42 protein-coding genes, 1 pseudogene and 1 riboswitch (2 of these 44 running past the window's edge) are annotated in these 57,671 nt (G+C 43.7%); of the genes and pseudogenes, 18 read left to right on the forward strand and 25 right to left on the reverse strand.

The genetic code is table 11. The annotated features are described in order from the left end of the window. From hutI to hutH, 3 genes are all read right to left on the reverse strand, one after another. Positions 1-1,122, reverse strand: the 5' portion of a protein-coding gene (gene hutI, locus QMG11_RS09135; protein WP_281835369.1) for an imidazolonepropionase. Its footprint begins 141 nt before the window's first position; 1,122 of the gene's 1,263 nt are visible here — the first part of the coding sequence; its start codon is at positions 1,120-1,122; its stop codon lies beyond the left edge, outside the window. A gap of 107 nt (positions 1,123-1,229) precedes the next feature. Beyond that, positions 1,230-3,251, reverse strand: coding sequence for a urocanate hydratase (gene hutU, locus QMG11_RS09140; protein ID WP_281835370.1), 2,022 nt, complete (start codon positions 3,249-3,251; stop codon positions 1,230-1,232). Positions 3,252-3,327: 76 nt separating this feature from the next. Continuing rightward, a complete protein-coding gene (hutH, locus tag QMG11_RS09145; RefSeq protein WP_281835371.1) occupies positions 3,328-4,863 on the reverse strand; it encodes a histidine ammonia-lyase in 1,536 nt (511 codons plus the stop codon). Positions 4,864-5,157: 294 nt separating this feature from the next. On the opposite strand from hutH, the gene QMG11_RS09150 reads away from it, so the two are divergent. After that, a complete protein-coding gene (locus QMG11_RS09150) occupies positions 5,158-6,294 on the forward strand; it encodes an ROK family protein (protein WP_281835372.1) in 1,137 nt (378 codons plus the stop codon). A gap of 200 nt (positions 6,295-6,494) precedes the next feature. On the opposite strand, the gene QMG11_RS09155 is transcribed toward QMG11_RS09150, so the two are convergent. Together QMG11_RS09155 and QMG11_RS09160 are read right to left on the reverse strand one after the other, a co-directional pair. Beyond that, positions 6,495-7,619 carry a YibE/F family protein gene (locus QMG11_RS09155; RefSeq protein ID WP_281835374.1) on the reverse strand — a complete coding sequence of 375 codons (1,125 nt, stop codon included), beginning with the start codon at positions 7,617-7,619 and terminating at the stop codon, positions 6,495-6,497. An 8-nt stretch (positions 7,620-7,627) separates the two neighbouring features. Next, complete coding sequence (locus QMG11_RS09160) at positions 7,628-8,995, reverse strand: alkaline phosphatase (protein ID WP_281835376.1); 1,368 nt, start codon at positions 8,993-8,995, stop codon at positions 7,628-7,630. A gap of 366 nt (positions 8,996-9,361) precedes the next feature. On the opposite strand from QMG11_RS09160, the gene QMG11_RS09165 reads away from it, so the two are divergent. Then, positions 9,362-10,084, forward strand: coding sequence for an SDR family oxidoreductase (locus QMG11_RS09165; protein WP_281835378.1), 723 nt, complete (start codon positions 9,362-9,364; stop codon positions 10,082-10,084). Positions 10,085-10,296: 212 nt separating this feature from the next. On the opposite strand, the gene QMG11_RS09170 is transcribed toward QMG11_RS09165, so the two are convergent. The 4 genes from QMG11_RS09170 to QMG11_RS09185 form a co-directional block, all read right to left on the reverse strand. Next, complete coding sequence (locus QMG11_RS09170; RefSeq protein WP_281835380.1) at positions 10,297-13,041, reverse strand: DUF748 domain-containing protein; 2,745 nt, start codon at positions 13,039-13,041, stop codon at positions 10,297-10,299. Between the two features lie 299 nt (positions 13,042-13,340). Then, entirely contained in the window at positions 13,341-13,982 is a 642-nt protein-coding gene (locus QMG11_RS09175; protein ID WP_281835382.1) for a thermonuclease family protein, read from the reverse strand. A gap of 514 nt (positions 13,983-14,496) precedes the next feature. Continuing rightward, positions 14,497-15,249: a GGDEF domain-containing protein gene (locus tag QMG11_RS09180; protein WP_281835384.1), complete on the reverse strand. Its 753-nt coding sequence runs from the start codon at positions 15,247-15,249 to the stop codon at positions 14,497-14,499. A gap of 201 nt (positions 15,250-15,450) precedes the next feature. Beyond that, positions 15,451-15,783 (reverse strand): hypothetical protein, encoded by a 333-nt coding sequence (locus tag QMG11_RS09185; RefSeq protein WP_281835385.1) that lies wholly within the window; start codon positions 15,781-15,783, stop codon positions 15,451-15,453. A 111-nt stretch (positions 15,784-15,894) separates the two neighbouring features. On the opposite strand from QMG11_RS09185, the gene QMG11_RS09190 reads away from it, so the two are divergent. After that, positions 15,895-17,283 carry a CHAD domain-containing protein gene (locus QMG11_RS09190; protein ID WP_281835387.1) on the forward strand — a complete coding sequence of 463 codons (1,389 nt, stop codon included), beginning with the start codon at positions 15,895-15,897 and terminating at the stop codon, positions 17,281-17,283. A gap of 145 nt (positions 17,284-17,428) precedes the next feature. Here the strand turns inward: QMG11_RS09190 and QMG11_RS09195 are convergent, their stop codons facing one another. Continuing rightward, positions 17,429-18,931: a Ppx/GppA phosphatase family protein gene (locus QMG11_RS09195; RefSeq protein WP_281835388.1), complete on the reverse strand. Its 1,503-nt coding sequence runs from the start codon at positions 18,929-18,931 to the stop codon at positions 17,429-17,431. A gap of 216 nt (positions 18,932-19,147) precedes the next feature. Between QMG11_RS09195 and QMG11_RS09200 the strand changes: the two genes are divergently transcribed. Genes QMG11_RS09200 through QMG11_RS09210 form a run of 3 tightly spaced genes read left to right on the forward strand, consistent with a single transcriptional unit; the run spans position 19,148 to position 23,017 of the window. Next, positions 19,148-20,683, forward strand: coding sequence for an HD domain-containing protein (locus tag QMG11_RS09200; protein WP_281835389.1), 1,536 nt, complete (start codon positions 19,148-19,150; stop codon positions 20,681-20,683). After that, positions 20,667-22,727, forward strand: coding sequence for a polyphosphate kinase 1 (gene ppk1, locus QMG11_RS09205; protein ID WP_281835391.1), 2,061 nt, complete (start codon positions 20,667-20,669; stop codon positions 22,725-22,727). The genes QMG11_RS09200 and ppk1 overlap by 17 nt, the downstream gene beginning before the upstream one ends. A 38-nt stretch (positions 22,728-22,765) precedes the next feature. After that, a complete protein-coding gene (locus QMG11_RS09210) occupies positions 22,766-23,017 on the forward strand; it encodes a hypothetical protein (protein ID WP_281835392.1) in 252 nt (83 codons plus the stop codon). Between the two features lie 35 nt (positions 23,018-23,052). Here the strand turns inward: QMG11_RS09210 and QMG11_RS09215 are convergent, their stop codons facing one another. After that, on the reverse strand, positions 23,053-23,556 hold the full coding sequence (locus QMG11_RS09215; protein WP_281835394.1) for a hypothetical protein: 504 nt from the start codon (positions 23,554-23,556) through the stop codon (positions 23,053-23,055). Positions 23,557-23,710: 154 nt separating this feature from the next. Here QMG11_RS09215 and QMG11_RS09220 point away from each other — a divergent pair, with 154 nt between their 5' ends. Continuing rightward, positions 23,711-24,484 (forward strand): DUF4344 domain-containing metallopeptidase, encoded by a 774-nt coding sequence (locus QMG11_RS09220; RefSeq protein WP_281835396.1) that lies wholly within the window; start codon positions 23,711-23,713, stop codon positions 24,482-24,484. A 140-nt stretch (positions 24,485-24,624) separates the two neighbouring features. Here the strand turns inward: QMG11_RS09220 and QMG11_RS09225 are convergent, their stop codons facing one another. Then, the gene (locus QMG11_RS09225; protein WP_281835397.1) at positions 24,625-25,602 is read right to left on the reverse strand and encodes a BMP family lipoprotein; all 978 of its coding nucleotides are present in this window, start codon (positions 25,600-25,602) and stop codon (positions 24,625-24,627) included. A 67-nt stretch (positions 25,603-25,669) separates the two neighbouring features. Then, positions 25,670-25,767: riboswitch (purine riboswitch) on the reverse strand. 134 nt (positions 25,768-25,901) lie between these two features. Then, entirely contained in the window at positions 25,902-26,717 is an 816-nt protein-coding gene (locus QMG11_RS09230; RefSeq protein WP_281835398.1) for an alpha/beta fold hydrolase, read from the reverse strand. 193 nt (positions 26,718-26,910) lie between these two features. Between QMG11_RS09230 and QMG11_RS09235 the strand changes: the two genes are divergently transcribed. Both QMG11_RS09235 and QMG11_RS09240 read left to right on the forward strand, forming a co-directional pair. After that, positions 26,911-29,574 carry a PD-(D/E)XK nuclease family protein gene (locus QMG11_RS09235; protein WP_281835400.1) on the forward strand — a complete coding sequence of 888 codons (2,664 nt, stop codon included), beginning with the start codon at positions 26,911-26,913 and terminating at the stop codon, positions 29,572-29,574. After that, a complete protein-coding gene (locus tag QMG11_RS09240) occupies positions 29,567-32,698 on the forward strand; it encodes a UvrD-helicase domain-containing protein (protein ID WP_281835402.1) in 3,132 nt (1,043 codons plus the stop codon). Before QMG11_RS09235 ends, QMG11_RS09240 begins: the two co-directional genes overlap by 8 nt. A gap of 56 nt (positions 32,699-32,754) precedes the next feature. On the opposite strand, the gene QMG11_RS09245 is transcribed toward QMG11_RS09240, so the two are convergent. The 8 genes from QMG11_RS09245 to QMG11_RS09280 all read right to left on the reverse strand — a co-directional run bounded on the left by QMG11_RS09245 (position 32,755) and on the right by QMG11_RS09280 (position 41,191). Next, positions 32,755-33,768 carry an electron transfer flavoprotein subunit alpha/FixB family protein gene (locus QMG11_RS09245; RefSeq protein ID WP_281835404.1) on the reverse strand — a complete coding sequence of 338 codons (1,014 nt, stop codon included), beginning with the start codon at positions 33,766-33,768 and terminating at the stop codon, positions 32,755-32,757. Between the two features lie 14 nt (positions 33,769-33,782). After that, positions 33,783-34,565, reverse strand: a complete 783-nt coding sequence (locus QMG11_RS09250; RefSeq protein ID WP_281835406.1) for an electron transfer flavoprotein subunit beta/FixA family protein — start codon at positions 34,563-34,565, stop codon at positions 33,783-33,785. A 118-nt stretch (positions 34,566-34,683) separates the two neighbouring features. Continuing rightward, a complete protein-coding gene (locus QMG11_RS09255) occupies positions 34,684-35,829 on the reverse strand; it encodes an acyl-CoA dehydrogenase (RefSeq protein ID WP_281835407.1) in 1,146 nt (381 codons plus the stop codon). 222 nt (positions 35,830-36,051) lie between these two features. Next, positions 36,052-36,456 carry a MaoC family dehydratase gene (locus tag QMG11_RS09260; RefSeq protein WP_281835408.1) on the reverse strand — a complete coding sequence of 135 codons (405 nt, stop codon included), beginning with the start codon at positions 36,454-36,456 and terminating at the stop codon, positions 36,052-36,054. Between the two features lie 15 nt (positions 36,457-36,471). Then, on the reverse strand, positions 36,472-37,674 hold the full coding sequence (locus QMG11_RS09265; protein WP_281835410.1) for an acetyl-CoA C-acetyltransferase: 1,203 nt from the start codon (positions 37,672-37,674) through the stop codon (positions 36,472-36,474). Between the two features lie 18 nt (positions 37,675-37,692). Beyond that, positions 37,693-38,412 (reverse strand): beta-ketoacyl-ACP reductase, encoded by a 720-nt coding sequence (locus tag QMG11_RS09270; protein WP_281835412.1) that lies wholly within the window; start codon positions 38,410-38,412, stop codon positions 37,693-37,695. Between the two features lie 194 nt (positions 38,413-38,606). Further along, positions 38,607-39,722, reverse strand: coding sequence for a TetR/AcrR family transcriptional regulator (locus tag QMG11_RS09275; protein ID WP_281835413.1), 1,116 nt, complete (start codon positions 39,720-39,722; stop codon positions 38,607-38,609). Positions 39,723-40,021: 299 nt separating this feature from the next. Further along, positions 40,022-41,191, reverse strand: coding sequence for an OmpP1/FadL family transporter (locus QMG11_RS09280; protein ID WP_281835415.1), 1,170 nt, complete (start codon positions 41,189-41,191; stop codon positions 40,022-40,024). Between the two features lie 230 nt (positions 41,192-41,421). Here QMG11_RS09280 and QMG11_RS09285 point away from each other — a divergent pair, with 230 nt between their 5' ends. From QMG11_RS09285 to QMG11_RS09300, 4 genes are all read left to right on the forward strand, one after another. Further along, positions 41,422-43,491 (forward strand): alkyl/aryl-sulfatase, encoded by a 2,070-nt coding sequence (locus QMG11_RS09285; RefSeq protein WP_281835416.1) that lies wholly within the window; start codon positions 41,422-41,424, stop codon positions 43,489-43,491. Positions 43,492-43,678: 187 nt separating this feature from the next. Then, positions 43,679-45,070 (forward strand): tryptophanase, encoded by a 1,392-nt coding sequence (locus QMG11_RS09290; RefSeq protein WP_281835418.1) that lies wholly within the window; start codon positions 43,679-43,681, stop codon positions 45,068-45,070. 138 nt (positions 45,071-45,208) lie between these two features. Further along, positions 45,209-45,418 carry a hypothetical protein gene (locus QMG11_RS09295; protein WP_281835421.1) on the forward strand — a complete coding sequence of 70 codons (210 nt, stop codon included), beginning with the start codon at positions 45,209-45,211 and terminating at the stop codon, positions 45,416-45,418. A 12-nt stretch (positions 45,419-45,430) separates the two neighbouring features. Next, positions 45,431-45,820 carry a DUF2914 domain-containing protein gene (locus QMG11_RS09300; RefSeq protein ID WP_281835423.1) on the forward strand — a complete coding sequence of 130 codons (390 nt, stop codon included), beginning with the start codon at positions 45,431-45,433 and terminating at the stop codon, positions 45,818-45,820. A gap of 169 nt (positions 45,821-45,989) precedes the next feature. Here QMG11_RS09300 and QMG11_RS09305 read toward each other — a convergent pair. Next, positions 45,990-47,912 (reverse strand): annotated as a pseudogene (locus QMG11_RS09305) (putative bifunctional diguanylate cyclase/phosphodiesterase). 316 nt (positions 47,913-48,228) lie between these two features. On the opposite strand from QMG11_RS09305, the gene QMG11_RS09310 reads away from it, so the two are divergent. The 5 genes from QMG11_RS09310 to QMG11_RS09330 all read left to right on the forward strand — a co-directional run bounded on the left by QMG11_RS09310 (position 48,229) and on the right by QMG11_RS09330 (position 53,896). Next, positions 48,229-48,966 carry a tRNA1(Val) (adenine(37)-N6)-methyltransferase gene (locus QMG11_RS09310; RefSeq protein WP_281835426.1) on the forward strand — a complete coding sequence of 246 codons (738 nt, stop codon included), beginning with the start codon at positions 48,229-48,231 and terminating at the stop codon, positions 48,964-48,966. 110 nt (positions 48,967-49,076) lie between these two features. Continuing rightward, complete coding sequence (locus QMG11_RS09315) at positions 49,077-49,643, forward strand: outer membrane beta-barrel protein (protein ID WP_281835428.1); 567 nt, start codon at positions 49,077-49,079, stop codon at positions 49,641-49,643. Positions 49,644-49,713: 70 nt separating this feature from the next. Beyond that, positions 49,714-51,063, forward strand: a complete 1,350-nt coding sequence (locus QMG11_RS09320; RefSeq protein WP_281835429.1) for an ATP-dependent nuclease — start codon at positions 49,714-49,716, stop codon at positions 51,061-51,063. A gap of 17 nt (positions 51,064-51,080) precedes the next feature. Further along, positions 51,081-51,803, forward strand: a complete 723-nt coding sequence (locus QMG11_RS09325) for an MgtC/SapB family protein (RefSeq protein ID WP_281835430.1) — start codon at positions 51,081-51,083, stop codon at positions 51,801-51,803. Between the two features lie 407 nt (positions 51,804-52,210). Continuing rightward, entirely contained in the window at positions 52,211-53,896 is a 1,686-nt protein-coding gene (locus tag QMG11_RS09330; RefSeq protein WP_281835432.1) for a flavocytochrome c, read from the forward strand. A 185-nt stretch (positions 53,897-54,081) separates the two neighbouring features. Here the strand turns inward: QMG11_RS09330 and QMG11_RS09335 are convergent, their stop codons facing one another. The 3 genes from QMG11_RS09335 to QMG11_RS09345 all read right to left on the reverse strand — a co-directional run. Next, positions 54,082-54,630 carry a cyclase family protein gene (locus QMG11_RS09335; protein WP_281835433.1) on the reverse strand — a complete coding sequence of 183 codons (549 nt, stop codon included), beginning with the start codon at positions 54,628-54,630 and terminating at the stop codon, positions 54,082-54,084. A 246-nt stretch (positions 54,631-54,876) separates the two neighbouring features. After that, positions 54,877-56,058 carry a dicarboxylate/amino acid:cation symporter gene (locus tag QMG11_RS09340; protein WP_281835435.1) on the reverse strand — a complete coding sequence of 394 codons (1,182 nt, stop codon included), beginning with the start codon at positions 56,056-56,058 and terminating at the stop codon, positions 54,877-54,879. A gap of 968 nt (positions 56,059-57,026) precedes the next feature. Continuing rightward, on the reverse strand, positions 57,027-57,671 hold the final stretch of the coding sequence (locus tag QMG11_RS09345) for a family 4 glycosyl hydrolase (protein ID WP_281835436.1). Its footprint extends 675 nt past the window's final position; only the last 645 of its 1,320 coding nucleotides appear in the window; its start codon lies beyond the right edge, outside the window — the gene reads right to left on this strand; the stop codon is at positions 57,027-57,029.

Here is a 57,671-nt window from a genome sequence, read left to right on the forward strand (position 1 = left end):
AATACTTCCCACCTCATAGGCTCTTCCTATGGAGTGAGCTGCATTTATTGTCACTGCTGTAAATACCTCCTTGGGCGTCATCTTCATTCCCAAAGATCCCAACTGCATTATAAACTGGATATTTTCTGTAGGGCAGGATCCCGGGTTGTAGTCCGTTGATAGGGCTACTGGTACTCCGCTGTCTATCATCTTTCTCACTGGAGCGTAGTTCTTACCAAGGTTGAATGAAGTTCCTGGAAGGATATCTGCTACTACTCCCTCCCTGGCCATCATCTCTATTCCCCTGTCACTTGCTGCCATTAGGTGGTCTCCCGAGATAGCTCCTACCTCTGCTGCCAGCTCTGCTCCTCCCAGAGATACTATCTCATCTGCGTGGATCTTAAGTTTGAATCCAAGGTTTCTAGCTGCCAGAAGGATTTTTCTCGTCTGCTCCACAGAGAATACTCCCTCCTCACAGAATACATCACAAAACTCCGCAAGCTTCCTCTCCTTAACTATGGGAAGCATATCTATCACCTTATCCACAAATACATCGGAGTTCTCCTTGTATTCCCCAGGCACTGCATGGGCTCCAAGGAAGGTAGATGCAATATCCACTGGGTGATTCTCATCCAGATTCTTAGCCACCTCCAGCTGCTTTAACTCGGTCTCTAAGTCCAGTCCGTATCCGCTCTTTGCCTCTATAGTTGTCATACCATAACCTAGCATGGTATCCAGACTCTTCCTTGCCTTCCTATAGAGCTCCTCGTGGGTTGCTTCCTTAGTGGACTTAACTGTACTGAGGATTCCTCCCCCCTGCTTCAGTATATCTATATAGGGAACCCCTTCAAGCTTCAGTGAAAACTCATTCTCCCTGCTTCCTCCGTGTACCAGATGGGTATGTGGGTCTATAAGTCCCGGAGTTACAGCTCTTCCCCCTGCGTCCTCTATTAGGGTCTCATCACCTATTAGCTCCCTTCCGGGCTCTCCAAGACCTGTTTCCAGTATCCTTCCATCCCTCACAGCTATATAAGCTCCCTCTAGTATCTCTACCTCTCCCATACACCTTCCTGTACGGGGATTGTTGTCTCCAGCCATAGTCACCAGCTGTCCTATATTCTTCAATATAAAATCTGCCTTCATATCTTCCTCCAATAGTTGCGCTTTATTTATTCATGGATATCCTCAAAGTAAAAGCTTCCTGCCAGGTACCTGAAGAGGACCCTCACCAGGGGCAGGGTCCACTCTTCCTATACTCTTTTCTTTACAAGGTTCTTGATGAGATCTTCATCTGCTATATATGGAAGGGTAATGTGGTCATCCCCTCTGTTATTGTTGTTGTACTCTATAGATGTTTCGATGGAGTTCTTATTTCTAGCCCAAGCACGTCTAGCCACTCCTCCCATTACATCCCAAGGCATAGCCTCTCTCAGGATAGCATCCACTCTCTCGCTTCCGTCCAGAACCATTCCAAATCCACCATTTATGGACTTACCTATTCCTACTCCTCCACCATTGTGAAGAGCTATCATAGACATTCCTCTGGCTGCATTTCCTGCAAAACACTGGGTAGCCATATCTGCCATTACATTACTTCCATCCTTGATATTGGATGTCTCTCTGAATGGTGAATCCGTTCCAGATACATCGTGGTGGTCTCTTCCAAGCATTACAGGACCTATCTCCCCTGTTCTAACCATCTCATTGAACTTAAGAGCTATGTTGGTTCTGCTCATGGCATCCTGGTAGAAGATTCTCGCCTGAGTTCCCACTACCAGTCCGTTTTCATCTGCATCTCTGATCCATACATAGTTGTCTCTGTCCTGATATCTTCTGTTTGGATCCACAAGCTCAAGGGCTGCCTTATCTGTCTTTAGAAGATCCTCCTTCTTTCCGCTGAGGCATACCCATCTGAATGGTCCATATCCCCAGTCAAATAACTCTGGTCCAAGGATATCCTCAACATATGATGGGTAGATAAATCCGTCCTTGTCATTTCTTCCGTTTTTAGAGATCTCCATTACCCCTGCATCATACACAGACTTCAGGAAGGCATTTCCATAGTCAAAGAAGTAAGTCCCCTTCTCAGTAAGGGCTTTGATAAGCTCATAGTGTCTAACTAGAGTCCTGTCCACAAGCTCCTTGAACTTTGCCTTGTCCCTTCCAAGAAGTTCCGTTCTCTCCTCAAAGGTTAACCCCTGCGGGCAGTATCCTCCCTCATATACAGCGTGACAAGAGGTCTGATCGGAAAGAAGGTCTATCCTCTCATTTTTCTCCACTGCATACTCCAGAAGATCCACTATATTTCCATGGTATGCCACAGCACAAGGCTCTCCATCTGCAATAGCTTTTTTAACCATCTCAAAGGCCTCCTCAGATGTCTTAGCCACATGAGTTACCCATCCCTGGCTTTTTCTTGTCTCTATTCTTGAGTAGTCCACCTCAGCTATGATGGAAGCTCCCTTTGCTATTACACAAGCCTTACCTTGAGCTCCACTCATTCCTCCAAGACCAGAGGTTACAAATAACTTTCCAGCAAGGTCCCCGTCCTGAGGAACTCCGCAGAAAAGTCTTCCGGCATTTAGAATAGTTGAGTATGTTCCGTGAACTATTCCCTGAGGTCCAATATACATCCATCCACCAGCTGTCATCTGACCGTAGTTAGCTACTCCCAGCGCCGCTGCTCTAGCCCAGTTATCTGGATCATCAAAGAGTCCCACCATCATGGCATTAGTTATTATTGCCCTTGGAGCTGTTGGGTTTGACTTGAAGATTCCCACTGGGTGTCCAGAGGATACAGCCAGGGTCTGATCCTGAGTAATCACCTCTAAGTACTTCTTGATCAGTTTGTACTGCATCCAGTTCTGACATACCTGACCTGTTTCCCCATAGGTAACAAGCTCATATGGGTAGAGAGCTATATCAAAGTCCAGGTTGTTGTCTATCATCACCTGGATAGCCTTCCCCTCTGTACATGCTCCCTCATACTCATCTATCGGTTTTCCAGTTATATTCCCCTCTGGTCTGAATCTGTAACCATATATTCTTCCCATCTCCATAAGCTCATCTAAAAATTCAGGTGCCAGCTCGGCGTGGTACTCCTCTGGAATATATCTTAGGGCATTTTTTAGTGCCAGCTCTATCTCATCTGGAGTAAGAGTTAACTCCCTCTTTGGAGCTCTTCTAAGTCCCTCTATAAACTTGGGAGTCTTGCTAGGTATATCCTCAGCTGTCAGCTTGATCGTCATGGCATTTGCGATATTCTGGTTCATCTTCTTCTCTCTCCTTTTCTCTCTTATTCTTTGATTTTATTGGAGGTACCCCTCTCTATTCTAATAGTCTGTTGATCTATATATTAAGCTCACCTATTGCTTTTTCCACAGCGTCTATAAGCTCCTCACTTATAATTACTTTCTCCGTTTCATTTATATCTACGTACATAACCCTGTCCTTATCCAGCTTTTCCACGTGCTTTCTTACAGCCTTATAAGCCTCTGCACTTCCCTTTCCAAGTCCCCTATCTCCTCTGAGGTCTATCCCCTGGCAGGCTGCCATGATCTCCATAGCTACTACCTTTCTTACATTTCCAAGGATCTCTCTGGCCTTTCTGGCTGCTATGGTACCCATGGATACGTGATCCTCCTGGTTAGCAGATGAAGGTATAGAGTCCACACTTGCAGGGTGAGCCAGTACCTTGTTTTCCGATACAAGGGAAGCTGCACTGTACTGAACTATCATATACCCCGAGTTTACTCCTCCATTTTCCACAAGGAATGCTGGAAGTCCAAAGTTCAGGTTAGGGTTTACAAGTCTTTCAAGTCTTCTCTCAGACACATTTGCAATCTCTGAAAGAGCTATCCCAAGGAAATCCATTGGAAGAGCCATAGGCTGTCCGTGGAAGTTTCCACCGGAGATTACCTGATCCTCATCTGGGAAGATTAGAGGATTATCTGTTACAGCATTTATCTCTATCTCAACTCTTTCTTTTATGAAGTTAATGGCGTCCTTGCTGGCTCCATGGATTTGAGGTGCACACCTTAGAACATATGGGTCCTGTACTCTCAGGTCTCCCTGCTCTGTAGTCATCTGACTGCCCTCAAGTATTCTCAAGAGGTTTTTAGCTGTATCTATCTGACCAGCATGCCCCCTTACCTCATGTACCTTATGGTCATAGGCACATGTGATTCCGTTCAGTGCCTCAGATGTCAGTGCACATGCTATATCTGCTGCCTTAGCCAGCTTTTCACTGTCATATACAGCCAGCGCTCCCACAGCTGTCATTACCTGGGTACCGTTGATAAGAGCCAGTCCCTCCTTGGATGACAGATTTGGCAGAGGCTCTATTCCTGCTTTTGCAAGAGCCTCCTCACTTGTCATCCTCTCTCCCTCATAGAAAGCTTCTCCCAGCCCAAGAATTGTAAGTACTATATGAGATAGAGGTGCCAGGTCTCCCGATGCTCCCAGAGATCCCTTTTCTGGCACTACTGGATGAACTCCTCTATTTAGCAGTTCCACTAGCTTCTCCAGGGTTATCCTTCTTATTCCAGAGTTTCCAACACATAGGTTTGCCACACGAAGGAACATTATCCCTCTCACTACCTCCTCTGGAAGGGGCTCCCCAACCCCGCATGAGTGGCTTATAATTAAGTTTCTCTGAAGGTCTGCAGTTTCAGACTGAGATACCACTACATCTGAAAACTTTCCGAATCCAGTGGTAATACCATAGGATACCCTCTCCTCGTCCACATACTTTTCCACCAGGTCTCTGGCCTTCTGAACCCTCATCCATGCTTCATCACAGATCTCTACCTGATATCCATTCCTTGCCACATCAACAACATCTGATATTGTCAGCCTTTTTTCCCCTACGATGTACTTATTCACACTTCTTCCCCCTCTTATCTGAAAGTTATTAAAATGATTTTAAAAACTAGGTAAAAAAATATTTATTCCCTTAAATCCATTCCCAATTATTTATTACAATGAAAAGACCTCAGATAAAAATATATTATATATATACCATTATTAACTATAGTTATAATAAGCCTCCAAGGATCATTTCTATTGACTTTCGCAACCAGATGAAAATGTCCACTATTGACTCACAAGTAGGAAAATAGTATAAAATATATTGATAAAACTTATTAATACTGTTTTAATAAGTGGCTGGAGGTAGTTATGTACCAAAAAACAATAAGGGAAAACAATGAAAAGAAGATCTTTCACTTTGTCTATAAGGAGGACAGGGATCTATGCATAGCTGAGATCTGTAGCGAACTGGATATGAGCTTCCCAACTGTAAAAAATGTCCTCTATAAACTCATGGATAGGGGAGTTATTAAAGAGAGTTTAAAAATAAGCAGCGGGAATGGCAGAAAGGCTCAGGCATACTGTCTCAATAAGAATTTTTGCTACTCGGTGGGAGTAAGAATTGATTCCAGAAAATTTAAGTTTCTCCTTGTGAATGAGAGGGGAGTGGTTACCAAGGAGCTCTCGGTGAGGGAGTCCTTCCATGAAAAAAACCTCATTCCCAGGCTGGAAGAGGAACTGGAAATCTTTCTGGACTCCATCCCTTCAGATATCAGGGAGAAGATCCTGGGCATAGGTATAGCAATCCCTGGAGTCGTGGATAAGATTGGAAGGACCCTAGAGATAGGCACTAATTTCAAGGTAGGGGAAGATGAGATAGAGGCTCTTTCCCAGAGATTGAACCTTAAGATCCTGGTGGACAATGAATCAAACTTAAGTGCTATAGCAGAGAAGTTTTTGGGAAGTGGAGAAACCTTTTCCGACTTTATAACACTGGACCTCAGTGAAACCATCAGTATGGCAAACTTCAGGGAGGAAAGCCACTACGGTAACTTCTCCTTTAGGGCTTCCAGGGTGGAGCACATGTGCATCGATATAGATGGAAGGTTGTGCGAGTGTGGCCACAGGGGGTGCTGGGGAACCTATGTTTCCGACAGGGCTCTTCTGAAGAGCTTCAGGGAGGAGTTTCGGGAGATAAAGAGATACTCCGATATCTTTAAGGGGGAGTACCTGGAAAGTGAAGCAGGACAAAAGATCCTGGATGAGTATGTGAGGTATCTGGCTGTGGGGATAAAAAACCTCATCTTCCTCTACAACCCAGAGAGGATAATAATCACTGGAAATATCTGTAGATACAGGGATTTAATTATAGAGCCGCTCCTGGACTATATCTACAGGGACCATATCTTCTTCAGGGGAAAGGAGACCATAACCTTTTCAGATCTCAGGGAAAACAGCGGCACCCTGGGAGCTTCCATTATGCCCATCGTCGACAGCTTATTCTAATAGAGTTCTGGCATAGCTTTAATCTTACTTTATAACCTTACCTGGCACCTTAAGTTTTAATGATGTTAAAGATGAAGGATATCCAATTAAAAAGCAGGCATAGAGCCTGCTTTTTTTCATATAAAAACATTAAGAAGATATAAACCACTGGATACCTCCTATTCACTTCTTTAGGGGATCTAAATAATCCATTGCTATAATTAAACTGCCCTTGGCGGAGTCAACTTTCTTCCCACTCTTCTTCTCTCGGAAAAATCATATATCCCTATGGAGAGAACCGCTGTAGTGGGAGCAACTATTATAAGAGAGGTTGTCCCTATGAGGGTCCTCATTATCTCCGCTGCCATAAACTTTCCATTTAATATGGCATAGATAGACACACCCCTGTCCAGAAGAAACATCATCATGGTGATGTTCCCTCCTGTGTAGGCCAGAAGAAGGGTTGTAGACATAGTTCCCACCACTGCATTCCCTATATTAAAGGAGGATCTCAGAAGCTCCCTGGGAGTTAGGCTGGGATTTGCTTCCTTTATCTCCTCCAGGCTTGCCGCCATATCCATGGCTATATCCATAGCCGCTCCAGAGGCACTGAGGATTATGCTGGAATAGAAGATTTCCCTGAAGTTCAGGGAAAAGTTCCCGCTGGCCAAGAGGGACTGTGACATGGGCATTGTGAAACCATCCAGTTTAAGGTAACTACTGAAGAGACTGGTCAGGGCTATGGATATTCCAAGACCCACCACTGTGCCGCTAAAGGCCGCAACTCCTCTTCTTCCCACTCCTCCAACAGAAAATATGATCACCGAGGTGAGTAGGACCAGGGTCAATATAGTCGTATAAAAGGGGGATCCTCCTCTCAGAATATGGGGGACCATATACCTGCACAGAAGATAGATGCTGGCAAAAAATGAGATCAGGGACCTTATACCCATTCCTCCAGAGTAGAGGAGGAGGGCTCCTGAAAAGATCAGAAAGAGAACCTTGAGGTAGGGAAGCCTGTAGGCAGAAAGAACCCTCCCCTCTAAGACCTCTCCATCACTGCTCTTTACTCCCACTACAACCCTCTCTCCCACTTCATATATCTCATCTATCTCCTTGTCTCCATTGACAAAGTTCACACACCAGAAGGTTTTACCACTCCCTCCCTCTACTCTCACCTGCTGAGTCCCCACACTGGATGTCCCCCTGTTTATAAGACGAGAGTTATCTACCTCCACTACTCTAACTACCATCTCTCTCTCACTCCTCAGCCCCTCTAGAAAGCTACTTCCTAAAAAGCCAAGGGATATGAGAAAGAGAAGCAGAACTACCTTTCCACTTCTCATATCCTCTCCTATCTGACCATCTCTATCATGGTCTCTGCTATTTCTGTATTATCTATAAATCCTGAAAACTTCTCTGCTCCCCTTCCCACTGCTGAGAGAGGTATCTGGGTCCCAGTGTGGGCATAGGTTGTAAACATCGTGTTGGATCTTTTTGCCAGTACATGAGCTGTGGCAACTGAGGTGGGAGTATAGTCTCCAAAGAGTGCACTATTATAATCCCCACTGTCCTCTATATCCATTGCCTTAACTATAGAAGCCCTCTCCTCTGCACTTAAGTCTCCAAGGCCCATCTCTCTTCCTATAAATTCAAAGTATGCCTTCCTATTCCCATCATACTTTCTCTGAAGTACATCATCCACAGAAGCCCTCACATCCTTCAGGGCTTCCAGCTTAAGGAAGTAGTTCTTCCCATATCCAAGACCCATTCCTCCAGTCTCGTGGTCTCCCACTACGACTATAAGGGTTTCCTCTGGGTATCTTTTATAGAACTCATAGGCCTCCCCTACAGCCCTGTCCAGTGCCAGGGTATCGTGGATTACCGAAGCTGCATCGTTGGCGTGGGCTGCGTGGTCTATCCTCCCTGCTTCCACCATCATAAAGAATCCCTTCTCTCCCTGACTTAGGACCTCTATCCCCTTTCTTGTCATATCAGCCAGGGATGGAAGATGGTCCCTGCTGTTTACCCTGTCCACTTCATAGGGCATGTGTGAGCTAGTTAGAGCCGCAAATACCTTCTGGTCCCCTCTGGCCTTTAAGTCCATAAAGTCACCTACCGAATTCTCTCCCATAAATACCTTATAGCCTTCCCTCTTAAACTCTCTTCCCAGATCTCTGCTATCCTTCCTCTTGGATCCTTTAGCCTCCTGAGGGATAAAGTTTCTGTATCCTCCCCCGGCGAAGAAATCTATTCCGCTTTTAACAAAGTCATCTGCTATCTCATTCTCATTTCCCCTGCTTACATTGGTGGAAGCAAATACTGCTGGAGTTGCATGGGTAAGCCTTGTTGCTGTTACAAGCCCCGTCTTCATACCGCTTCTCCCTGCATATTGAGCTATACTTTCCACCTTCTCTCCACTTGGTAGCATGGATATCATCCCGTTGTTTGTCTTGTGGCCTGTAGCTAAAGCTGTCCCCGCTGCTGCCGAATCTGTAACCAGGGTATTCAGTGAGTGGGTCGTATTGATTCCTGCCACAGGGAATCGATTCATGAGTAACTTTCCCTCTCCTCCCTCTACATCGGTCATATAGTACTCAGCTATCTGCCTCTGAGCCGCCCCCAGACCATCTCCAATAAACATAAACACATACTTAGGTGCTGCAAGAGTCATCACAGACACCAAGATATTCAGAATAAAAATAACTGCCTTCTTCTTCATTCTTTAATCCTCCCTTAATCTTTAATCTGGAGGTAGTTTAACCCATCCCTGTAAAGGTATTATTAAAATCCTGTAGTAGTTATGAAAAAATGAACCTGATATTTGTTTTGAATTTTTTACATAAAGTTTACCCTGTCACAGAATCTATCAAACAAAACCTTTATCTATAGCTAATTAAAGGAGTTCTGTCTCTGGATTGTCCCCTCTACTATTGAAGTCCATCTACCTATCCTGCTCCCTCTTAAAGTTTTTTAAAAAAGTCCTTGCATTAAACTATAGTTTAACATCTATACTGATCTCGTCGATAGGGGAAACCACCCTTAGACAACTATCTTGTATTAATAAGAAATTTCAGGAGGAATAGATATGAAAAAACTAGTAGTAATCACAGGAGCAAGCAGCGGATTTGGAATGGAGCTGGCCAAGGAGTTTGCCGAGGATGGATATCCTATGCTTATCCTGGCAAGAAGAGTAGAGAAGATGGAAGCTCTCAACCTTCCCAATACCATGTGCAGAAGGGTAGACGTGACCGATCAGGAGACCTTTAAAGCAGCTGTAAGAGAAGCTGAAGCTAAGTATGGTAAGACAGATCTCCTTGTAAACAATGCAGGGTTAATGCAGCTGGGAGACCTTGCTACACAGGATCCCAAGGAGTGGCAGAATATGTTAAATGTCAACCTTATGGGGGTTATGAACGGAATGCAGATTGTATTAAGGGATATGAAGGAAAGAAGGTTGGGCACAATTATTAACCTCTCTTCAATTGCAGGGCTTAAGCCATTCCCGGGACACGCAGCTTACTGTGCTACAAAGTATGGAGTTACCGGTCTTACAGAAGTGGCAAGACAGGAAGCTTCAGCATACAATGTAAGGGTGCTGTCTATCTGTCCGGGGGCAGTGTCAACTGAACTCCTTGGTCATACAACAGATCAGGGAATAATCGATGGCTACAACGAGTGGAAGGAAGCAGTGGAGGCAACCTCTATTACAGCAACCGATGTTGCCAAGACAATAAAGTATGCTTACGAACTGCCCCAGGGAGTATCCCTAAGGGAGATAGTAATCACAGATACAAGACAGGATGCATAGTAAAAAGGAGCGTGACGCTCCACCCCTTCTAAGTCTTATGTAATGGCTTTTTCTATGGAATTAATCTATAATTCTATACTTCTATTAATACTAAAAAACTCCAGGAAGATCTTCCTGGAGTTTTCCTTATTACCCTTGAAGTAAGTTTAGTCAGCGTCTTACTGCCGCAACTTACCTTGGATAAATTATATTCCTGTAAAATATTAAAAAATCTAGTTAAAAATAAATTCCACCTGAGACTGGGGTTTGCTCCTCAGAACCTCGGAGCTCTCTACGGAAACCTTCTCCTCTAAAAACTTCGACCTAAAGTATTGAAGAAGATTTTCCCTTCTTCCCTGAATAACTTTCCTTACCTCTCCTTCCAGCACCTCTCTCTTGGTACTTGTCTTGAAGATCTTCTCCTCCTTCAGCCTCTCATTGAGGATATCCATCTCCCTTTCCAGATCGGTGAAAAGAACTAATTTAACCTCTACACCGTCCTTCAACTCTAAAACCTTGGATATCTCATCCAGCTTTTTAGCCTCATCCTCTGTGAGCTCGCTGGAAAGATAATCGTAGGAGATGGTGCTAACCCTCTCCTCTGAAAGTCCAAGAGTTTTCGTGATCATAGTAAGGGGAGAGGCGGCTGCCCTTACTATAAGGTTCTTCATGGCCTGGAGAACAACTCTGTAGATACGGAATTGTGGGTCATTGAAGTCTCCGTAAACGGGGACATCCAGAAGAAGGTTGTTGTTCCTGTCCTTTAGCAGGTTTATTCCTAACTTTAGAGGAAGAGCCGGATTGTTCCCGGTACTTTCTCCAGGGTGGATATTTTTAACCCTTATAACATTCTCTCCCCTGAAGCTTCCGGCATCCATCTTTATCTCTCCCTGGTAGAATACCCTTCCAGACTTAATCTCATTGGGAAGGTTTTTTTTCAAGATGGGATTGAAGTCCACAAGATCCAGGTTTGAGATGTTAAATCTGCCATCTACATTTAATCCAGTGGCAGTAAAGTCCCAGTCCTCTACAAGGGACATGGCGGACTCGCTTTTAAACCTTCCTAGGCCTGTTAGCCCCCCCTCTAAAAGAAGGGTGAACTCCCTGTCCCTTTCAGAGGTGAAGTCCTTCATAGCTACCTCTATATCCTTAAGGGTATACTTGAAATCCTCCTCTATGAGATCCACTCTTCCCCCATCGACCTGAAGATTTTTCAGAAGAAGTAGTGGAAGTTTACTAGTGTCCCCTGCCTTCTTTTCCTCCATCCCTGAGGTCTTCCCTTCCTCTACTGAAGGTTCATCTGTGGGATTCTGGGAATCTTCCTTCTCCCATAGGGTAACCTTCGGGTTTGTAAGGCTCACAGAGGATATAGCCACCCTATCCTGGGTAACCTCATCCATTGAAACCCTTATCTCCTCCCCCTGGAAGAGAGGTCTTCCTTCTACAAGGGATGCTTTCAGGGAGTTTAAGATTACCTCTCCGTCTATTGTGTAATCTCTCATCTCTTTAAGGGAGAGGTTTAGGATTCCAGTGCCACTTCCCATGGAGTACTCCTCCTGGGATGTTTTCCCTCTGACATTTAACTCCTCTAGGAATATGGTGTTCCTACTCCTGATACTGTCTCCTGAATAGGTCAGGTAGGAATCTATATTCATAAGCCCAGAAAGTTCATAGGGGATCTCCTGGGAAATAGTGTTCACCTCTCTCAGATCCAGGGTAGTTACTCTGACCCTTCCCTTGAACCCTAACTCCTCCAAGTCCTCCAACACCTTTAGATCTCTCTCCTTAGAGATTGTTCCCCCTATCTTTACAGGGGTCCTTCTGTTAAGGGAGAGGGAAAGATCCACCTTGGATCTCCCCTCATAGGTACCGAAATTTTCCAGGGTAAGATCGATTTCCTCCAGGGAAGCCAGGGGGGTCTCAATGACACTATCACCTATGGATAACCTCTCTATAGCTATCTGTGGAAGAGTACCTCCTTCCGACTCCTCCTTTGAAGGGGTGGAAATGGATGTAAGGTGCTCCAATAACTCCCCCTGGTTGAGAAGGAAGCCATCCAGGGAGAGTTCCTCTATGTGAAAGTTGGAGTTGAAGAGATCCAGTTGAGGAAAGGTTATCCTCCCTCTATCCATGGAAAGGAGTCTCTTCTCCTGCTTATTTAAAATATCCAAGTTGGTAATACTACTCTTTCCTGAGATCAAGCAGCTATTTCCCGCTATCTTTCCCTGGACCTCCAGATCCAGGCTAACCTCTCCAGACAGTTTTGACAGTTCTAGGATCTTCTTGGGCAGAAACAGTTTGTCGTCTAGCTCGATCTTCTCTCCCTTAAAGCCTCCTCCAAACTCTGTGGTAGAGTCGTTGTAGTGGAAATCAATGTCCAGGTAGCTTCCGTCCAGAAAATCCAGTTTTGAGGATAGCTGAAAGAGGTTGTCACCATAGGTAAGCTTGGGAGTCTTAAAGGTAAAGTTGTTATCTGCAGTGATCACTTCATCCTGGTAGTACAGGGTAAAACTTTCAATGGTTATATTTTCCAGCTCTATCCTCTTGAGGAATGGGTCAACCTCCTCAGCTACCTCCTCCCCGGGATTTTTTTCCTGGCTTTCCTTCCAGTTCTCCATAATTTCTGCATAGTTTATCCCTTCAGAAGTCTGCTCTATCCTCAAGCTGGGATTAACCAGGGTTATCTCCTGGATAAAAAGGGTTTTAAAGATAAGTTTCATGGGATCTATATCTATATTAAAGGAGTCAAAGGAGATAAAGGTATCTTCCTCATTGGCCTCCATAATCTTAAAATTCTCCAGGTAGAGTGTAGAGGTAAGGTAGTTATACCTAACCTTTTCAGAAAACACCCTCCTTCCCGTTCTCTCTTCAAGGGTTCTTACAGCAACCTCTTGAATATATCCAGGGAGTTTCCTCATCCCTGCAGCAACAGCCAGAATAATAATGATCGATAATCCAAGCTTTGTTCTTCTTTTCATTCTGTCCTCCTAATACTCATATCTTCACCATAATTTAAAGGTCCCCTTAAGGAGCCTATAAACTCTATAAATTAACAATTTTTTAATTATATCACACCGAGAGGATTCTAAAAACAGAATTCTTTCCTGTAGGAATAACTTTTCTACCAGCTATCCTCCTGTCTATAATCCCTTCTTCTAGGAGAACCTATACAACCTGGCAATAAAAAAGAACCCCTTAATAGGAGTTCCTGGAATAGTTCCACACAATCTGTAACCTACCTGCTGAACTCATAGTCTCCTCTAGGCTACACTCTATTTTAGAGCTTTCTGCAGGCAGTATATCCCCTAGCCTCAGCTTCCTTTATGGTGTAGCTTCCAGCTACAGATTTCAGATATTCACATCCGGCTCTATGATACTTCTCCCCGCTCTTAGTTACATATACAACCCTGTCCAGGCTAGCTGCCCTTCCCTTTTGACTACCCTTTTTCTTGCTTCTTCTATACTCCCAGGGAGCCACTGGATCGGTACTCCTCCACAATCCCGCTTTATACTTTCTGGCATGGGCTTCAGCCTCCTGAAGATCCCTGTCCTCCCTGGCATAGTACCGATACCACCAGGCATACCCAGCTTCTACAACCTTCCTGTTTAGATAGTTCCTGTAGCCATATCCGTAGTATATCTTCCCCACCTTTCTCCCATACCTGTCTGTGGACACTACATCTACCTTGACCCTCTCTCCCAGGACTCTCTCTGCTACAAATACCTTGGATTCCAGTCCATAATCCTGGGATATCTCAGGAGCATCTATTCCGTAAAACCTCACCTTATACTTCCCTTCAGGGGTCTCCAGGTGAAGGGTGTCTCCATCGCTTACACGACTCACCGTTCCCACTAAACTTTGAGCCACAGATAAGCTAAAAACCAATATAAATATTACTGCACCTGTTATCTTTTTCATCTCATCTCCCAACTTTCTCTGCATGCTGTCTTCTTCAGTCTCTTCTCTAAATTTCAGAAGTATCTTTATCTTAAGCTACCTTCCTATCCCTGATCCCGCTCTCTTTATTATCTGAATGGGATAGGTTACGGCACCCCTCTCATAAAAACTCTAAGGGCAACCTCTGAAGCGGTGGCCCCTCCAAGACCTCTATCCCCATCCTTATAAGATCTGCTACAGATCCAATTGTACACAATAAAAATTTTTCTAACACCATCTCACTCCCGGCTCTCTCTCCACTAGGAACCTCTAACATTCCTTTCTAAAGGGAAATTATACCACCTTAGGTCTTGTATGACTATAGTTAAATAAGTTAACTATAGATAAAGCAACGTTACGCTGTATCTTAACAATGACTTGGAACACCACTCACTCCACGTAGTTTTTATAAATTCTATACATTTCTTAATAATAAAAAGACACTTATAAAAGTGTCTGGGATTTGAGTATCTGGTAAATTCAAGGTTTCTTCCTTCTATAAGCTTCCCATGAGTTTCTCCGAGGAGATTCTTCCCCTGAGAAGGTTTTTCTTCATCCTTCTCTTCATAGAGTACATCCTGTTATCAGCCTCCATGAGTAGCTTCTCCACCGACTCCTTATTTTTATCTGAGGATTCTGCGATCCCATAGCTCACCGATGCCCTATATCCCCTTGAAGAGGTATTATTGTAAAGGGCTATCCTTCCCTCTACCCTCTTCATAACCTTAGCTGCTCCCTCTATTTCGCACTCAGGGAGAACTACTAAAAACTCATCTCCCCCCATCCTGGCCACTATATCCGACTCCCTTACACTTGACTTAAGAATCTCAGATATATCCTCTATGAGCCTATCTCCGCTCACATGACCAAAGTTATCATTTACAGCCTTTAAACCGTCGATATCTATAAAACACACCGACAGGCTTCTCCCTCCTCTCCTTGAGAGAGCGTAGTGATTTTTCAGCAGCTCCAGCCCCATCCTTCTGTTATAGGTATTGGTCATATCATCCATAGTTGCGTAGTATTCCAGTTCCCTCGTCTTTTCCCTTATCCTCTCCTGAAAATCCCTTGTTCTCCTGAGAGAGAGAAAGGTTACTCCCCCTCCAAAGAATACTCCTAAAAATACAGGGAGAATAAAGAATGTTGCCTTAACCTCTACTCCATTTACCCTGAGGTTTATCGTCCCCATAATAAGTATAAAGACCGTCATCAAAATAATATTTATAGCTAAAGACCTCCACTTCTCCATCTGCCTCTCCCCCCTAAAAGACTAAGTATCCCTATTAATATTAAGGTCACCACCAATAGTATACTTTATCAACTATTATTTTTCCACCTCTACCTGGCTTTATTCCACAAAACTATTCCTGAAAAAACAAAAAGCACCCCTCAGAGTGCTCCTTCCTCTAAAACTAAATCAATACCTTTCAAGAGATCCTCCCCTCTAGATCTACTCCCTGATCTCCTTCAATACCTCCATTATCGTTTGGTAGACCTCCTCACGGATAATCCTTCTCAGATCCTCTTCCTTCATCTTCTTGAACTTCTTCCCCTTCTTGGATTTTTTTGTCCCCTCCTCTGCGCAATTTCCCAGACCACAGTAGCTTAAATCTGTAGGGTCAACCTCTCCCTCAGGGATCTCCATGGGGCAACAGAGAAACTTTTTGTCTGAAGCAGTTCTTCCACACTTCTTACATATATACCTTCCATCTCCTACCATATCAAAATACTTCTTGGGGTCTCCCCTTCTTATATCCTTATATGCTCTACACATCTTAGGCATAGTATCTCCTCCCTTCACCTAAATAATTATACTAGGAGTTATAGGAATTCCCTGTAAGCTAAGAAGGTAAAAAGTTTTTTTCAGAGAAGATATGAGTATGGAGGTGAAACTATGTATTCCTTTAAAGGATTTTTTAAATATTTGGAAAAACAAGGGAGAGAACTGGAGAAAAACTTGATGGAGGTCGGTATCTCAAGGGATCCAGAGGTGGTTCACAGGTGCCGGGTAGCCATCAGGCGGCTAAGAGCAACCCTCGGACTCTTTCAGTGTGATCCTACTCTCCTAGATGAGATAAAGGATGTGGCACAAACTCTGGGACCCCTAAGGGATATAGAGGTACAGCTGGAGTTTCTAAGAAAAGCTGAGCTCCCCTTGAGAGAGAAAAAGTCTATCCTTCAGGAGAAGCTTCTGAAGTTGGAGATTGAACGGCTGAGAATATCTGGTCTCAATCTTACCCTCTCCTCCGCTGAATTTTTAAATAGGGTATCTCAGGGAGTGGGAAGAAGAAAAATATCCCCGTATAAAATCTATAAAAACCTGGTTAAAAGATCTAGAAGGGTAGTTGAAAATCTCTCCCAGGAGCCCTTTGAAAACTACCACAGGGTGAGGATAGATCTTAAAAAGATCAGATACCTCTTAGAAGCTGTAGAGGTTGTGGAAGGGTCCTTCAAGGATCCCATAGACCACCTCAAGAAGTTTCAGGATTCCCTGGGGGAGATCCACGACATGGTTGTATGGCTTCAGGAGATCTCAGGCAGGGAGGACCTCCCTGCCCTAAGGAAGACTCTTCAAGAGAAAAGGAACCTAAGTATGAAGGAGTTTAATGAAGTCAGGGGGAATCTCTACAACCTCCTTGAGAATATCCTCAACACCTCTGCAGCCCTTGTTACAGGTAAAAAACCTCACTCCCAGGAGCTTCTTTCCCTGGTCTCCTCCCCCAAAGAGAAGGAGGAGGCTGCAGAGGCCCTGGCTCTCCACCTCTCTCCAGATCCATCTCATATTCAGAGGGTGGCTAACAAGTGCAGAACTCTCTACTCAGTTTTGAAGGAGCGGGTGAAATTAACTGAGGAGGATCTTCATCACCTCTACTGTGCCGCCCTCCTCCACGATATAGGTCACTATCTAGGAGGAGAGGAACACCACAGGGACAGCTATACCCTCATAGTAAACTCCTCATGCCTTCCCCTTAATATTTCAGAGAGGGAAGCTGTAGCCATCCTTGCCAGAAACCACAGGAAGAAGCCCGATTTCACCACAAACCTCCTTAATAAAAGAGAGGTGGAGAGGCTAAAACCCCTCTCTGGAATCCTCAGGTGTGCTGACGGCATGGAGATGGAAAGCTATGAGTATGTGGGTAACTTTACCCTTACCTCCTCGGAAGGTACCCTCACATTCAGGGGAGGTCAAATAAGCCCTCTTCTTCAAGATAGGTTTAGGAGGAAATCCTCCTATCTGGCTGAGGTCCTGGGGTTGAAGATAAAGTATATCGAAGTAGAATAGGATAAGATCTAAGATTTTCCATATAAAAAGCAACGTGACGTTGCATCCAAATAATCAATCGAAACATTAATTATTTAATATAATTCTTTATAAATTTTATGCTTTCCTTAATAAGGAAAACAGAGGCGGGATTAACCCGCCTCTGTTATTTTTTTACTACCTCCAGCTGCCGTCCGAAGACCTCCTTAAACCTTTTACCGGACATGAGCATCCTGCTCACCTGCACATCCATAAGCTCCCCAGTATCTATGCAGAACCTAACCCTTTCACCATCTATCTCCACGTGGAAATCCTCCCTCTTCATAAGGAAGGTCCTGTTGAAAATCTTGGAGATCCTCAAGATTATGGAGAGGTAGGTAATCTCCTTGAGATCACTCTTCCCCAAAAGCTTAGTGTAGTTTTTATGGAGGGTATTGAGTTTCTCCTGCTGGGATACGATGAGGGCTGCCTTTACCAGATCTTTATGACTGATTCCCCTGAGTTCCGCATTTAATATCATATAGAAGGAGTGAAGGGGATAGTCGTGAAAGCTCACACTGACTCCAACCCTGCCCATGTAGCATATCGTCCTTAAGATCTCCTCGGGAATCCTTTCCATCTTGTGAAGAGGATCCAAAGCCTCCAATATCTTAGTGAATACCCCATAGACCCTTTCGCCATCTTCCCTTGAGAGGGAGTAACGCTCCACAGTATCAAAGAGAGAGGTCTCAAAGACGTTCTCAAAGGTTCTTCCATACTCATAGAGCTTCTCATAGAGAACTCCCTCCCTTATACCAAAACCGCTTATAACAGCCCCGCTAAGAGATGAATAGGAGATGAGCTCCCTTATGGCACATACAGCCCCTGTGAAGATATCTGCTCTGGACCTGGCAAGACCGGGAAGAAGAAGCTTCTCTTCATAATCCATCCCCTTGATCTTTCTATATACACTCTCCACCTCATCCAGGTTCATCCTGTAGTCGTGAAGAAGAAGGAGGGGATAGTTTATCATGAGGGAGTGTACCTTGGCCAGGTTACGGATAGTTCCCCCTACACCTATGAGGGGGATCCCCTCTGCCTCCTTTAGCCAGGGTACCCTGGAGTACTCCTCCATTATATACTTTTTCAGCTGTTCCTCCTCCTTGCTGCTCAGAGAATCCCTTACCTGGGCGATCTGGGAAAGGGTAACCGATCCAAAGTTGAGGCTGATCCACTTGTGAACTTTTCTCTCCTTATACCACACCAGTTCAGTGCTGGCTCCCCCCATATCCATGAGGATTCCCTCATCCACTTCCAGGTTGTTTATGGCCCCCTTGAAGGAGAAGAAAGCCTCATCCTCCCCGGAAAACACCTTTATATCCATACCCAGCTGCTCTCTCACAAGGTCCAGAAGAACATGGGAGTTCCTTGAATTTCTCACAGCAGCTGTGGCAAAGGGAATTATCTCATCTACACCGTATCTCTCACATACTCTTTTAAAGAGCATGAGAGTATGGAAGGCCAGATCCATCCTCTTTAACTTCATCTCCCCCCTTTCATTGACCCCGTCCCCCAGCCTGGGACTCTCCTTAATATCCTCTATGGCCTTGAAGGATCTATTGGGGCTGATCTCGTATATCACAAGTCTGATAGAGTTTGACCCTATATCTATTATTCCAATTCTCTTCATAGTTCTGCTCCTTTTACCTTCAGGTAGTTAAGGTATTCACCCTGTTATCTAAATAATACTTAATAAAAAAGGATATATTTCCTTTATTTCTAAAAAGATATTGCACCCTCCAGGGCATATTTAAGGATAGTTCACACCTTTAAATATGCTAACAGAGGGCCATCAAGCAGTAGATAGAGGACAGACAAATAGATCGATCTTTGAAGGGAGAGGCATATGAAGTATATTTCTGTTATTGAAATATCCCCCAGCTTTGTAGAGATGATAGTGTGCCAGCAGGGTACAGCAAACTACGAGGTAGTGGAGAGGGTGAGGGAGGAGATAAATATCTTTAAGGGGTACCAGAAAACCGGAAAGGTCTCCTTTGAAAAGAGCAAGAAGCTGTGTGAGATCCTCAAGGGGATGAAGAGCTTGTCGGAGGGTTATGGAACATACAGGATCCAGATAGTCACCACCAGCTCCTTCAACCAGCTTACCAATGCCCTCTTTCTCCTAGACCAGATAAGGATTCATACTGGAATAGTGGTAGAGATGCCAAGGCTCCTGGAAAAGAAGAAACTCCTCTTTAAGAAGTTTCTCAAGTACAGGGAGGAACTTATCAGCCAAAGGAAGACCTCCCTCCTCCTCAATATAGGAAGCTCAACCACAGACCTCGTATTTCTACACAACGGGAAGTTGATTAAAAACCAGATGATCTCCACTGGAGGTTACAAGGTAGCTGAGTTTATCTCCGAGGAGGAACTCTCCCCTACAGAAACCCTCACCTTTATGAGGGACTATATCTATAACTACCTTATCGAGATAAGGAGGGAACTGGGAAGAAAAAAGGTTGTAAGGCTTTCCCTCATTGGGGAAGCAGGGGAGATACTTTTAAGAAAGTACGGGGAAACTCCTCCCGTAAGATCCCTTACAAGGGAACAGCTGAGAGATATAGTAGAGGAGATGGAGAAGCTCTCCTTCAAAAACTTTGCATCTAAGTATGGTATCTCCGAGCTTCTGGCCCTCAAGGGCTTTATCGAGCTTGCCATGGTAGAGGTGATCATAGATGAGTTTTCCATAGAGGATATGACGGTACTCACCTATGACAACAAGGAGCTCATCGCCTATGAGTACTTCTATCCCGTAAGAAAGCAGGAGATGGAGGAGGAGATGTGGGAGCTCAGTGTACAGGCAGCAAGGGCCCTAGGGGAGAAGTACTACTTCCACCTGGGACACTCGGAGTTTACCCTTAACCTTTCAAAAAAACTCTTTGATACCCTGAGAGGAGTACACAAGATCCCCAGGAGGATATACAGGTATCTGGAGATTGCAACCTACCTCCACGATACTGGTAAGTATATAAACTTCAGGGAGCACAACAAGCATTCCGAGTATATCACCAAAAACTCATTTCTCTTTGGCCTTGGAGAGGATGAGCTGGAGTTCATCTCCTTCCTCTGCTACGCCCATAGCGGAGACGGTATAGACTACTCCAGATACCTGGACAGATTTTCCTCCAAGGAAAGGATATACATATTAAAGGCTCTGAGAATACTAAAGGTAGCAGCAGCCCTAGACAGAAGCAAGCGACAGAAGGCTGAAAAAGTTGAGATCTCCCTGGAGGGAGAGTTTGTAAATATCGAGATCTATACCAGAAATGATTTCCTGATAGAGGAGCTCTTCTTCAATAAACAGGCAGTATTTTTCAAGGAGGTTTTTGGCCTTACGCCAAAGCTTCATATAAACAGGAGGTACTATGGAGAAAGCATATAGCCCCACAGATTTCATAAACAGGGAGCTTAGCTGGCTTGAATTCAATAGAAGGGTACTGGAGGAGAGCGAGGATGAAAACACCCCTCTTTTAGAAAGGCTGAAGTTCATCGCAATAACAGCATCAAATCTCGATGAATTTTTTATGGTGAGGGTAGCCGGACTGAAAACCCAGTATGAGGAGGGAATGACCAAGAAAGATATTGCCGGACTCACTCCCAGGGAGCAGCTGATAGAGATAAGAAGAAGCTCCCAGACCCTTGTAAAAGATCTATATAGCAGCTATGAGAGAATCATGGAAAAACTGGAGGCAGAAAAATATCTCAAGATCAAATTCTTTAAGGAACTGACCAAGGAGCAAAAAAAGTATGTCCAGGCCTACTACTCCGAGGTAATCTTTCCCATCCTTACCCCCATGGGAATCGATGCAGGAAGACCCTTTCCCCACATCAACACAGGGACCCTCAACCTGATAGTTAAGATAAAATCCGATGACAAAATCGGCCCCCTCTACTCTGTAATCCAGGTCCCGAGGGTTATCAAGAGACTAATAGAGCTCCCTGTAAAAGGTAAAAGAGAGTTTATCCTCCTAGAGGAGATAATCTCAGCCATGGGGGAGGGGCTCTTCACAGGCTATGAGATAGAGGAGATGGGAGTATTCAGGATAACCAGGTCTGGAGATATGATAATCGATGAGGAGGAAGCTGAGGATCTTCTCATTGAGATAGAAAAGGAGTTAAGAAGGAGGAGGTGGGGAATCCCTGTAAGGGCAGAGTACAGTATCCACCTTGCCCAGAACTCCAAGGATTTCCTCAGGGAGAAGACAGGCCTCCCCCTAGATGATTTCTATGAGGTAGAGGGACCCATAGATCTCACCTTTCTCTGGGAACTCTTTGACATGGAGGGATTTGAAGAGATAAAGTACCAGAGGAACTATCCCTCCTTCACCAAAAAACTCCAGGGAAAAGAGGTCTTTAGCAACCTCAAAAAGAAGAGATACCTCCTCCACCACCCCTACGATACCTTTGATCACGTGTCTGAGCTCATAGAAACTGCTGCTGAGGACAAGAAGGTCCTGGCTATCAAGCAGACCCTCTATAGGGTAAGCGGGGACTCAGCAGTTGTAAAGGCCCTCATGAGAGCAGCTCAGAATGGGAAGCAGGTCACTGTGGTGGTGGAACTAAAGGCCAGGTTCGACGAGGAAAGAAATATCAGGTGGGCCAAGAAGCTGGAAAGAGCCGGATGCCATGTCATCTACGGCCTCAAGGGACTGAAGGTCCATGCAAAGTGTCTCCTCATTATAAGAAGAGAGGAGGACGGAATAAGAAGGTACCTTCATCTGGGAACTGGAAACTACAACAGTCTCACTGCAAAGCTCTATTCAGACTTCTCCTACTTTACCTGCGACACCCAGATGGCCATGGATATATCCAACCTCTTCAACAGGTTAACAGGTTTTTCTACAAATACCTCCTGGCAAAAGATCATCGCTGCTCCAGAGTTTATGAGGGAGGAGTTTTACAGGCTTATCAAGAGGGAGGAGGAAAATGCTGCTGCTGGAAGAGAGGGAAGGATCCTCGCAAAGATGAACTCCCTGGTAGACAGGGGTATAATTGAAAAACTCTACGCTGCCTCAAAAGCGGGAGTAAAGATAGAGCTAATAGTGAGGGGAGCATGCTGTCTCAGAGCTGGTATAGAGGGGCTTAGTGAAAATATAAGGGTATCCAGCCTAGTGGGAAGATATCTGGAACACTCCAGAATCTACTCCTTCCATAACGACGGCGAGGAGGATATCTACCTCTCCAGTGCAGACTGGATGAAGAGAAATCTCGACAGAAGGATAGAACTTCTCTTTCCCATAGAAGATAAGGAATCCAAGAGGAAGATACATCGGATACTGGAGGGACTCCTCAGGGACAACATCAAGCTAAGAAGACAAGGGAGGGACGGTACCTATGAAAGAGTGGAAAGCAGCAAGGAAACCTTCAATGCCCAGGAGTCATTTTTCACGGAAGACTCCAATAATGGCGGAGGTAAAAAGTCATAGAAGGTAGGAGAAATAATCTTTATTTTAGGGGAGGTTCTATGAGAATACCAGGAGATAAGGTGGTACACCTTCTTGCAGGGGCCCTGATAGCCCTTACAGCCCTTCTCCTCACTGGGAACAGTCTCATAGCTGTTGCTATGGCTGTAGTGGCCGGAGCTTGGAAGGAGTGGTGGGACAGCAGAGGACATGGTCAGGTTGAACTTGCCGACCTTATGGCAACCATAGTAGGCGGAATACTGGCTGTGACAAGCGTTGAACTATACAGATTTATAATAGGGGCTCTGGGATGAGCCCCCATTTATTTGAGATTATTTGAAGATGGGAGCTAATTCCTGCTCCTCCTTTTTCTGGAGGCAATGAGTCCCTTTAGGTATCTTCTATACTCTGCAGAGGTTGCTCCCATGAGTTCATCTACCTCCCTTGTAATGGAGATGATATAGCTGGTAAGGGATCCTGATATATGGGTCTCTACCTCTCCCAGAAATACCTTCTCTCCGCTCTTTAAAATAAAGGGATACTTGTATAGAAGCTCCTTCTTGGAAAATGGCAGCCTCTTCTCAGATGATGTCTTCTCATGGAGGATCCCCTCCAGGCTCATCTTTCTCCTCACAGAGGATTTTTTTGGAAAGTTACCTGTAAGATCCTTAAAGATATAGCGCTTCTCCTCTGGGGTAGTAGGCCCCTCCCTCTCCTCTGAAAACTTTATCTTTTCCAGTAAAAAATCATCGATAACCAGGATGGAAACAGACCTGGAAAGGTAGTTTGATACCCTGGGCATTACAAGAAAGTTAAATACCAGCAATATTAAAAGTGCTATCAATACTCCCATAACAATCCTCTCCTTCTGCAGCTCTATATTGATCTATTCTGACCTTCTTCCCTAAATCCTTTTGACTGAGTATAGGTCCCAATAGGAAGGTGTGATAAAAAAGAGTCTCCTATAAAGATCACAGTTGGGGTATAATCCTAGTGAGGTGATGAAAGTGAAAAAGATATTGTTATTATTTATAGTGAATACCATTGCAGTGCTGGGCCAGGTTCAGCTAAAATACCTTCCTGGAAAAACCAGAGAGGAGAAGGGGGTCAGGGAGTGGCTTCTGGAAAGCAGAGTCCTGGATGAAGCTGTGGATCTTATCAATAGGGAGATTCATATGGAGGAGAGGCTCCATGTCATTGTAGGGGAGGGGGAGTTTGTCCACTACGATCCCCAGACTAGGGAGGTAAAGCTCCCCTATAATTTCCCCATAGAGGTGAGGGAGAGATTTGCAGGAGAATATGAGGAGGACTGGGAGCTCTATGCTGGAGATGCCCTGGAGCACACCCTCTACCACGAAACGGGCCATGCCCTGGTAGATCTCCTGAATATCCCCGTTTTAGGGAAGGAGGAGGATGCTGTGGACGACTTTGGAATAATCATGCTCATCCTTACCAGAAAGGACGGAGATGACAGAGCTATCTCAGCAGCGGAACTCTTTTTTATGGAGGGGGAGGAGATAGAGGAGTTTACAGATGAGGATCTCATGGATGAACACAGTTTAGATGACCAGAGAGGATTTAGAAGTCTGTGTTTGGTTTATGGAAGTGATCCTGAAAAATATGAGGATATCGCCAAAGACCTGGAGATGGATGAGGACAGGCGTCTCATGTGCGAAGAGACCTTTGAGAGACAGACCCTTAACTGGCTGACCCTTTTAAGGCCCCACCTAAAGGCGGGAGTTCTCAGGGATACCCTGGAGGAGTTTCAAGAGACTGAGTAGATCTAACTCTTCATTAAAATTTATCGTTAGATATTGAAAGATTTAAAAAACTTTATAAAAAGGCTCTCAGGTTTACTGATAGCCTTTTTATAAATATATACTACCAAGTAATTCCAAAGGGAAACTTGTCTTTCTGAACCTTAGGGCTGAATCTCCCCCTCTATAATTCCTTCCTGAATTCCTTCCAACCTCTGAAGCCTCTCCTCACCAATGAGTTCTCTGGTAAATTTAAGGTCTGTGATGGAAACTCCACCCTCCTCTAGACCAAAGACTGTAACTCCACCCTTAAACTCTCCATTGATAGAGTCCTCTATAGTTTTATAGATGGCGTTGTCCACCCTCTTGAGCATAGAGGTAATTACCTTCCCCTCTACATCTCCATCCTGGTTGGAATCCACTCCTATAGCATATAGTTTCTCACCCTCTGCTACAGCATCCATAACTCCCCTTCCAGAACCGCCGGCAGCAGCATAGATTATATCCGCTCCAGATTTATTAAGGGAGATAGCCTGCTCCTTAGCTTTTGCTGGGTCGTTGAAGGGATTTACTCCTCCCACATAGAGGCTCATAACCTCTGCCTCTGGGTTGACATGCTTTGCCCCGGCTTCAAACCCGTCTCTGAACCTGTTTATAAAGGAGATATCCAGCCCCCCTATAAATCCAAGCTTATCTGTCTCCGTCATCATTCCTGCAAGGGCTCCTACGATGAAGGATCCCTCTACCTCATCAAAGACTATAGAGGTAACATTCTCCTCCTCTACAACTGCATCCACTATGACAAAATTTACACCTGGATAGTTCTGAGCGGTCTTTCTCAGGGAATCCTCCATATCGAATCCCACTCCCACAACCAGGTCATACCCGGCGCTGGCATAGTCATCTAAAAACTGATCAAACTCAGATACATTGGCTGGTTCCACATACTTAAACTCCGCTCCCAGCTCATCCCTGGCTCTTAGAAGCCCTGCATAGGCCGAATCATTGAAGGACTTATCCCCAAGACCTCCCGTTCCTAAAACAATACCTACTCTAAGTTTAGAGGTGTCAACCTCTTCCCTTCCTCTGCCACAGGCACTCAACACAAGGAGTACCATAATCAAACCTAATACCTTCTTCATCCTATTCCTCCTAAAAAATAAAAACACAGATACTCTAGGGGCATCTGTGGGAATAATCAAAAAAATAGCATTTTTTGTCATTACCCATAGTAGCTGATTTACGGTCAGCTGTAGAAACACTTGCCCCTATTGCAAATATATATGAGTTATCTATGTCGTTTACAGAGAGATAGTAACCTCTTTTATCCTCAATTAATAGGACGCGTGTCCTGTTTTGTAAAATCATCTCTCTGAATGAGATAGGTAGAGGGAGAATCCTCCCCCCTGAAGAGTGGTATCAAAGACTAGAACCCTTATCCTTAAAGGGTATCAAAAAAATTAAGTATAGCTTCAGTTGTTTCCGCTGGTTTTTCAAGGGTGGATATATGCCCGCACTCCTCTATCCCAACTACCTGAGCTCCCTCTATAAGAGCAGCCATCTCCTCGCTTTCGGCTATAGGTCTCGGAATATCCTCTAAACCAGAGATAAACAGTGTGGGAACCCTTACCTCCCTTAACTTCCCAAGGATATCGCTTCTTCCAAATATCCCCCTTCCAAGGGCAACAATAGTCGGAATATTCTCTGGAGGAGTATTTAAAAGACTCTTTTTAAACTCCGTGTAGAGCTCTCCCTTTTCACTGTTGGTTTTCTTGGAAAAGAACATGGGAGCAATGGTATCGCTCATCTGCATTGGAATAAAGTTAAGCTTCTCGATAATATTCAGCATCTCAAAGTACTGATCCTTACTTGTTGCAGGTTCCTCCCCCACATGGGTATCCATTAGAACACATCCCCTTACCCTTTCTGGATAGGATGTAATAAGATGTCCCCCAATCATACCTCCCACTGAAAGACCACAGTAGAAGAAGGTGTCTAGCTCAAGGTAATCTGCCACCTCTATGACGTCCCTGGTCATCTCCTCCAGAGAGTAAACCTTTCCTGGATCAACAAGGGATTTAGATCTCCCGTGACCATGAAGCTCTATGGAGATACACTTAAATCTTTCCCTTAACTTTTCGATCTGAGGCTCCCACATCCTGTTGTCCCAAAGGTAGGAGTGCACAAGGATCAGGGGCTCTCCCGTTCCCTGTATATCACAGTTAACCTCACATCCGTTTTTCAGCTTTATATACATACTAACCACCTCCAAAGGTTATTATAACAAGTGTTTTTTTAAATGTAAATAAATAATAGAAATTCTCCTTTGACTCCCTGGGAGAAAATACCTCTCCTGCCTTGCCCTTAAAATCCCATCTTTTTACCCTTGTTCTCCCACCCTGAATAAAGTAGAATATATGGCAGACAGATATAGGTAAGGGAGGAAATTTGTGGATATAAGATACTGCTCCTATGATGAGGAGATAATAGATAATATAGAATCAGGGAGGATACACCTCTTCGACAAAAATACAGATAAAAAAACAGCCAGGAGGAGGTACAAGGGGGATATCTTTGATGAGCAGCCCCTCTTTATGACCTTCAACGAGTTCAAGGGAGGTCTCTTTCTTTCAGACAGGATTACCCTCAAGGAGGAGAAACAGGTAATCGCCTTCTACAAAGCCCTCTCTCCTGAGCATAGAAGAAGGCTCAAGGTAGAGGGATACTACGATGTTATCGATATCGCCGCCAACTTCTTTAACTTCTTCAGGCTCCTCAACGAGTACAGGATAGAGGAACTTACAGACCTCAAGGAGTGGCAGAGAGGGGTCTATGAACTCTTCTGCAGCATCAGAGAAAACTATACAGCTCTTCTCCAGGAGAAGAACTATACAGATTCTGTCTTTATCGGACTGGAGGAAAACTTCACAGAGGATGTCTACCACAGATACAAAGATAGGGAGATAATAATCTACAACAAGCTCTTCTTTACTCCCAGGGATAAATGGATAATCCAGAAACTGGAGGAGGCCGGATACAAATTTGTACTGAAGCTCCAGCTGAAGGAAGGGGACTTCTGTGAGGAAGCCCTCAGACTAAAGAGTGTTACCTATGAGAGGAGAGGCTGTGTCAATGTGTACAGAGCCCAGGATGAGTTTACAGCCCTTCTCAAGATAATCCAGCTGACCCATGAGAGGGAGGAGGCAGGGGAGAGCTACAGGATCTTCGATGCCAACAACGACAACTTCAAGTACAACAACTTCTTCAATGAGGTGGTCTACCTCTCAGAGATCCCTCTCTTTAAACTCATAGAGTGTATACACACCATGGTGGCAGGGCTACAGACCGATGGATACATCGATCTCCAGGGAGAGGATGTGGATAACCTTCTAAGGGAGAAGCTCCTTATTGGTACGAAGGAACTTGTGGAGGTTATGGAGATAGAGGAATTCAGAAGATACTATAAGCTGGAGGAAAGGGATCTCTCCCGCATCAAATACCTCGCCGGGGAAGGATATAAATTTATCACCAGGGAGGAGATGGAGAGGCTCATCCAGAGACTGGAGGAGGATGAGAAGCAGAGGAACTATATCAGAGAAGACTTTATAAACCTTATTAAGATTATAGATGATCTGAGGGAGCTCTATCAGATGACTACCCTCAAGGAGTGGTGCAGGTGGCTTACCTTTGACAGGAAGGTCATGGAGGAGTTCAGCACCCAGGGGGGCAGCGAGATAAATAAGTACTTTGAGGCCCTGAGCGAGGTGGAGATAATAGAGGAACTGGACCTTATAGATACCGATGACCAGAAAAAAAAGGTGTGGCGTGGCTTCTTTAAGGATAACATCTCTGAGGGACTTCTGAGGCTTATCATGAAGTACCACAGGTTCAAGGAGGTGGCGGGAAGCAGCCACAAGCTAAAGAAGGAGGAGCTCGCTGAGCTTCCCACAACCCACGACACCACAAGGATCTACATGAATATCTCCGATATCTATGTTCCTGAAAACAAGGGCAGCTCCTTCCTCCTCACCGAGGCCCAGAAAAAGGAGCTGGGGATTAAAAACCTGGATGATGACAGACTTCTGGAGAAGTACAACCTTCTGAGGGGAGTTATGACCACCAGGGAAAACCACATAGTTACCGTGGAGAACCAGGGAAGCAACATCTCCCTCTCCCCATTTATAGAGGAGATAATAGAGGAGGGAACCCCTGATACAGTGGTGGGAATAGATACGGAGAACTATCTGGAGCTCATAAGGGGAGTTATCCATAAGGGGAATCCCAAGAGTATAGAGGGAGGCAGCTCCGACACTGAACTTTCCTTGGAAAGAGAGGAGCTCCTTAGAAAGAAAAATATGAGTGCCTATATGTGTGATGAGCTCTTCAACTGCAGGTATAAAATGTATCTGAGATATATTGTGAGGCTTGAGAGGGAGGACCTGGAGATCGACGAAGGGCTTACCAGAAGGGAGTACGGTAACCTGGCCCACGATATCTTTGAAGAGGTACTTATGAAGTATATCAAGGAACCTGGCAAGTTTGAGCCCCTTCAGGGACAGGAAATAAACGTTGCCAAGATCTATGAGATCGTGGAGAGGCTTATAGATCAGCCTGGAAGAAAACTGAAGCTTCCCCACCTTAACAGCAACTACTACAGGGAGATCATCTATAAGAACCTGGCTGAGGGAGTGAAGAGGTTCTTCAGGGAGATCTCCAAGGAGCTGGCTGGAAGAAGGGTAATGGATATCCATGTGGAGCAGTATGGATACAAGGAGATCTCCGGAGGCATCTATCAGAGTGCCAAGGGGGACCTCATCATAGACACCGATAGGGACAGACATATAATAGATTTTAAAACCGGTGGAAAGATAGACAGGCAGCTGGATTACTATGGAATTCTATACACTGGAGTGGCCGACGGAGCCCACAGATACATCTACAGTATAGATAAGAATATCCTGGAGAAGGCTGAGAAGGTTGTCATGACCAGGGAGGACCTGGTAGAGGGGGTAGAAAACCTCCTGGACAGTGAGATATATGAGAGAAACTACACAAGCAGATGCAAGAGGTGTGAGTACTGGGTTGTGTGTAGAGAGGTGGAGAAAAATGTCTAGAAAGATAGTTAAGGCCAGTGCAGGAACAGGAAAGACCTACAGGCTGGCCCTGGAATATATAGCAAGGCTTCTCGCAGGGGAGGATTACACCGAGATCCTCTTTATGACCTTTACCAGGTCTGCCACAGCTGAATTAAAGGGAAGGATCTTTGATTTTCTGAAAACAATAGCCCAGGAGGGACGGGAGGGGGAGCTAGTAAGGAATATACAGGAGCTCTACCCGGAGATGCCCCTTCACGTAGAGGAGGCCGGAAGTATCTACAGAAAGCTCCTCCTGAACAAGGATAAACTGAAGATCTATACCATCGATTCCTTTACCGGTAATATATTCAAGAAGGCTGTGGGGCCCTATCTGAATATCTACTCCTATGGACACATCAACTCCAAGGAGGAGGAGAGGGTCTATAGGGAGGTATTCGGGAAGCTTGTAGCCGGAGCAAACTTTGAGAGGGTGAGGGAGTTTCTTGAGCGTACTGCAGACAGAAATGTAGACAAGTACCTGAACCTCATAAAGAAGGTTTCCGAGGAAAGGTGGAAGTTCTCCCTCATAGAGCCTAAAGATTTAAAGGGCGATTCCGATACTCTCAAGGATGAAATCTACAGGGAGATAGGAGAGGTATTTCTTGCCCTGGGTGAGTTGGTAGAAGTGGGAAAGAAGGAGCTAACCAAGTGCCTTGGTCCTGCCTCCAAGAAGATCTATGAAAGATTTGGATCGGACCTTCATCCCTCTGCCTCTGTAATAGATTTTGTAGTGGAGAACCTGGGGGATATGCGTAGCGGAAAATACTACAACGGTACCCAGACAAGGGCAAAGGGAGTTGCCTACCTCAAGGAGAGGCTAGAGGAGAGTCAGGATAGGATCTGGACCCTTCTGGACAGTCTGGTCTACTTTGAGGAGATCCTTCCCTATGAGAGGGATATCATAGAGATAGAGAGCATCATAAGGGATATCTATGATGAGATAAAGTTCAAGGAGAAGGGAATGACCTTTGCTGACATCACCAACTATACAAGTGAATATATGTACAGCACCGAGCTGGACCTTGTCAGGGACGGGGTTGTGACGGAAAACTTCTATGAGATAGTGGGAGGAAGGATCTCCACCCTCTTCCTGGATGAAGCCCAGGATACAAGTGTAAGTCAGTGGAGGATTATAGAACCCATCGCCAAAGCATGTAAAAATGTAGTTGTGGTGGGGGATGAGAAGCAGAGTATCTACTCCTGGAGGGGAGGGGAGAAGAACCTCTTTATGAGTATGGGAACTATCCTGGAAGCCCAAGAGGACAACCTTCCCACAAGCTACAGAAGTGAGTACAAGATCATCGATTTTGTAAACCACTTCTTTGCCTCTGTAAACTCCAACAACGAGGATTGGAAGTACACCCAGGTAAGGTGTAACCGTGAGGTGGCCAAGAAGGGACTGGTGGCAGCCCTTACTGCAGCAAACCACGAGGAGCACTCCCTAGAGGAGGGAATAGCTCTGGATATCCTGGAGAGGTTTGGCGGAAACTACCAGGGGATAGGAGTTATCTCCAGGAAGACCAAGACCCTGGACAGGATTGGGGAGGCTCTGAAAGCCCACGGTATTCCCTTTGTGACAGAGAATAGCATGTCCATAGCCAACCATCCATGTGTAGTGGAGATCCTGAGGATTCTAAAATATATTCTCAGAAGGGATTTCTTCTCCCTCCTGGAATTCTACAGGGGCCACTCTATAGGGATAGGGGACACCCACATGAGGTGGCTCATCCACAACAGGACCCAAACCGAGAAATATCTGGACAGGGCCCTTACCTTAGAGGAGCTTCAGGCTCCCGAAGAGATAAGGGAACTCCTTGAAAGAACCCAGAACCTTATGATCACTGATTATGAAAAACTGGGGAAGAGGATAGTAGAGGAGTTTGCCCTCATATCCAGGTACTCAGCTCCAAGGGATATTAAGAATATCAGGTTCTTCTTGGAGATAATGGAGGGGATGGATAACCTTTCTGAGCTCCTTAACTATATAGAGGAAAATGAACTTTCCGAGGATCTGAAGCAGGTGGGAATAAGCGAGGAGAACTCTGTTGTCCTTATGAGTATCCATAAATCCAAGGGGCTGGAGTTTCATACAGAGTATATGTATATAGAGGACAAGGCCAGCAGATATAAGATGACCGGATTTAACGGGGGAGCCACCCAGCACCAGTTATCCCTTATGGCAAAGCTGGATGAAAGGTATGAGAGGGTGGAGGACTACCTCTTTACAAACTCCATCTATGAAAAGAATATCAAGGAGACGGATATCTACAAGTATATAGAGAAGACCTATCTGGATGAGGAGATCAATACCCTCTATGTGGGAATGACAAGACCTGTAGCCAACCTCATCCTCTGCATAAATCCCACCTCCACAACCATAAAGAAGGAGAGGGTCAACGTCCTCAGAAATGACCTCCTCATATCTCCCATAGAGAAGTACTTTAATATCACAAGGGAGGAGCTCCTTGAGAAGGGACTGGTGGAAGCCGGTAAATTGGTGGAGTTTCAGGGGGAGGAGGAAAAAAGATCTGAATACCATATGGAGACCGAGCTCTACAGGAGAGCATGTGAAAGAGCCTTTGAACCAGATGAAGAGGAGGGCGAAGTTGTAGAGGAGGAAGCAGTCTTCACCTACGATGTGGCAGTGGAACTCAGAAGAAAGGAGGGACTTGCTATCCACTACTTCCTGGAGACCCTGGAAGACCTCAGAGAGGCCTCCATAGAGAGAGCCAAAAAACTTACATACTTCAAGTATGGTAATATGCTTGGAGATCAAAGGTTAAGGGAGATCATGGATAGAAGTGAGAAGTTCCTTAAGAAAAATACAGAGATCTTTGATCCAAGATTTACAGTGTACAAGGAACTGGAATTAAAGACCCTCGAAATGGATAGTTCCGGCATCGAGAGAGTCAGAACCCACATAATAGATAGACTCAATGTAGACCATAGCAGCGGTGAGATCATCATCTACGACTATAAGAGTGGTAGAACTAGAGATCCCGAGCAGTTAGAAAGATATGAAAGGGTTGTCATGGAAAAGCTCTCTGAAAAAGAGGAAGGAGTTCCCTACAAAGTTGTTCATAAGGAATTTCTAAATATTTAATAATCCATGTGACAATGGAAGTTATATAGAAAAAGGAGGCCTAAGCCTCCTTTTTTCTATAGGTTGTTTTGCGCTTTTACCTTTTTGATCTCCTCTGTGATGAGAGGTACTACCTTTGAAGCATCTCCTACGATACCAAGGTCAGCATTGCTAAATATAGGAGCGTCCTTATCCTTGTTTACTGCAATGATAAAGTCAGACTCCTCCATTCCTGCAACGTGCTGGATAGCTCCAGAAATACCCATTGCAAAGTATACATCTGGTCTTACTGTTTTACCAGTCTGTCCTACCTGTCTGTCGTGTCCGATCCATCCTGCATCTACTGCTGCTCTTGAAGCCGACACTATCCCGTGAAGCTCCTCAGCAAGTCCCTCTAGGTGAGTGAAGTTATCTGCATTACCTATTCCTCTACCTCCAGAAACAAGTACATTGGCTTCAGTGATGTCGATCTTCTCCTCCTCTTCCTTAACTATCTTAAGAACCTTTACCTTTAACTTAGATGTATCTAAACTTACCTGGTGAGATTCTACCTTACCACTTCTTGCTTCGTCTCTCTCCACCTTCTGCATTACTCCAGGTCTTACAGATGACATCTGAGGTCTGTGATCTGGACAGATGATTGTAGCCATAAGGTTTCCACCGAAAGCAGGTCTTGTCATAAGAAGCTCTCTGTCCTCTCCGATCTCAAGCATAGTACAGTCAGCAGTAAGTCCAGTTACCACTCTAGCAGATACTCTAGGTGCCAGGTCTCTTCCAAGGGTAGTAGCTCCCACAAGAACTATCTCAGGCTTCTTTTCATCGATTATCTTAGAAAGTACCTGAGTGTATGCCTCTGTGTCGTAGATAGCCAGCTTCTCATCATCTGCTACCACTACATTGTCAGCACCGTAAGCGATAAGCTCACTAGCAAGTCCTTCTATATTGTGTCCTAGCACTACTGCAGTTACCTCTTCATTTAGAGAAGCTGCAAGCTCTCTTCCCTTTCCGATTAACTCTAAAGCTACATTTTGTATTTCTCCGTCTCTTTGCTCAGCAAAGACTAGGATTCCTTTATAATCATTTAAATTCATCTTTTAGTCTCCTTTTATATTACAAACTTTTCCTTTAGTTTTTCTACAATAATCTTCGCTGCTTCCTTAGGCTCCACTTCATGTATCTTACCAGCCTGCTTAGCTCCCTTGGTAAATGACTTTCTTACCTTTGTAGGAGATCCCTTAAGTCCTAACTTCTCAAGATCTACAGTGATGTTTGTAGTATCCCATACCTCTACTTCCTTGTCGTATGCCTCTACGATTCCTCTTACCGACATATATCTAGGCTTGTTTGCCTCAGTAAGCACTGTGATAAGACAAGGCATCTTAGCTTCTAGAAGGTAGTACCCGTCCTCTACAGCTCTCTTTATAGTAACTGTCTTGTTCTCGTCGCACTGAAGATCCTTTACATAGGAGATCTGTGCAAGATCCAGGTGCTCTGCAATCTGAGGTCCTACCTGAGCTGTATCTCCATCGATTGCCTGTCTTCCTGCAATGATAAGATCGTAGTCAAGTTCCTTTATTGCTGCAGCAAGGGCATTGGATGTAGCCAGTGTATCTGCTCCTGCGAACTTTCTGTCTGTAAGAAGGATTGCTCTGTCTGCTCCCATAGCAAGAGTTTCTCTAAGAGCTTCCTGTGCCTGAGGAGGTCCCATTGTAATTGCAGTAACGTGAGCTCCGAATTTATCCTTTAGCTTTAATGCTTCCTCTAGTCCAGCCTTATCATCTGGGTTGATTATACTAGGTACACCGTCTCTTATAAGTGTTCCAGTTACAGGATCCAGTCTGATCTCTGTAGTATCAGGTACCTGTTTTACACAAACTACTATTTTCATATTTTTCCTCCAAATATTTCATTTCTATTCATTGTATTAAGTATTCCCAGTGCCCCTATCCGTTTCCATAGATTGGGTTACGCCAGCAGCACCCCTACCATTAAATTTCAACTAGTAATTACTTCAGAAGTCCAGCTGCGATTACCATTCTTTGTACCTCAGATGTTCCCTCATAGATCTCAGTGATCTTAGCATCTCTCATCATTCTCTCTACTGGGTACTCTCTTGTGTATCCATATCCACCGTGAAGCTGTACAGCCTTGGTAGTTACTTCCATTGCTGTTTCTGCAGCAAATAGCTTTGCCATAGCTGCGTCCTGAGAGTATGGCTTCTTGTTGGATTTCTTCCAAGCTGCGCTGTATACAAGAAGTCTAGCTGCTTCAGTCTTTGTGTGCATATCTGCAAGCTCAAACTGAGTGTTCTGGAACTTAGCGATAGCTCTTCCAAACTGCTTTCTCTCCTTTACATATCCTACAGTCTCATCTAGTGCTCCCTGAGCAAGCCCAAGAGCCTGAGACGCGATTCCTATTCTTCCACCATCTAGTGTCATCATAGCTATCTTGAATCCCTTTCCAGTTGATCCTAACTGGTTTTCTGCAGGAATTCTGCAGTCCTCCATGATAAGCTCACATGTAGCTGATCCTCTGATTCCAAGCTTCTTCTCCTTCTTACCTACGCTGAATCCTGGTCTGTCTGCTTCTACGATAAATGCCGAGATTCCCTTAAGTCCCTTGGATTTATCTGTCATGGCAAAGATTATATAAACATGGGCATAACCTGCATTTGTGATAAAGATCTTAGAACCATTTAATATCCACTCATTTGTTTCCTCATCGAAAACAGCTGTAGTCTGCTGACCTGCTGCATCTGTTCCTGCATTTGGCTCAGTAAGTCCAAAAGCTCCTACCCACTCACCAGTAGCCATCTTAGGAAGATACTTCTTCTTCTGATCCTCAGTTCCAAACTCTAAGATTGGCGCCATTCCTAGAGATGTGTGAGCTGAAACAACAACTCCAGTTGTTCCACATGCTTTAGATAGCTCCTCTACAGCCATGGCATACATAAGGTTGTCTCCACCTGCTCCACCATACTCCTTTGGTACAGGTATTCCCATAAGTCCTATCTGACTCATCTTTTCCACAGTTTCCACTGGGAATCTTTCCTCCTCGTCGATCTCTGTAGCTAGTGGTTTTACTTCATTTTCCACAAATTCTCTTATCATCTGTCTAAAGAGTTCATGTGTCTTTGGTAGTTCAAAATGCATTTTTTCCCTCCTGATTATCTATTAAATAAAAAGTTATTTATAGCTATTGAATGAATTATTGGTATTTTTTACGTAGATAATTCATATCAATGCAGTATAGTTTATTCCTTTGATATTCATTAAAGAGATAAACTATAAACAAAAGTTATTTTTTTAACTTTATTCCCCCAAGGAAGATGCAGAACCGTAATCCTGCATCTACTTCCTGGGTACAATTATTTTCTACTTCTTCATTATCTTAGCTTTACCGTCCAATACCATCTTACCGTCCTGGTTTGTGCAGGTGGTTCTCAGTATCACACGATTTTTTTCAGGTATAAGTTCTATGATCTCAGCTTGAGCTGTAATGGTATCTCCCATATATACTGGAGCTGTAAACTTTAGCTCCTGTCCCAGGTAGATACTTCCCTCTCCAGGAAGCTTTGTTCCCAGCACTGCAGAAACAAATCCCGCTGTAAGCATTCCGTGAGCAATCCTCTTTTTAAAGATAGTATTTTTAGCGTGTTCCTCATTTAGATGTGCCGGGTTTGTATCCAGAGTTATTCCAGAGTACATTATTACATCGGTCTCGGTAACTGTCTTAGCTACGCTGTCCTTCATCCCGACCCTAAGTTCATCAAATTTCATAGTCCACATCCTTTTTTATCTCTTTAATAATATGGCAGTACCCATTCCTCCACCTATACATAGAGAGGCTATTCCACTCTTACTGTCTCTCTTTACCATCTCATGAACCAGTGTAGTAATGATTCTGTTTCCAGAAGCCCCTATTGGATGCCCCAGAGCAATAGCTCCACCATTTACATTACTTCTCTCTCTGATCCACTCCTCAGTTACGCCGTGCTGCTTGGAAAGCTCCTTCACTACTCCAAGAGACTGGGAAGCAAAGGCTTCATTTAACTCAAAAAGTTCCACATCGGCTAACTTAACATCTGTCTTGCTTAATAGATTGTTTATTGCAGGTACAGGCCCCATACCCATTATAGAAGGATCTACTCCTCCCTGACCTATGGCTGCTACCTCTGCAAGAGGCTTAAGGTTGTATTTTTCCACAGCTTCCTCTGAAGCCAGAAGAACTATACTCGCTCCGTCATTTAACCCTGATGAGTTTCCTGCAGTTACCGAACCATCCTTCTTGAAGGCAGGTCTAAGACCTGCAAGCTTCTCTAAAGAAGTTCTTCTGTTTGGATACTCGTCCCTGTCAAATACGATAGTTTCCCTTCTTGTAACTATCTCCACTGGAACTATCTCATCCTTAAATCTGTCTGAATCCACAGCAGCTATTGCCTTCTCCTGAGATGCCATTGCAAAGGCATCCTGCTCCTCTCTTGTAAGACTGTATTTTTCTACGATATTTTCAGCAGTGATTCCCATGTGATATCCGTTAAAGGCATCTGTAAGACCATCCTTTATCATATGATCTGTCATCTTGAGGTCCATCATCTTATGACCGTTTCTTATAGCTGCAGGAGCTACAAATCCAGCCTGAGACATGGATTCCACACCACCAGCCAGGATAAGATCTCCCTCACCTGCTCTTATATTGTTTACTCCATTCATAAGAGCCTTCATTCCGCTTCCGCAGATTATATTCACTGAGTAAGCAGGTACTTCATATGGAATTCCTCCAGCTACAGCTGCCTGTCTTCCCACTCCCTGTCCATGTCCTGCTGAAAGGACATTTCCCAGGATAACCTCATCTATATTCTTTGGATCAACTCCAGTTTCCTCTATAATACTTTTTATAACCCTTCCCCCGAGCTCAGCTGGTTCTACAGTTTTCAATGACCCTAAAAAACTTCCTATAGCTGTTCTCTTTGCACTTACAATATAAACCTTTTTCACCTTTTTTCCCCCTATAAATTAAAGCCTCATTCCTCCGTTTACACTGAGTGTGTGACCTGTTATGTAACTTGCTTCATCACTTGCTAGGAACAGTGCCGCCTTAGCTATCTCCTCTGGCTGTCCCAGTCTTCCCATCATAGTCATCTTAGCAAACTTATCCAGTAGATCCTGTGGTACAGTCTTTAAGATGTCTGTCATTATATATCCAGGAGCTATGGCATTTACCCTTACTGCCGCTCCCTTTCTTGCATACTCCTTAGCCCAAGTCTTAGATAATCCAATTACTCCAGCCTTAGTTGCTGCATAGTTTGCCTGACCGATATTTCCATACTCTCCAACTACAGAGGATATATTGATTATAGAACCGGCACCATTTTGCATCATGTGCGGTCCCACATGCTTTGTAAGATTGAATACTCCCTTAAGGTTTACATCCATAACCAGATCCCACATCTCGTCATCTATCTTATGAGTCAGTGCATCCCTTGTTATCCCTGCGTTGTTTACAAGCACGTCTATCTTTCCATACTTTTCCACCACATAGTCGAAGATCTCCTTGCAGGCACCTGAATCAGTAACATTCAGCTTATACCCCTCAACATTGGAAGCTTCATATGTAAGATCACTCATATCTGCAGCTACTACCTGAGCTCCCTCCTTGGCAAATAACTTCGCCATCTCAGCACCCAGTCCATTAGCTCCACCAGTAACAAGACAAACCTTATCCTTCAATCTCATAACAAAATCCCTCCTCTATCTAAATTTTTTCATTCTTTGAGAACCTGTTCAATAATTAATTACTATACATTTTGATTAAAATCAACTTTTTTTCTAAATTTTGATCCTTTTTAATTCAAAAATCCCTAAAACTGATATAAAAAAGCATAAAAAAAATAGCCTAAGCTATTTTGCTCAGACTATTTATTGAGAGGTTATTCAGAAATACCATCCTCCAGGTAACCCTTCAGTTTATTGAGAAGCTTCCCTCTCCTTCCCTCATCCTCTGTGTGATAGAGGTCAATTTGGGAGTAGTGGGCTATCCCTAGAATACAATTTATAATGACATTATTTTTTTCCGTCCTCTCCATCTGAAGGGCGGAGTAGAGAAACTCTCCCAGGGAATCATAGAGGGCTTCCACCCCTCTCTGGGATATGAACTCAGCTTCCCTCATAAACCGGTACTTGTGGGGATCCTCATGGAAGAACTTAAGGAATCTTTCCAGGACCTCAACTACCCTCTCTACACGGCTCTCCTCTGAAAACTCCTCCCATGAGAGGTAGCTCAGAAGATCTTTTTGAACCTTTTTCAGGATCTCCTCAAAAAAGTTCTCCTTGGTCTCAAAGTTCAGGTAGAAACTTCCCACACTGCTTCCCACTGCCTTGGCTATCTGGGATATCTTTACACTGTTAAATCCCTTCTCTCCAAAGAGCCTCATCCCCTTCTCCAGGATCTCCTCTCTTATATCTACCTCCTGGCTCTCTGCTTCCTCCCCATAGATAAGGCTCCTGGTCAGGGCCGGATTCTCCCCTATCCCTCCTGCTATGAAGTTTCTCAGACACCTGGTAGGCAGAGGTGACTCGATCCTTGTGTTTTTAACGCTCACATATCTTATTCCAGAGGTAATATAGAGATACTCCTCATCATCTACCTCCCTGCCATAGATACGGCTCAGAGCCTTGAGGTAGATATCCCCTCTGAGGGTCTCCTCATACTCTGTAAACCTGTACTCTCCCTCACGACAGGCAGCCAGCAGGTTTTCCATCTCCATGGCGCTGTGAAATATGAGCTCGATATAGGACAGCAGCTTAGAGGAGGGAGTAACCCCCTCTATAAGAGTTGTGTTCTTGCTCAGCTCATGTACCGTCATATCCAGGACATCCTTGTAGATCTCCTCCTTGTTTTTAAAGTACTTATATATAATCCCGTTGGATACCCCTGCATTCCTGCAGATCTTAGCTACAGAAACGTTGTCATACCCCTCTGTACCAAATAAAAATATCGCAGAATCCAGTATCTTCCTTCTAGTAGTGACCTTCTTTATTTTCATACTTTCTCCCTCAATAGAAATCTGATTTTTTAAATCTATATTAAATATTAGCGAATTTACCTCTCAATTTGAAAAAGTTCTCAATATATAATATACCACATATTTTTCAAAAATCGTTTATTTTAAATACATTAAATGCTAAAAAAGGATGCCAAAAGACCAAAATATCGAACAAGATGTGAACCACCTTTCAATTTTATCACCCTTATCTATCAACCTTAGGGCGGGGGGACACCCAGGACCTTTTTCCTCTAGCACCAGCTTCAAAAAAAAGAAAAAAAAAGAGCAGCTGAGCTGCTCTAAAGTTTTGTATTTACACCTACTCCAAAGAGGGTTTCCCTTCTTCTTGAGATAACCTCCTGTCCTGCCACCTGGGCTTCCCCTTTCTTATAGAAGATGATTCCCACTCCAAAGTTTATCTCGGTATTTGGAGAGTATTTATACCTCAGTCCCGTACCTACCTGGTGGGCATCCAGTTCAGTGATCTCCATAATCCCCTCATTGTTGTCCCCCTTATCTGTATAGGCATACCCTAAGATCAGATCAAACTTTTCATTTACATACTGCTCAAAGGACACCGAGTACTCATAGGTATCATCATATTCCCCATAGAGGTCCTTATCCACATCCTTATCACTTTCAAAGATCCAGTCGTATCCAAAGTATACCCCCTGATATTCATTGAGTTCATAGCTTGTTCCCAGGGAGAGTATTGCAGGAAAGTTTTTCCTGTGATCCCTTGAGTACCTTCCAAAGAGGATATCCACTACCCCCTCCTCACCCTTCTTCAGGCTTCCGTCATAGCTGAGGCTCGTTTCTCCAAGGTACTTAGCTGCCACATCCCACTTTTCTGTTACTCTGGCATGGATTCCTATTTCTGGGGCTATTCCCCAGGCATCTACCCTGGACTCAAACTCCCTTCCGTTTTTCGTTTTACCCTCTGCCTCTATCCTGGAGTATACCCATCTCCCCCCAATGGACATGGAAATATCCTCCCTCACCATGTAGGAAACTCCGAATATCCCTCCTGGGTGAATGAGCGTAGCATCAAAGTCCTCCACTGTGGGAGTGGAGATATCATACTCTAAAAGTCCTCCCTGTCCTATATTTCCAAAGCCAAGGTAGTAGGCTGCCCTATCCCTTTTGTAGATATAGGAAAAACTTGGAAGAACCTGGGGATCATCTGTATCTAGTTTCAGTCCCCCTACCCTGGTTTCGTAGTCTGTACCTACAACATAGGCTCCATAATGGAAGTGGTGTCCATCCTCTAAGAATGCCGATCCTGCAGGATTGTAGAAAACTGCTTCAGCTGATACTGCCGACTGCTGAGCCGGATTGGCTGCAGATGAGTTGGTGGTATTGGTGAGTATCTCTATCCCTCCAACTGAATATGCATAGGAGGTACAAATTACAAATATGACATAAACAAGACCTCTTACTCTAAAAAATTGCTTCCCTCTTTCCTTCATATTCTCTCCTTTTACCTTATCTCGACTTTTCCACACTATTCAATGGGTGAATCTTTTTTCCTTCTGTAATCTTTAGAACTTCATTCATTCCTTGCAATCTATAGAAGGACTCTGTTTTTGTATAAAAAGGAGGAATCTTTAACACTCCCCAATATAATGGGTTAAAGTATTTCTTTAACAACCAGGGAGTTAAAAACTTTTATTAAATACAGGGTAGATAGGAGGATTTTATGAGATGTAAAAGCTTTAAGGTAATGGCAATAGCCCTTACTGCAATTCTTTGCACCAGTAATATCATAGTTGCTGCCACTGGAGATACCCACTTTCACGAAAAGGGAAAGAAAGCTTCTACGTTTACCATCGAGGAGAGAAATAAGCAAAAGGCGGCCCTTCCATTTTCAGATAAGAGGGATTTCGAGGAGGCTAAGCGGGGATTTATAGCAGCTCCCCAGTATAAGCAGATTATGGCTGAGAAGGGTCACGTTGCCTGGGATATAGGTAGCTATGAGTGGCTCCTGGAAGGAAGAGACTTTGACAGTATCCACCCCTCCCTTCAGAGGCAGGCTATCCTCAATATGGAGTATGGTCTCTACGAGGTACTTCCAGACAAGATCTATCAGGTGCGTGGATTTGACCTGGCAAATATAACTTTTATAAAGGGAAAGACTGGATGGATCGTCTTTGATCCCCTCACTGCCAAGGAAACTGCTGCTGCTGCACTGAAGTTTATCAATGAGCAGCTTGGGGAGCGTCCAGTTGTTGCTGTGGTATACTCCCACTCCCATGCAGACCACTTTGGTGGAGTTAGAGGTGTAGTCGATGAAAAGGATGTTACAAGTGGCAAGGTAAAGGTTATAGCACCTGTGGGATTCATGGAACATGCTGTATCTGAAAATGTTTCCGCAGGTAATGCCATGAACAGAAGACTCTTCTATCAGTATGGTGTACTTCTTCCGAGGGCTCCTTATGGACATGTGGATCAGTCTATAGGTAAGAACACCGCTGCCGGTAATCTGGGACTCATCAAGCCAAATGTTACTATAGAAAAGGATATAGAGGAGCTCACTGTAGACGGAATTAAGATGGTATTCCAGAATACTCCGGGAACTGAGGCTCCCGCTGAGATGAATACATACTTCCCGGATATGAAGGCATTCTGGGCAGCTGAAAATATCACTGGTACTATCCACAATATCTATACCCTCAGGGGAGCTCTTGTAAGGGATGCTCTGGAATGGTCTAAACAGATCAACAAAGCTCTCTATCTCTTTGGTCAGGAAACCGAAGTAATGTTTGCCTCCCACTCATGGCCTCGTTGGGGTAATGAGCGTATCCAGGAGGTAATGAGGGCCCAGAGGGATACCTATGCAAACCTGAATAACGGTGTCCTTCACCTTGCCAATCAGGGAGTCACTATAAATGAAATCCACAATGAGTATGAGGTCCCTGAAAGCCTTCAGCAGCAGTGGGCAGCTAGAAGCTACCACGGTTCTGTGGAACACAACAGTAGAGCTGTAGTAAACAGGTATCTGGGATACTGGGACGGTAATCCTACCACCCTTATCCCCCTTTCTCCAGAGGAATCAGCCCCTCTCTATGTTAAGATGATGGGAGGCTCCCGAAAGATCCTCAGAGAAGGTAAAAAGTTATACAATGACGGAAAATACCTCTATGCCCAGGAGATCTTAAATAAGCTTGTATATGCTGAGCCAGACAATCAGAAGGCAAAGGATCTTTTGGCAGATGTATTTGAACAGATCGGATACCAGCAGGAGAGCCCTAGTGTCCGTAACAGTTTCCTGGCTGCTGCCCTTGAACTGCGTTCGGGAATCCCTGGAGGGGCTTCCCCTAAAACAGCTGGACCAGATGTTATAAGGGCCATGACCACAGAACTGTGGCTGGATTTCCTTGGAATACGACTGGATAGCCAAAGAGCCGGAGATAAGGAGTTTACAATAAACCTGATTACTCCCGATAACAAGGAGGAGTTTATTGTGGAACTTAGCAATGCTACCCTCACAAATATAGAGGGATACCAGTCCGACGCTCCAGACCTCACCATTACCATAGACAGATCCGACTTAGAGGAGGTTATGATGGGAGCTGTTACCTTTGATGACCAGATCAAGTCTGGAAAGGCAAAGCTCAAGGGAGACCGTGGGGCATATGATACCCTTAAATCTCTTCTGGTTCAGTTTGAGCTGGGATTTGAGCTTATGCCTGGTACTGGAGAGAAGGATATCACCCCTGAGAAGAAACCATTTGAACAGGGAGATATCGGAGACTCTGCAGGTGGATAGAGGGAACTTATTAAACCATATTGGAGAGAGTCCTGAATTTCAGGGCTCTCTTTTCTTATTGTTCCTATTTAGTCTTTATCCCATCCAGCCTTACTGAGGAGAATAATAAAGGAAAGCTACTGCAAAGGGCGAAGGAAACCTTTAGTGTGCTTTAATCAGGAGTAAAAATAATATTGGAGGAGATTTTATGTGCGATTATTCTAAGATGGCTGAAGCCTATAAGATAAAGATGGTGGAGAGCATCTCCCTTATTCCAAAGGAGGAGAGGGAGAGAAGGATAGTAGAGGCTGGGTATAACCAGTTTGCCCTGAGGGCAGAGGATATCTTTATAGATCTCCTTACAGACTCGGGAACAGGAGCCATGAGCGACAAGCAGTGGTCTGCTCTCATGTTGGGGGATGAGTCCTATGCTGGAAGCAGAAGTTTCTACAGGCTGGAGGAAGCCGTTAAAGGTGTAGTAGGATACAGATACTTTGTTCCCACCCACCAGGGAAGGGGAGCGGAAAATGTGCTCTTCCCCCTTCTAATAAAAGAGGGGCAGTATGTTATAAATAATATGCACTTTGATACCACCAAGGCCCATGTGGAGCTCAAGGGAGGAAGGGCTGTAAACATGGTTATCCAGGAGGCCTATGATACACAGCTAGAGCATCCCTTCAAGGGGAATGTGGATATAGAGGAAATGGAGAGGTTTATCCTTGAAAAGGGCAGGGAAAATATAGCCTTTATTATGATTACCATCACCTGTAACTCTGCAGGGGGACAGCCCGTTTCCATGGATAATATCCGTGAGGTGAGAAGGGTAGCCGATAGATACAACTTAAAAGTGGTCTTCGACTCAGCCAGGTTTGCTGAAAATGCATACTTTATAAAAAGAAGGGAGGATGAGTTTAAGGACCGGGAGATCTCCTCCATCATAAGGGAGATGTTTTCCTATGGAGATGCCCTCACCATGTCTGCCAAGAAGGACGCCATAGTAAATATGGGAGGAATGATCGCCATAAGGGAGGATGAAAAGCTATACACTCAGGTGAGAGCTATGGTTGTGCCCATGGAGGGCTTCCCTACCTATGGGGGGCTTTCTGGAAGGGATATGGATGCCATGGCTGTGGGACTTGTGGAAAGTACAGATGAAGCCTATCTCTCCACAAGAATAGGACAGATAGAGTATTTAGCTGACAAACTTATAGAGGCCGGGATTCCTATCCAGAGGCCGGTAGGGGGACATGCGGTCTTTGTAGATGCCAGAAGGTTCCTTCCCCACGTTCCATTTAACCAATTTCCCGCCCAGGCTCTCTGCGTAGAGCTCTACAGGGAAGCAGGAGTAAGGGGAGTGGAGATAGGATCATTCCTCCTGGGAAGGGATCCAGATAGCGGCCAGCAGCTGGAATCTCCCCTGGAGCTGCTGAGGCTCACCATCCCAAGGAGGGTTTATACAAACAGTCATATGGATGTGGTGGCCGCTGCCCTTATTAATATCTACAAGAGGCGGCAGGAGATAGGGGGCTATGAGATAGTCTCGGAGCCAGAGGTACTGAGGCACTTTACTGCCAGGTTGAAACCTGTAAAGGACAGATAGTTACCCTCTGAGGTCCTGTTAATATTAAATTCTTCTTTGGAGCGATAGTCTAAAACTTTTTCTTCCTCCTGGGATAGTGGTATCCTTAAGGGAAAAATAGTGGTATAATAATGTTATTAATATAGAGGGAGAAATACTATGAAGATACAATTAAGCAGGATTACCGGTATATTGTCGTCCCAGGACTATCTTACCTATGAAAGGCTCCTAGACGAGATGCTTCATGAGGTTAAAAAGGGGAATGTGGTTGTTATAGAGGGAAGTAGTATGATACTATCTACTACAAAAGAGGTAGATGACTTTAACCGTAAGATGGTACAGGTCCACGGGATCTACGGACTAATATAGGAGGAGGTAACTATGAAAAAACTTATTCTTATTATAATGATGGTAGTTGCTGGGTTCACCGCATACAGCCAACAGGACTACAACCTGGAGAGAGCTCTCCTCACAGACAATGTTGTCAACAGGGAGCCTGGGCTTTCAACAAGTAAATTCAACCTATACTCCAAGGGGTACTTCTACACAGAGTTTAAGAATATAGGGGAGGAGAGGACCATCTACCACAACTGGTACTACCTGGGGGAGGAAGATGAGAAGACTCTCACCGCCTCTGTGGAACTTAAGATTGCTGGATTCAGATGGAGAACATGGTCTACTAAGCACCTCTATCTTCCTGGAAAGTGGAAGGTAGAAGTTGTAGATGATGAGGATAACCTTATTACTGAGACCACCTTTACAGTGGAGTAGTTTTTACCAGCTGTAGCTAATTAGCTTTAAGCTAAAATTTATTGGAATTTTACTAAAAAAAGGACCCATTGGTCCTTTTTTTGTATAAAGAAAAATATATAATTTATAAAAAATTACGTAAAAGAATCATTCTCCCATCTAATTATGAGGATGCAACGTCACGTTGCTTTTATTTGCTTAACTTCTCTATCTTTTCCAGATAACCTTCCCTTCTCTCTAGAATCACCTCTAAAGGCTGGGGCTTATCAAAGAAGTATCCTTGAAAGCTCTGACACCCCAGGGAGATGAGCTCACGGATCTGCCACTCCTCCTCTGTACCCTCTGCAATTACAGTAAAGTCCATGACCCTTCCTACCCTACATATAAAACCTATTATCTCGTGGTTCAGTTTATGCTTATCAATATTTTGAACGAAGCTTTTGTCTATCTTGAGCTCCCCTATGGGAAGCTTTTCCAGATATCCCAGGGAGGAATACCCCGTTCCAAAATCATCTATGGAAAACCTTATCCCGCACTTCTGAAGCCTCTCCATCTTCCTCAGGGTGGAATCCATATCCTTAATAGCAATATTTTCAGTGATCTCAAAGGTTATAAACCTGCTGAAGGGAGAGCGGAAAAGAATTCTCTCCATCTCCCTTATAAAGTTATGGTTTTCAAATACAACTGGAGATATATTAACCGATATATTGGTCCCCAACCTTTCAGCAGCCTCTAGGGATCTTCTTAGAACCACCTCGGTTTACCGGCTTATAAGGAAAGATTTTTCCGCCTGAGGTATAAATACCTCTGGGGAGATAACTCCCCTCTCTGGATGTATCCACCTTACAAGGGCTTCATACTCCACTTTTCTCTTCTTTAGGTGCACCTTTGGCTGAAAGAAGGTCTCAAATTCATTGTTTTCAAGACCATTGAGCATCTCCTCCTGAATCATCGTATCATAAGCAGTCCCATGATTTTTCTTTAAAAGTAGGTGGGACAGGGTTTCCTCTATAAACTTGTCACCACTTCCCTCTCTGTGCTCTTTAAAGATATAGTGAAGCTTAATAAAGTGATTCTTCCTGTTATATTTATTATAGGCTGAAAGCCTCTCCAAAAGAGCTGAAGCAAGGAGGCTTCTTGTATTTTCATTGCATCCTGGAAGAATAGCCATAAACTTATCCCCCTCGAGCCTCACTAGCTTATCTGTTTTTCTGAAGGTATCCCTCAAAATAAGGGCCACTGTCTTCAGCACTTCATCCCCCATATTCAGGCCATGCCTCTTATTTATATAGCCCAGCTTCTGAATGTCCACAAGGCAGATGGAGAAGGGAAGCCCCTTCTCCAGGCACTCCTTAAGTTCAGATTCCAGGTATCTCATTCCGGTATTTCTGTTATAGGTTCCAGTAAGGGTATCCAGGCTGCTGAGCTCTGTAACCCTCTCCTTATAGTCCCTCTTCTCCCTCTTAAGCTTACAAAAGGAAAGGAGCAGTGGCAGGGAAAATAAAACAAAGATCCAGAAACCTGAGATAGTTTTGGCTGTCCTTATAAGAAGGTTTTTTTTAAAATGAGTTATAGTAATATCCGCCCCTGCAAGATATTCCGTGCCGTCTGGAGCAACTTCAGGTATATAGATGGAACGATAGGTATCCCATATATCTGAGGATTCCAGGTATACAGGCTCTCTCCCATCAAAGGCATCCCAGGTTTCATCAAAGGAATCATCTCCAGCCTCTGAAAAGGAGTACCAGTAGTAGGCCTTAGGGTCCTTTATGAGCTCCTCCCTGGAGCAGCTTAAAGCCACATATCGAATCCCTTCTCCCCTCCTTATAAGAAGGTAGAGGTAGTCAACCCCCTGCTCCTCCGCTCTGAGCCGAAGCTCTGAATTCAACTTCACCGCTTTCTCCTTGGTGTAGGAGGAGGAGTTGAGGCCTGAGTTAATATACTCTCTGTCCACATAGAACTTTAAATTTTTAGCAGCCCTTAGTAGGGCTTCATCCATCTCCCTTAAAGCCCTTTCCCCTTCCAGGTGGAAAACAAAGAGAAAGTGGAGGATAACCCCTATTCCCAAGAATATTACGGGAGAAACAAACCTCTTTATAGTATTAAAATTCATCCTTACCTCTCAAAAAACTTATTATTTCATAACATTATACAAAATAATCTAAAGTTTCTCTAGTGATTTTTATAACTTCCAACCTGATTATGTGCACATTCAAATTAAATACATCAAAAGCGAAACAATTAAAGGAGCTCTTTCCATCTCTTTGAAATGTACAAGTCCTTCCCCTTCCATCTTTTCCTTAAACTCCTTGAAAAGACCTAGATATCCCACCTCGCATGAGACCGTCTAAAAAAACTTCAATTTTTCTTCAATTAGTTATACAATATAATGAAATTATGATATTTTTGATAAAAGTTCAGGAGGATATATGCTACAACATGAAAAGGAAGTAATGATAGATTTTTTAAATAAAGAGGGGATGAAGATTATCCAGAGAGCCGACTACTTTAACTTCTCCCTGGATTCAGTACTTGTATCTGAATTCCTAACCATTAACAGGGGAACAAAGAAGATCGTGGACCTGGGGACTGGAAACGGCTCTATTCCCATGCTTCTTTCAAGAAGATCCAAGTCCCACATTACAGGAATCGAGATACAGGAGGTCTCTGCTGATCTTGCCCGTAGAAATATAGAGATAAACAGCTTGGAGGAGCAGGTGGATATCATCCACGACAATATGAAGAGCTGGAAGGATCACTTCAGACCCAACAGTGTAGATGCTGTAATTACCAACCCCCCATTTTTTAAGTTCGAGGGAAACAAGGAGCTTCTAAATGACCTGGATCAGCTCACCTATGCAAGGCACGAGATCACAGCTAACCTGGAAGATATCATCTCTACAGCCTCTGGCCTTCTAAGGGACAGGGGATACTTCACCATGGTCCACAGACCAGACAGGATGATAGAGATACTGGATGTAATGAGAAGGTACAATATATCCCCAAAGAGGCTGCAGTTCTGCCACTCTAAACTGGGGAAGGAAGCCAAGATAATCCTAGTGGAGGGAATCAAGTACGGAGGAGAGGGACTAAGAGTACTGCCTCCCCTCTATACCCACGATACAAACGGTAAATACTCCAGAGAAGTCCTTGAGATGTTTAAGTAAGTTCATAGAATCCCCATGGATACTTGAATTTATTCTCCTTTAAAAAAAGGAAGTTTCACTACACAGAGGTAAATTGTAGTATACTTTGCTTTGGAAGGGAGATGATTTTTATGAAGAGGGTTCTACTGGGAATCACAGCACTTCTGTTGGTATGTGCCCCAGCCTATGCAGCTCTTGAGGGAAGATCTGCGATGTTTAAACTAGGTGTAGCTGGTGGTCAGATGGATACCGACACCTCTGCTGGGGATGAAGATCTGGATATTTACCCGACTGTAGGTTTGGAGTACCTCTTTAGATTTGAGAGCGGTATGGATCTCGGTCTGGGAGCAGCCTTTGAAAAGCATGAACTTAAGGACGTTGTTTTCCAAAATGGATTTAATGATGTTGAGTCCTATCCTGTATATGGTATCCTCAGGTACAGGTTTAATGTGTGGGAAAATTGGACCCCATATATATATGGTAACCTTGGATACGCCTTTACAGATAAGGACAGAGGGGACCTCACTATAGACAGCGGTCCATACTACGGAGCCGGAGTGGGACTGGAGTACAGGGAAAGCTTTGGTATTGAGGCCGGCTGGAGTAGAACCGAGTTTGATGCAGAGATAGACGGAAAGGATATAGATCCTGTTTCAGACCTCTTTAAGCTGAGTCTCACCATGAGGCTGGATCACTAAAATAAATCTTGGGAGCTATTTAAAGGTAGCTCCTCTTTTTTTTGTATACCCTATATAGGGGGTGGTTACTTTGTATCTAAAAAACATCGAGATAAATAACTGGAAGTCTATAGATCATTTAAGGATAGAGTTTGAAAATCTTATGCTCTTTATAGGAAGATCCAACCACGGTAAATCCAGTATCTTTTCAGCCCTCCTCTTTTTTTTGGGGGAGAGAAACTTTAGAAGGAAGGACCCAAAGGATGGGGATAAGCTTGTGGAGATCCAGGGGTGCTTTGAGATCCAGGATGTGGCTATCATAGGGAAGTTCAAAACCTACCTGGACAAGGATGAGAGGCTGAACCTCAGAATAACAGTGGACAGAGCTGGAAGGGAGCACTACTATACAGTAAAGAGGGATAGAGTTTACGAGATCACCTACAGGGATTACAGAAGGATTGTAGGAGAGATAGAGGTCCTCTTCATTCCATCCATTGCCACAAACAGCCAGGAGCTCACGGAATTTTTCTATAAGAAGCTACTGGGAATCCTGGAGAGAGAGGATTCCATGGGGCTGGTGGATGTAGAGGAGGTTATGAATATCTACTCCTGTCTCAGGGAGGAGTATGCCAGCAAGGGACTCCAGAGGAATGTAATCTTCAATATCTCTAGGCTCCTTGCAAGGGACTCCATAGGTGCCAAGAGAAGCGTCCTGGGAAATACCTTAATCCTATATGAGGAGCCTGAGCTATACCTTCATCCCCAGGCTGAGCGTGAGCTCTATGACAGCCTGGTGAAGCTCTCCAAGCTGGGAACTCAGATATATGTGTGCACCCACTCTGGAGCATTTATCGGCCTCAAGCAGTACAGGTCTATCTGTATAGTGAGGAGGGATTCCAAGGGGACCCATGTATTTCAGCAGAGGAAGAGACTCTTCTCCAGGGATGAGGTTAAAAGGTTTAATATGAACTACTGGATAAACCCAGACAGGAGTGAACTTTTCTTCGCCAAGAGGGTGGTCCTTGTTGAGGGACAGACCGACAAGATACTCATCCCCTACCTGGCAAGGATGCTGGGGGTTTATAAATACGACTATTCTGTGATAGAATGTGGAAGTAAGAGTACCCTTCCCCAATATATCAAACTTCTCAACAAGTTTCATATTCCCTATGTAGTGGTCTACGACAGGGACGACCACATCTGGAGGGTTCCTGCTGAGAGGGAAACCTCCATAAGGAAGAACAAGGAGATCCAGAGAAAGATCAACTATGAGATAGGAAGGTATGTGGAGTTTAAAAATGATATAGAGGAGGAGATAGGGGGAGAGCGGGAGAAGAAGTCCTATAAGAATAAACCCTTCCTTGCCCTGAAGATGGTCATGGAGAGGGGCTACAGGATCCCAGACTCTCTTGCCAATAAGATTAAAAAAATATACGGATAGATATTGAGGTGATACTTATGGAGCATTTTATAATAGATAACAGAGAGATCTTCCTGAGGGTGGTTACTGCCCTCCTGGCAGGAGGAGTAATTGGATTTGAAAGGGAGAGGAAGGGAAAACCTGCAGGTTTTGTTACAAACGTTCTTGTGTGCGTAGGAGCTGCAAGTATAGCCATCATCCAGTCTCTCATTGTAAGGGACACCCTTATCTACGACTACCCAGTAAAGAGTGACCCTGCAAGGCTTATTGCCCAGGTAGTCTCTGGAATAGGATTTTTAGGAGCTGGAGCTATCCTCCATGAAAAAGGAAGTGTAAAGGGAATCACCACTGCAGCTACCATATGGGTTGTAGCTGCCATAGGAATAGCCTTTGGAATGGGATACTACCTTCTGGGGAGCATCGTTACCGTTACAGTATACTTCTCCATTATGATCCTCAAGAAGATCGAACTCTACTTCCTTACCAATAAGGTAAGAAGAAACTTTTATATTGAGTACTGCAACCCCTCTACCTTTGAGGAGAAACTGGAGCTCTTCCTTATAAATAAAGCTGTGAGGATAAGAAAGCTTAACCGTTTAGAGGAGTTTGACAGGGATGATGGCTCCGTGAGAAGGTCTACTGTAGAGCTCATCATTCCAAGATACATGGATACCTCTGAACTGACAAGAGAGATCTCTCTCCTGGATGAGGTATCAAAGTTTAAGAGGGTGGGAACCCCAAAAACAAACCAGTTTGAGTGATAAAGTAAGCGTGACGCTTCACCTTAACAATCATTTGGGTCACTCATTACTTTATTTAATTTTTTATAAAAAATCTACTTTCCTTAAAATAAAAGACTTTCTGCTTAGTGGCAGAAAGTTTTTTTTATTTACAGATCTTTTTGCTAAGGGTCATTAACCCCACTCCTATCCAGAACGCCAGGATAGCATTGGTGTATACCAAGGATTTTAAATAAATTTATACGGTTACCTTTCAAACAATTGTCTCTTTTTTCAAAAAAAATGTATAATTTAAGGTTTTTTTAATTAATGGGGTATTGCTATATCTCCCGAAGACCTGTATAATTACTCGTGAAATATAAAACTAAATTTTCTTTAAGAAATATAATATAAAATATGGCTGAATAACAGCTATATGGGGAGGAATTATGAAAAAGATCTTATCGATTGTAATGTTAATGGTACTTTTGGCTACCAATGCCTTTGGAGGTACCTACACGGGAAAGGGTGACGGATATCTTGGGGATATCAATGTTGAGGTAGAAGTTAGTGAAAATACTATTAAAGATATTACAGTAACTGAACACTCCGATACAAAGAGGATTGCTGAGACTGCCTTTGATAGACTTAGTAAGGAGATGATCCAAAAGCAAACAACTGATGTAGATGCCATGGCTGGAGCTACATTCTCAAGTGAAGGATTTATTGATGCAGTAAAGAAAGCTGTTGAGACAAGCGGGGCAGAGCTTCAAGGTGGGGAAGCTGCTGCTGCTAACGATGCAATAGCCGATGTAAAGACAGATATCGTTGTAGTTGGTGGAGGAGGAGCAGGTCTTACTGCTGCCATAGAGGCCAGAGAGAAGGGGGCAGATGTTATCCTGGTGGAAAAGATGCCTATCCTTGGTGGAAACACTACTTATGCAACTGGTGGATTAAATGCTGCTGAAACTGCTTTCCAGAACAACGGCGATACCACTGAACTATTCTACAGAGATACTATGAAGGGAGGAAAGGAGAAGAACGACGCCTCTCTTGTACTTACACTGGTTGAACAGTCTTCAGATATAGTTAATTGGCTTACTGCCAGAGGTGCTGACCTGACCGACGTTGGTAGAATGGGTGGTGCAAGTGAAAACAGAACTCACAGACCTAGCGGCGGAGACAAGGTAGGACCAAATATCATCGACGCTCTCTCTAAGAAGGCTGAGGAGGTAGGAGTAGATATCAGAACCCTAACTTCAGCTGTGGAAATCACAACTAACAACAACAAGATAGACGGAATTGTAGTTGAGGAAAATGGAAGCAGATACAAGATAGATGCTAAAGCTGTTATCCTTGCAACTGGTGGATTTGGAAACAGTCCTGAAAAGTTTGAAACTCTGGATCCTGCCCTGAAGGGATTCGGTACAACAAACCACCCTGGAGCCACTGGAGATGCTCTGGACCTTATAAAGGATCTGGGTGTCGCTACTGTAGATATGACTGAGATCCAGACTCACCCTACTGTAGTACCAGTTAGAAATACCATGATTACAGAGGCGGTAAGAGGTAATGGTGCTATCCTTGTGAGCAGAAAAGGTAAGAGATTTGTAAATGAGCTTTCCACTAGAGACGTTGTTTCTGAAGCAACTCTTCAGCAGAAGGGAAAAACTGCTTTCCTAATCTTTGATCAGGGAGTAAGGGAGAGCCTGAAGGCTATCGAGGGATATGCTAAGATGGGACTTCTTACAGAGGCTAGTTCTGTAGAGGAGCTGGCTAAGAAGGTAGATCTATCACCTAAGGATTTAGAGGCTAGCATCAAAAAGTACAATGGATTTGCAAGTGCTGGAAAGGATAAGGATTTCGCGAGACAGAATATGAAGAGACCTCTTATCAAGGCTCCATTCTATGCTGTAGAGGTAGGTCCTGCAGTACACCATACTATGGGTGGAATCAAGATAGATAACAAGGCTCAGGTTTACAATAAGAGCGGTGAGGTAGTAGAGGGACTATTTGCTGCAGGTGAGGTTACTGGTGGAGTTCACGGTGCCAACAGACTTGGAGGAAATGCCCTTACAGATATCACTGTATTTGGAAGAATTGCTGGAGATTCAGCTGTTGAATATATCAAGTAAAAATAAAGAAACCTCCCTATAATGGGAGGTTTTTTATTTAGGTATATCCTCTGTCTGAAATTTGCCATTAAGAGGTCCCATCTCAACTCCAGCTTCCCCTTACTAAATAAGCTTCCTCACAGCCAGATGAAACTATAAATAATTTAATGGAAGTGTTCCAAGACTAGCTCCTCTAACTCCTCCCTCTAAACTACCTCTATCTCAACTGGAATAGCTGTAGCTCCCTCCTCCTGATTGAATTTAAGCTTAAGCTTCACTTCACCACTTAATTTCTCAAGATTTGTAAGGTTTTCTACAACATAGGTTCCCCTCTCCTCGCAGTAGATATCTATCTTTTTATGCTCAGCTCCAAGCTGAATACTGTGAAGATCAATTCCTATAAACTTCACCCCCTTAGCTATAAGATAGTCAACCAGTTCAGTGGTAAGGTGGGGAGCGTTCTTAATATCGAAGTATCTTTCCGATCCATACCCAAACCTTTCCATATATCCCGTTCTGAATATTACAAAGTCACCATCATGTAGTTCAGTTCCATTAAGGTGTTCCACTCCTATCTTCTCTATCTCCCTTACATCTACGACTACTCCCCTTACATACTTAAGATCCTCCTCAAGTACTGTATGGTTATACACATCTATATGAGTTCCCACATGGGCAGCCTGTTTTGCTTCCTGATTATCTCTCCATCTCTTTAACTTCTCTGAAATTTGATACTCTTCTAAACTTATAATCATATTTTTACCTCCTTTTTGTTTGCAAGGATACAATATCAGTTTTTTTGTTTCTTTGTCAACAAAATTTTTTTGGATTTTTTGATTCATATTTAAGTAATAACAATAAAAAGCAACGTGACGTTGCATCCTGACAATCAAAATGAACAATGATTGCTTCAAGTAACTTTTTAAGAGTTCTCTACTTTCTTAGATAATCAAAAGAGGAGCCTTTGAAAAGACTCCCCTTTATCTGCTATTCTGTTTTTCCTAAGCCTTTACAGGTTCCAGTTTATTTCCTGAAATTCTGTTAACTATAATTGAAATTGCTCCGTCACCAGTTACATTACAAGCTGTTCCCAGGCTGTCCTGTGCAAGATATAAAGCTATCATAAGAGATGTCAGAGTTGGAGTAAATCCAAGCATAGTTTCCAGTAGTCCCAGAGCTGCCATTACTGCTCCTCCCGGTACTCCTGGTGCTGCTACCATTGTAATTCCAAGCATAAGGATGAATCCAAAGATATTTCCAAATGTAATGGTAACTCCATTTAACATCATTACCGCTATAGCACAACTTACAAGGGTTATAGTACTTCCAGATAGGTGGATAGTTGCACACAGTGGCACTGTAAAGTCTGCTATATCATTCTTTACTCCATTTTTAATTGTCTGCTGAAGAGTTACAGGAATTGCTGCTGCAGAGGACTGAGTTCCCACAGCTGTAAAGTATGCAGGTATCATATTCTTTACAAGCTTCACAGGACTTGCTCCTGCAAGAGTTCCTGCTGCTGTATACTGAAGAAGCACCATGATAATGTGTAGACTGAATATTATTATGAATACCTTGAAGAATACAGACATAATAGTCTCAACCTGTCCAGCATGAGCCATATTTGCAAAGATACCTGCAATATGGAATGGAAGCATTGGGATTATCAGATTTTTTATTAACTTCTCTACAATACCTTGGAACTCCTTCATAACCTTCTTGATGCTGTCTCCCTCGGTAGCTGCTATACCAAGCCCTAAAGTAAAAGCCAGAAGAAGTGCTGTCATTACTCCCATAATTGGCGGCATATCTACATTAAAGTATCCGCTTAAAAGAGCATGCTCTGGATTAGAGGTATCTGCTAACGACATAGATCCTGCTTTTAGAATCTTAGGGAAGATCGTGCTGTTAACAAAGAATGACATAGTCCCTGCAAATACAGTTGAAAGGTATGCGATTAAAGCTGTAATTCCAAGAAGCTTTCCAGCTCCCTTTCCCAGGTCTCCTATTCCCGGAGCAACAAACCCTATTATTATAAGGGGTATCACAAATCCTAAAAAGTTTCCAAAAATTCCGTTAAATGTAGCCATCACCCTTACCAGGGGAATAAAATCTAACTTTCCTAACATTATACCAATAATAATCGCTATTATCAGTTTTGGTAATAGTCCTATCTTTTTCATGTGTTTCCTCCTAAAATATAAATATTCTTGAATTTACTATACACCATCTAAAAAAGATTTTCAACCTATTTCGGTATTTTTATTTATTTTCAGAACAAAAAGCTTTTTAAAAGTTCATTTTGTCAAGTGTTGTAGGTTTGTGTTACACTCTTAATATTTTATCCTCTACATCCTCTTACCCCTGAAAACACTGAAGATACAATAAAAAAAGAGGAGATCTTAGGATCTCCTCGTGTACCGATATAAATTTTCTAAAAATTCAATAGGTTTTCTTACTTATTTATCTTCCATTTAATTCTTTATCCTATAATCCTCTTCAAAACCCCAAGATAAAATATCTTGGCAAGGGAGCGCCCCTTAGGTCAACCTTTTTAACCTTCAAATTTGAACTACTAATCTTTCTTTATTCATTCACTACTATAGATTAAAGTTTATTTTTGTAGTTAAAATGAAAAAGATATTAGCAGATATACTTTCCTATTCAACAGTCTTTAAAAAATTTTCTAAAGCAGAGGAAAAGACCTCAAGTGCACTTAATTTACTGGGTCTTAGATACTTATTGGAGACTTGGTAACAATAATACTCTGGCTGGGAAACTGACAGCTCCGATATTTTTATAGGATGTATCCTAGCAAGAGCTCTTGCTATCCAAATGGTAACTATAGACCACTATTCTCCAGAATATAATATTGAAAACAGCAGGGAAATTGTATCAACTCTTGAATACTCCTCCCTATCCTCCTTCCACCAAAAGTTTCGCCAAACTGCATACTCAGATATACTAGCGAATAATATTTCATCTGATGGCTTCAAATCATAGGGATGAACTAGTTCAGGGTAGCTAGAACTTCCCAAGGAGATAACTACACCTCTTGCTTTGAATAAGGTTTTTACTATAATATTGGGATATTTAAAGGGGTAATCTTGTTAATGAAAAATGAGCTGAGATAGATATCTCAGCTCATCTGCTACTTCAAAACAGGAAAGTAGTCTCCATTTACCTCTATTAAAGCATCCAGTATCTCCCTGGCCTTATCCACCGAGGGTATCGTAGGGTTAAGGGTAAGAGCCTGAAGAGCTTTATTATAGGACCCCTCCATACACGCATCCACAGTTAGTTTTTCATAGGTATTCTGTGAATATATAAAGGCTCTGTAGAAGGGGGGAACCTCGAACTTCTTTGATGCTCTGGCACCATGGGCATCGATTCTACCAAAGGTCTCTATAACCATATCGTCATCTAAGTTGGGGAAGGTGCCGTTGTTGACTACATTTACCATAAACCTCTCCCCGGTATTGTGAGCCACAGCTACAGCCTGATCCACAATAAAGTCTCCGTGGGCATCCAAGGTATGTTCAATGCCCTGAGTGGTTCCTGCACTTACCACCTTTTTACACTCCTCATAGATCCTTTTTCTTCTTCCGTCCATAACCTCATTGGCCCTTGTATAGTCGGGGTTATACTTCTTTACTATCCTTTCAGGAAAGTAGTAGTACTGTATATATGTAAGGGGGATATACTCTGGGAAGGCCTTAACCCCCTCCCTTATATTGTTGAAGGTAGTTATCCACGACTGATCCAGGTGTCCAAAATCCACCATCTTCATCTCCTC

This window comes from Propionigenium maris DSM 9537 (genome assembly GCF_027925155.1).
In the GTDB taxonomy this organism is placed as follows: domain Bacteria; phylum Fusobacteriota; class Fusobacteriia; order Fusobacteriales; family Fusobacteriaceae; genus Propionigenium; species Propionigenium maris.

Bases quoted from the DNA above. Each gene is read 5' to 3' on its own strand.
- QMG11_RS09250 (WP_281835406.1), bottom strand. From the start codon at position 34,565: ATGAAAATAGTAGTTTGTGTAAAACAGGTACCTGATACTACAGAGATC.
- QMG11_RS09270 (WP_281835412.1), bottom strand. From the start codon at position 38,412: ATGAGATTGAAGGATAAGGTTTGTCTTGTTACTGGTGGAGCTAATGGA.
- QMG11_RS09240 (WP_281835402.1), top strand. From the start codon at position 29,567: ATGTCTAGAAAGATAGTTAAGGCCAGTGCAGGAACAGGAAAGACCTAC.
- hutU (WP_281835370.1), bottom strand. From the start codon at position 3,251: ATGAACCAGAATATCGCAAATGCCATGACGATCAAGCTGACAGCTGAG.
- QMG11_RS09230 (WP_281835398.1), bottom strand. From the start codon at position 26,717: ATGTATATAAAGCTGAAAAACGGATGTGAGGTTAACTGTGATATACAG.
- QMG11_RS09315 (WP_281835428.1), top strand. From the start codon at position 49,077: ATGAAGAGGGTTCTACTGGGAATCACAGCACTTCTGTTGGTATGTGCC.
- QMG11_RS09215 (WP_281835394.1), bottom strand. From the start codon at position 23,556: ATGGGAGTATTGATAGCACTTTTAATATTGCTGGTATTTAACTTTCTT.
- QMG11_RS09255 (WP_281835407.1), bottom strand. From the start codon at position 35,829: ATGCATTTTGAACTACCAAAGACACATGAACTCTTTAGACAGATGATA.
- QMG11_RS09180 (WP_281835384.1), bottom strand. From the start codon at position 15,249: ATGGAGAAGTGGAGGTCTTTAGCTATAAATATTATTTTGATGACGGTC.
- QMG11_RS09210 (WP_281835392.1), top strand. From the start codon at position 22,766: ATGAGAATACCAGGAGATAAGGTGGTACACCTTCTTGCAGGGGCCCTG.
- QMG11_RS09330 (WP_281835432.1), top strand. From the start codon at position 52,211: ATGAAAAAGATCTTATCGATTGTAATGTTAATGGTACTTTTGGCTACC.
- QMG11_RS09290 (WP_281835418.1), top strand. From the start codon at position 43,679: ATGTGCGATTATTCTAAGATGGCTGAAGCCTATAAGATAAAGATGGTG.
- QMG11_RS09165 (WP_281835378.1), top strand. From the start codon at position 9,362: ATGAAAAAACTAGTAGTAATCACAGGAGCAAGCAGCGGATTTGGAATG.
- QMG11_RS09325 (WP_281835430.1), top strand. From the start codon at position 51,081: ATGGAGCATTTTATAATAGATAACAGAGAGATCTTCCTGAGGGTGGTT.
- QMG11_RS09150 (WP_281835372.1), top strand. From the start codon at position 5,158: ATGTACCAAAAAACAATAAGGGAAAACAATGAAAAGAAGATCTTTCAC.
- QMG11_RS09295 (WP_281835421.1), top strand. From the start codon at position 45,209: ATGAAGATACAATTAAGCAGGATTACCGGTATATTGTCGTCCCAGGAC.
- QMG11_RS09285 (WP_281835416.1), top strand. From the start codon at position 41,422: ATGAGATGTAAAAGCTTTAAGGTAATGGCAATAGCCCTTACTGCAATT.
- QMG11_RS09335 (WP_281835433.1), bottom strand. From the start codon at position 54,630: ATGATTATAAGTTTAGAAGAGTATCAAATTTCAGAGAAGTTAAAGAGA.
- QMG11_RS09155 (WP_281835374.1), bottom strand. From the start codon at position 7,619: ATGAGAAGTGGAAAGGTAGTTCTGCTTCTCTTTCTCATATCCCTTGGC.
- QMG11_RS09300 (WP_281835423.1), top strand. From the start codon at position 45,431: ATGAAAAAACTTATTCTTATTATAATGATGGTAGTTGCTGGGTTCACC.
- QMG11_RS09200 (WP_281835389.1), top strand. From the start codon at position 19,148: ATGAAGTATATTTCTGTTATTGAAATATCCCCCAGCTTTGTAGAGATG.
- ppk1 (WP_281835391.1), top strand. From the start codon at position 20,667: ATGGAGAAAGCATATAGCCCCACAGATTTCATAAACAGGGAGCTTAGC.
- QMG11_RS09245 (WP_281835404.1), bottom strand. From the start codon at position 33,768: ATGAATTTAAATGATTATAAAGGAATCCTAGTCTTTGCTGAGCAAAGA.
- QMG11_RS09260 (WP_281835408.1), bottom strand. From the start codon at position 36,456: ATGAAATTTGATGAACTTAGGGTCGGGATGAAGGACAGCGTAGCTAAG.
- QMG11_RS09175 (WP_281835382.1), bottom strand. From the start codon at position 13,982: ATGAAAAAGATAACAGGTGCAGTAATATTTATATTGGTTTTTAGCTTA.
- QMG11_RS09170 (WP_281835380.1), bottom strand. From the start codon at position 13,041: ATGAAAAGAAGAACAAAGCTTGGATTATCGATCATTATTATTCTGGCT.
- QMG11_RS09195 (WP_281835388.1), bottom strand. From the start codon at position 18,931: ATGAAGAGAATTGGAATAATAGATATAGGGTCAAACTCTATCAGACTT.
- QMG11_RS09275 (WP_281835413.1), bottom strand. From the start codon at position 39,722: ATGAAAATAAAGAAGGTCACTACTAGAAGGAAGATACTGGATTCTGCG.
- QMG11_RS09185 (WP_281835385.1), bottom strand. From the start codon at position 15,783: ATGCCTAAGATGTGTAGAGCATATAAGGATATAAGAAGGGGAGACCCC.
- QMG11_RS09310 (WP_281835426.1), top strand. From the start codon at position 48,229: ATGCTACAACATGAAAAGGAAGTAATGATAGATTTTTTAAATAAAGAG.
- QMG11_RS09190 (WP_281835387.1), top strand. From the start codon at position 15,895: ATGTATTCCTTTAAAGGATTTTTTAAATATTTGGAAAAACAAGGGAGA.
- QMG11_RS09280 (WP_281835415.1), bottom strand. From the start codon at position 41,191: ATGAAGGAAAGAGGGAAGCAATTTTTTAGAGTAAGAGGTCTTGTTTAT.
- QMG11_RS09340 (WP_281835435.1), bottom strand. From the start codon at position 56,058: ATGAAAAAGATAGGACTATTACCAAAACTGATAATAGCGATTATTATT.
- QMG11_RS09225 (WP_281835397.1), bottom strand. From the start codon at position 25,602: ATGAAGAAGGTATTAGGTTTGATTATGGTACTCCTTGTGTTGAGTGCC.
- QMG11_RS09160 (WP_281835376.1), bottom strand. From the start codon at position 8,995: ATGAAGAAGAAGGCAGTTATTTTTATTCTGAATATCTTGGTGTCTGTG.